Below are 45,055 nucleotides of genomic sequence, written 5' to 3' on the forward strand. Positions count from 1 at the left end.
TCGAAAAAGTCGCCCGCGGCCGCGTCGCCCTCGAAGCCATCAAACAAAACTGAGACACACCACTAGCTTGGCAGTGATTGCGGACAGTTAGCGTCCGCATTAACGAAAGAATATGCGCATGTCATCTGTAGGCACCACAGAGCGAGTGTTGAGAATGCTGGGACTCCTGCAGCGCCGCCTCTCGGTGATCCGGAGCTATGAGAGGCAGCTGCGCACCTTGTAGGCCTCCTGAACAAGGTTGCGGGCCCTGATTCAGGTGTATCATCAGATCAGTGAGGGAGTATCCCTAGAGCTGTGAACGTCAACACGCAAAGCCCCTGAGCTTTGCCGGACACAGCAGTCTGAGATCTAGAATCTCGGGCGGAGAGACTTGCGACGCAGACTGCGCATGTCGCGCTCTCGAAAGGTTGCCTCATGGAAATAACACCCCTGCTCTGGGCCCTCACTCTCGTCTCCATCATGGCTCTGCTTGCCGTTGATTTCTTCGGACACGTGCGGAAAGCACACGAACCGACCCTGCGGGAATCAGCCGCATGGTCAGGCTTCTATGTGGGTATCGCCCTGCTCTTCGGTCTTCTCTTCGTCATTCTGGGAGATTCCGGACAAGCGGTGGAGTACTACGCCGGTTATCTCACAGAGAAGGCGCTGTCAGTAGACAACCTCTTCGTCTTCCTGGTGATTATTTCCAGCTTCAATGTTCCTCGGAAGTACCAGCAGAAAGTCCTGTTGTTCGGCATTGTGTTCGCCCTGATAGCACGCACTGTGTTGATCTTTCTCGGCGCCGGGCTCATTACCGTCTTCAGCGACATCTTCTACGTGTTCGGGATCATCCTGCTGTTGACCGCCGCCAACATGCTGCGCAATGAGGTTAAACACGAGAAACGCTCAGACAACGATGACAACATCGTGATGCGCACTGCTCGCCGTTGGTTGAAGACCTCCGATGACTACGACGGCGACAAACTCACTACGGTGATCAACGGGCGACGAATGCTCACGCCGATGCTGCTGGTCATGGTGGTCATTGGTGGCACCGACGTTCTCTTTGCATTGGACTCAATCCCTGCGATCTATGGGCTGACCAGCGAACCGTATATTGTCTTCACGGCGACAGCCTTCTCGCTTCTGGGCCTGAGGCAGCTGTACTTCCTGCTGGACGGACTCCTCGACCGACTGGCTTATCTCTCATACGGACTCATCGCCATCCTGGGGTTCATCGGTGTCAAACTGATTCTCCACGCGCTGCATGACAACAATCTGCCGTTCATCAATTCGGGGGAGAGCGTGCACGTCATCGAAATCCCCACCGGTATTTCGTTGGTGGTCATAGCTGGCATCCTGGTGGTCACAGTCACCGCGTCGCTGATCAGTGCGCGGAAGATCCGCGTCAGGGAGCTTGAACACCAGACTTCGTAGGGTGATCCGGCACGGCGATGATCTGCCAGGCATGGCCGTCAGGGTCCGTCGCGACGCCGGTGAACCCCCAATCCTGCTGGGTGGGCTCTGCGAACACCTCTCCGCCGCCGGCACGCATACGATTGATAATGTCGTCGACTTCGGTGGGGCTCTCCACTGTCAGACTCAGGATACACTCACTGACGGTGTTGGGTGCGGCTTGTCTGTCTCCGAGGACCCACCCGAACCCGCCAGTGGGAATGAACATCACCGTGGATTTTTCATCGATCCGGAACTGCAGGGGCTCTGGAACCCCGTCCTCGGTAGGCTCGCCGATGGGCTGCAGGCCCAACGTTTCCTGATAAAAGGTGAAGGTGCGCTGTCGGTCGTTCGTGGGCAGTGCAATGGTGAACGCTCGCGTCACGGTTTCTCCTTGATTGTGTAGGACAGATCAGGGGCGTGTGGAGTTGCCCATCCGGCCCTGCCTGCGGGGACGACGTCGTAGATCATCTTTTGTACGCCGTTGCTGTACACCTCATGGTCAATCAGCTCCAGCTCAGTGGCGTCCCTATCAGAGGTGCTGAATAGCCGCTTACCAGCACCGAGCAGCAGCGGAAAGACCAGCAGATGATAGCGGTCCACCAGACCAGCGTCGGCGAGGGTGTGGCCGAGGGCAGCGCTGCCGTGCACGCTGATAGGGCCACCTTCGGTCTTCTTGAGTGCTGCGACGTCGTCCACCGATCGCTGGAGGTCGACCTCGCCCCAAACACCCATTGCTGGCAGATCAGGCCGTGGCCAGAAGCTCAGTCTCTAGACGGGCGTAGCTGGTCTCCATGCCGTCAGTCATGCCAGTTGCCAAGACGGCGTCGCGTTGTTCTTCAGTGGCGTAGGTGATGAGCAGGGTCAGCAGGGTTCCGCCTTCAACGGCTGTCAGGTTTTGCTCGTTCAGGGTTGGTGGACCGTCCATATCTTCCATCGTTTCGGTGAACACTTCGCGATGCGGAGGGTTTGATTCTCGGACTTCGCCAGTGATAGCGAAGCCGTTCTCTCCATTGGCGTCGGTCCAGGCGTAGCGAAAGGTCTCCCCGGCAGCGGTGGCGACCTGACAGTCTGTGAACGTCCACCCATCCGGTCCCAGCAGCCAGCGGGTAAGTAGCCCGGGATCGTGATGCGCGTTCCAGACCTGCTGTGGTGCGCCGCGGATAATCCGGCTGATCCGGACCTGGGTGGGGGAAAGTATCTGGGCTGTGAGGGCGCGATCTGCGGCGAAGGATGCGAGGTCTTCTAGAACCTCATCGATCTGGCCCATGGCGGCTGTGGCGCCCTCTTCCATGCCCATTGTGATCAGCTGCTCCAACTCCTCCAGAGTGTTGAAGTACGTGGTGTTGGTGAGGCGGGAGCCAGTGGGAGTCTCCTCAAAAGTGAAGACCATCTGCATTGAGGGCATTTCCTCATTGGGCTGGCCATTTTCCGCGGCGAAGCCGTCAATGACTTCAAAGGAGTGCCCCTGCTGCACCGTAGTAAACTCCCAGTACCCGTGCGAGCGCTCGCCACCGGGACCTGTCATGTAGTACTCAGATCTGCCACCGGGGTAGAGATCGTGGCGGGTAAAGGTTGCGGGCCACTCAGGCGGACCCCAGAATCTTTCGATCTGCCGCGGGTCGGCGTAGGCGTCCCAGAGTCGCGGCAGCGGGACCGGAAAGTCGGCGACCACTGACATAGTCAGATTTGTGAGGTCTTTGTCGACCGATGTGATGGGCACGGTATTGGCCTTTCTGCTGCAGGGTGGCGGATTAGTTCTCGGCAAGTAGGGCGTCGAGCTGCTCAATGCGCCCTTGCCAGATGCGTTCATAGGCGTCTAAGAGAGTGCGGGCCTTGCGAATCGCCTCGGGGTTGCCGCGAACCAGACGCTCCCGGCCGCTGCGATGCTTGGTCACAAGTCCGGCCCCCTGCAGGACTGTGATGTGCTTCTGCACTGCCGCGAATGTGATCTCATAGCGGGCAGCCAGATCGGAGATGGACTCTTCGTCAACTAGAGTGCGGCGCACAATGTCACGGCGAGTGGCATCCGCTAAGGCGCGGAAAATTCGGTCCACCTCATCGTCGCTGAGGTTCGTGTCTGAATCTAGATATACAACCATTAGGTTGCATGTTAGATGTGTCTGTCGTGACACGTCAAGGGATGGCGAGCTAGACGGGATTAGTCCAGGCAAGTGTTCAGGCGGCTTGCTTGATGCATAAGGTAATTGCGCTCAGCGAGATTCGAGGCCCTTATTGCCGCCTGGGCGTAAAGTCGTGCGGCTTCGGCTAGGTCACCTCGGCGTTCTTGTAGGTAAGCGGCCGCGGCTGCGTGTCGAGGCAGGGAGTCAGGAAGGGCTCTCAGTTCGGCCAGTCCGGCCTCAGGGCTCTTGGCATGTCCGAGTGCGAGGGCTCGATTCAGACGGGCCACTGGGCTGTGGGTGATACTGACCAGTTCGTCATACCACTCGACGATCTGGGTCCAGTCGGTCTCTTGGGTAGTCGGTGCATCAGCGTGCAGGGCTGCAATTGCCGCCTGTGCCTGGTACTCGCCCAGTTGTTCACGAGCCAGAGCGTGCTGCAGCACAGTGGTGCCCTCGTCTATTAACTCGGAGTCCCAGGCTGTGCGGTCTTGATCGACCAGGGGAATCAGGCTGCCGTCAGGAGTGGCGCGTGCGGGCCGACGGGCAGCAGTCAGCAGCATGAGAGCCAATAGCCCGAGCACTTCAGGATGGTTGGCGTGGCGCGCCACTTGGCGGGTCAGTCGGATAGCTTCGGCGACGAGATCCACATCGCCGGAATACCCCTCGTTGAAGATCAAGTACAGCACCTTGAGGACCGTGGCGACGCCGCCGGGATCAGTAAATCGGGCTCCCACCAGTTTGCGCTTAGCCCGACTTATGCGCTGAGCCATGGTGCGCTCGGGCACCAGATAGGCCTGGGCAATCTGACCAGTGGTGAGGCCGCCGACAGCGCGCAGGGTCAGCGCCACTGCCGAGGATGAGGACAGCGCGGGGTGGGCGCAGAGAAGATAGAGCTGCAGGGTGTCGTCAGAAGCCGGTGCAGGTGGCGCGCAAGGTTCGGCGTGAACAGTGTCTTCTCTGCGCCGTCGGGCAGTGTCAGAGCGCGCGGCATCGAGGAATTTGTTCCATGCCACTGCCGTCAGCCATCCTTTGGCGTCATTGGGCGGTTCATGGGGCCAACGTCGGATGGCCTCAAGCAGAGCTTCTTGCACTGCGTCTTCGGCGGCTGCGAAATCGGCCCCACGGTGGATGAGGGCACTGAGGACCTGAGGAACTAGGTCTCGCAGCATGGTCTCATCCACCACAGGTGACCTCAGGGGTCATTCGGTCCTCTGAGGAGAATCGCTGAGGAACGGGCGCAGTTCCAGCCACTCGTGGAGCGGCTCGCCACCAGCTCCCGGTGCGGCCGAGAGCTCACCCGCCAGTTCCAACGCCCGGGCATGGTTATCGACGTCGATGATCATCCAGCCTGCAATGAGGTCCTTGGTTTCGGGAAAAGGCCCATCAGTTACAGGCGGGAGTCCTTTGCCGTCGAAACGCACCCACTCGCCTTCAGGGGCAAGTGCCTGGCTATCGATGTATTCTCCGGACTGCTCGAGTCTTGCGGCGAAGTCGTTCATGTACTGGATGTGGGCGGAGAGTTCCTCGGGCGCCCACTGGTCCATCGGGACGTTATTGACTGCTTCTGGAGCGCCGCGGTAGTGCTTCAGCATGAGGTACTTGGCCATGATGATGTTCTCCTTCGTTTCCGCGCAGCCGATGTGCTGCGTCCATAACTAGGACGGAGCTGGTGCTGGAATTTCGACATTCCGCAGGAAAATGTTCCTTGTGGATAGTTGCGGGTGTTTTCTCTTGGTCAGTCACGCAGAGGTGAGTCGACGACGTCGTACTGGAATCCGCTCATCTCCCCAGTGAGTAGGGGCATCGCCTCGGCGATTGCTTCCCGAACTGATGCCAGCTGAAGTGACTGCTGGTGGGCAGCGGCGGAGGTCCACAGCTCCGTCACGAAAACCGTGTCGGGTTGATCTTGCGAAGTCCCCACCTCATAGAGCAGGCAACCAGCCTCGGCCAGGGCCGGGTTTGGTCGTGTGAGGATGGCGACCACAGCGTCGAGCTGGCCAGGTTGTGTCCCGAGCGTTCCTACGTTTGCGAAGGTCATGAGGTGAATCTAGCGCCTAGGGTCCCCCAGTGGAAGGGTCCAGTGCTGCGTTGATGAGCCGGTCGAGGACCTCATGCGCCGCATCGCGGTCGGCAGAACCACCTTCGACGATCCAGAGAGCGGCCTCATTCATTGCTCCCGAGAGCTGGGCTGTGGTGGCTTCGAGCAGGTGCGGGGCTACTCCCGTGGCCTCTAAGGCGTCGCGGAGGTGTACAACAGAATTTTCTGAATCCATTCTGCGCCACTGGCACCATCCCAGCACGGTAGGCGCTTCGGCGAGCAGAATTCGGGCTGCAGACTCGGTGGTGATGGCGTCGAGAAACGCGTGACATCCGGTGCGCAGCTGTCTCAGGGGGTCCTCGCCAGAGTTCTCTGCCGCTGCGACAACGGCATCGGCGACTCTGTTCTGCAGTTTCTCTGCCGCGGCACTGAAGAGCCCGAGCTTGTTGTTGTAGTGGTGGTAGACCGCTCCGCGGGTGACATGTGCCTGCCGAGCAACGTCGTCTACCGAAACCGCTGAGAAGCCATGTTCGGAGAAGAGATCTATAGCTGCGGCCAAAATGTCTTGAGCTGTCTGAGCAGCGGCGGCAGCACTTGCACGGGGCATATCATCTTCCTTTACGTACATAGTGTATGTATCCTATGAGAGTTACATACCATCGTACGTAAAGGATTCCCTCCATGGTGACCACCTCGTTCTATCCCGTCCTGATGTCTTCCGATGTGCCCGCTGCCGCGGAGTTCTATCGCAAGTACCTCGGCTTCGAGACTGTCTATGATTCGTCCTGGTATGTCAGTTTGCGCCAGGGAGCATTCGAGTTGGCTCTGCTAGCTCATGACCACGAGACGGTTCCCGCCCGTCATCGGGTGCTGCCGCAGGGTGTGCTACTAAACCTTGAAGTCGACGATGTCGACGCGATCCATGAGCAGTTGAAGGCCATACCGAACCTGCGGACAGTCCAGCCACTTCGCAGTGAAGACTTCGGTCAGCGGCACTTTATTTTGGAAGGGCCGGACCGGGTCTTGATTGACGTGATTCAGCCCATAGAGCCCACTGAAGATTACAAGGAGTCGTTCATCCATCACCCCTAGGTCGGCACTGGCAGAAGTCAGATCATGACTCACGGCACTCTCCGGGTGTATGGGCCTGTGATGTGCTGAGCGGACTTCAATTGTCGGCACTGAAGGGATCGGTTCTGTGCTGCTTATGAGTGGTGCGCTCAGTTGCTGCGTTTTCATTGTGGTGTTTCTCCTCGATGGTTGGACGCGCCCCGGGTATTCATCGGCCCGACACACCATTAGTGCGCTCGCTTTGGGAAGACGCGGGTGGATACAAACGGCGAATTTCATAGTTTCCGGCACAGGACTTATTGCCGGTGGTCTAGGAGTGCTGCAGGCCCAGGCGAGTGGGTTCTTCGCGGGAATGCTGATGATCCTGGGGAATGGGCTCGTAGCGTCCGGGGCCTTCGCGATGGACCCGATGCGTGGCTACCCCATGGGAACCTCGAACGGTGATCCGGTTGAGTTTTCGCTGTCACATAGGCTCCATGACCACGCGGGACTTGTGGTCTTTTGCTGTTTTCCACTGACCGTTTTCGCGGCTGGATTCACGATGGACAGTCTCGGCGCGCACATTGTTGCCGGAGTAGTGGCTGCTCTCCTGGTGATGGGAGTTGCGGCGTTCGGTAGCGCTTGGGAGCAGGACTCTCCGGTGACAGGGCTCATCCAGAAAGCAGTAGTCATCGGAGCGCTCGGCTGGACTTCGGGGACATTACTCCTGCTCGGCCCTTCTTGAAAAACGAGACTCTCTGCGCTGGACGGGCACAGCCCGACGGGCGGAAGCCAGAGCTTAGAATCTAAGGGATGACTCCCGCCGCTAAGACCTGGCCTAGATCGCCGACAGTTGTCGTGATCGGGGCAGGACAGGCCGGTCTCTCAGCTGGACACCATTTGCAGCGCGCGGGCTTTGCCAGTGCACTTGAGACGCCTGAGGCTTTGCGCAGCTTCGTCATCTTCGATGCCAACGCCGCTCCAGGGGGTGCCTGGCAGCACCGTTGGCAGTCCCTGCGGATGGAGACCGTCAACGGCATCTTTGATCTTCCCGGATTTCCGAAACCGCCACTTGATCCCCAGGAACCAAGCCGTCAGGCAGTTCCGCGTTACTTTGCTGATTTTGAGGCAACCAGGAATCTACCGATTCTCCGGCCGGTGCGCGTAAACCTGGTGCAGAGAGGCGGCGCCCCGGGTGAGCATGGTTTTCTCATAAGTACAGATCGAGGGCAGTGGGAGGCCCAGGCGATCATCAACGCCACAGGTACGTGGAACAACCCGCTCCAGCCCGAGTATCCCGGTCAAGAAACCTTTCAAGGACGCCAATTGCACACCCGGAACTACACCTCATTAGAGGAGTTTGCCGGTCAGCGTGTTGCCGTGGTCGGTGGTGGCATCTCAGCTCTCCAACAACTAGAGGAGGTCTCCCGTGTGGCGACCGCCTACTGGTACACACGGCGTGAGCCCTACTTCTTCGGGGAGGAGTTCCGCGCTGAGACTGAGGGGCGCCGCGTCATTGCAATGGTGACAGCAGACGCAGAGGCCGGGAAGCCTCCACGCAGCGTGGTTTCCTACACAGGTCTCGGGTGGACATCGTACGCCCGAGCAGCCGAAGAACGCGGTGTGTTGAAGCGGAGACCGATGTTCACCGCCCTCGAACCATTCGGAGTGCGGGAAGCGGACGGGTCATTCACCTCTGTCGACACCATTCTCTGGGCCACCGGATTCCGGCCCGACCTGAAACACCTGGACCCTCTGAGGCTTCGCAACGAGCACGGCGGAATTCAGATACACGGGACTCGGGTTGTCAGTGATCCACGTATCCACTTGATCGGATTCGGGCCATCGCAGTCCACAATCGGCGCCAACCGGGCCGGGCGCGAAGCGGTGAAGTCCCTGGTGACGACACTCAACGGCCAAGAATCAGATGAGCCAGGTCAGCGTCGAGCTCATCCTGCACCTGCCGATCGTAAGTAGAGGTGGAGAGAATGAGCTCCTCAGCACCGGTAGTTTCAAGGAGCTTTTCCACCCCTGCCCGAACGGCCTCCCGTGGCCCGGCAATAACCCGCTGAAGGTTTTCCTCTACACGCTGGTGGGCGCGCGGACTCCACGTGCGCGACCGGATTGCCGATGCGGGCTCCAGCGCATCAAACCTTCCTGTCTCCCGGGAGCGGGCCATGGACCAAGCCTCCGGTAGGGCCAACTCCCGAGCATCACTTTCGGTGTCCGCCACGAAAGCATCCAGTGAGATGATCACCGACGGTTCCGGTGCAGCTGGCGAAGAGTGGAAACCCCGGCGATACTCGGCCAGCATGCCCGGAAGATCGGGGGAGTGAAGGACTGGACCTCCGATCACGACGGGAAGTCCGAGTCGAGCGGCGGTGGCGATGCCCTGGCCTGTCGCGAGCAGGAAGACCTCAGGCGGCGATTCCGCGACCGGTCGAGCCGTCACCGGTGCCTCCCCGCCTAAGAAGCTGCGCAGTTCTTCAATATCCGCGGCGAATTGCTCCGCGTCGTCGTCCTGCTGCCGAAGCGCTCGCCGCACCGGTTCGGTGAAGCCCAGGCTGCGGCCCACTCCCAGGTCTATGCGGCCAGGGTAAAGAGCCTCCAGCATGAGGAACTGCTCTGCGACCACGATCGGTTGGTGATGTGGCAGCATCACCCCACCTGACCCGAGCCGGATTTGTGAGGTTCGCGCTCCCACAGCAGCCAGCAGTACGGCAGGAGCCCCAGAGGCAACACCAGGTACAGCGTGATGTTCTGCTCCCCAAAAACGATGGAACCCAAGGGCTTCAGCCCCGATGGCGCGTTCGACAGAGTGCTGCAGCGCCGCACTTTCTGGATAGTCAGTGCGGGTGCGGGATCGATCCAGCAGAGAGAGTCTCACACCACCGCCAACCCCCAGTGCCAGTGAAACCTTCCCGCGTGGACTCTCTTGGCGCGGCAAACCCTCGCTGTCGATGACCAGGAGGTTATTGAGGATTCAGAATGCTATAAGTACCTGACCTCTCAACAACGCTCTAATACTCGCCGGTATGGCCTTGCCTATACTTCAGCCATGAGTCTGACTCTGCAGTTTCACCCAGACTGGGCGCACGAGGACGGCTTGGTCATCGAATCGATGGCGCGCGATGGACGGTATCGATCTCAATTCGAGACTGGGACCAGCAACGGAGGGCTGACCGCTTATCCCGGAGGTCAACGTTGGCGGTGGGAGAGCCGCCTATTCGGCACCAGATACGATTCCAGCGACCCCGCCTCCCGGCCTCTGTACGGTGCATGGAACCGGCACGACGACGCATACGGCGGCTCGCCTCGGTTTGGCTCTGCGTACCTTCGTTTGCGTCCCCACGTGCTGGAAAGGACGACTTTTTGCTTCCCCGACAGTGTCTTCGAGCCCGCTGGCGTAGTAGGCGCCAGTGAACTTGAGCGGCTCTGCTCAGTGGCCGACTCAAGCGAACATGACTACCTGGACGATTATGTTGAAGCGCATGTCCACTCGGGTCTGAGCGTCGCTGAGGACGTTGAGGCTGTTGTACTCGACCCCTGCCATAGAACAGGGGCTGTGGCTGAGGCCGCGGGAAGGCTCGGATGTGCCGTCGAGTTTCATCCGGTTTTCATACTGTGTACGAGGAATCTGGACATAGCCTTCCGCGGCCCTGAGACTGTGACCCTTGCGCAGGAATTAGGGGAGCACATCACTCCCACTGACGTGGCTCAAGCTGCTCGAAGCGGTGACCACGATCCACAGCAGGTGAAGCGGGTATGGCACCTGCTTGCCCGCTTCGGACGCGGGACCTCTCATGCTGACAAGCTCACCCGGAGCGATCGGGGATGTGTATGAGGAGCTGACCAAGCTCGTCGGGGCGGCTGAATTGTGGCCAGTGTCCCGTGGGAAGGTCGACGAAGCTGAGATCGGCTAAGTGGGGAAACTCTGTGGTCGGTGGGAACCCCGCCTCGATCCAACTCTTGAGATCCGCCGCCGAGTATTCGGTGCAGACTGCAGTGGTCGGAATGCGGCGCCGTTCCGGGTGGCTCAGTTGTAGGGTGCCGACGAGCACTTCAGCCGGCACTGGCACTGCATCTGCACGGAAACGTTTCAGCGCGTCGTCGTCGAGCCCTGAGAGGTCCTCGGCGTTGAAGGTCGAAAAACTAGGCAGTGTCACGAAACCCTCGGAGTTCGGAAACTGCTGATCCAGTAACGGCATGCCGTCAGGCAACGGGAAGCCTCCTATGAGCACCATATGGCGGACCGCATCAGTGCGTGCATCAGCAGCCGCGTAGGTCAGTCCGCAGCCAGCAGAGTGACCCACCAACACTGGAGGTTCAGGTGCTGAGTCGATGGCGAGTACGACCGCGCTGACCCAGTCCTGCACTGAAGTGTCGCGACCCGTAGGCAGCGTGAGCGAATGGGCGCTGTGGCCAGCTGCGACTAGGGGAGGGGTGACCTGGCGCCAACTGCTGGCATCAAGCCACAATCCTGGGATCATAATGAAGTGCGCCATAGCCGAGGCCTTTCTCAGCGGAGGAGGGGGGTAGCTTGAGCTTAGTCCCCGGTGCTGCCGTCGTCACGGTTGGACGGCTGGTCGGCGATTAGGAGCTGGGCCTGCTGCCTCAGGCAGATAAGCGATCCGGCAACGATGGGATCGAGGCTCGCCGAATGCCGTACATGCGCCACGATACGACGCTGCACTCGAGGTCTGCGCAGAGGTCTGGCAACCACGCCCGGCGGAAGGTCTCGTAGTGCAAGGCGCGGAAGCACTGCGATGCCCAGGCCCGCCGAGACAATTCTTAGGGCGGCGTGGTGATCGTCGAGCCGAGCACTGAATTGCGGGGTGAAGCCCGCAGCCAGAGCAGCGGAGCGGATGATTCGTCCAGTGGGGCTCTCGTAGATGTCGTGGTCAACCCAGTTTTCCTTCTGCAGCTGGCGCATGCTCACGCTCCGCTCAGAAATCAGCGGGTGATCGCTGGGAATGACTACCGCGAAGTCTTCTACACACAATTCGTGACGAATACAGTCCTCCAGGGGAGCCGCAGGCTCCTCCATGGACTCGTTGCGGACATCTATACCGGCTGGTCTGCGGCCTTGGCCTCCGTGGGGCTCGTTGAGACTGATCTCGACTGTTAACTCTGGTTCCGACTCCCGGGCCCGGCGCACGACCTCGGGAATCCACTCCTGGGCCACCGAGGAGAAACAAGCGATTGCTAGGTGCTTGCTTCGTTGGCTTCGCAGATCATCGACCACTTGGTCTAATCGGCTGAGGCCTGAGAGCGCAGCAGTCGCCTGTTCAGCAAGATGCACTCCTGCTGCGGTGGGGCGTCTGCCGCGCCCGTCTTTTTCAAACAACTGCAGCCCGGTCTCTCTGCTGAGTGCCGTGATGTGTTGACTCACAGTGGCGGGGGAGTAGTGCAGGTTTCGCGCCGCGGCCTGCAACGACCCGGCTGCGACAACTGCCTGAAAGACCCGCAGGCGTTGGGGATTCAACATGCAGTGATCATACTCAAGTGTTCGTATATGACGAACAGTAAGTTGAGATTGTTTACTTGTTTCATAGTGTAAGGACCTCGAGAATGGACAACGTATACACCGCCCAGTTCTCAGTCAGGAGCAGTAATGTCACAGTCGAACACCGAGGATTTCTGGAATCGGGCTTCCAAGCACGTGGTGGGATATGGGGCACCGTTCAGTTCGGCCATCATCGAACGTTCTTCAGGCTCCTACATTTACGACCACACCGGCCGGGCTATTCTGGACTTTACGTCGGGTCAGATGAGTGCGGTTCTCGGACATGGGCACCCAGCCATAGTCGATACCGTCAACTCATCGATCAGGACCCTGGACCATCTCTTCTCCGGCATGCTGAGCCGCCCGGTGGTGGACTTTGCCGAGAAGCTCGCCTCTACTCTGCCGGATCCCCTCACCAAGACCCTGTTGCTGACTACCGGAGCTGAATCCAATGAGGCGGCTCTGAAGATGGCCAAGATGTACACCGGTGGTTATGAGGTCATCAGCTTTGACAGATCATGGCACGGCATGACCTACGGAGCAGCCTCGGCAACCATGTCCGCTGGTCGCCGCGGATATGGGCCTTGGATGCCGGGAAGTTTCGCGTTGCCCACGCCCCACCCGGGCATCTCGCCGTTTCGGAACGACGACGGCAGTCACGACTGGCGCACCGAGCTTGACTTTGGGTTCTCACTGATTGATAAGCAGTCCACTGGAGCGCTCGCGGCCGTGATGGTGGAGCCCATCCTGTCTTCAGGAGGCATCATAGAGCTCCCTGAGGGTTACCTCGCCCGGCTCAAAGAGCACTGCGACGCCCGCGGCGGTCTGCTGATACTCGATGAAGCGCAGACCGGAGTCGGACGCACCGGCACCATGTATGCCTTCGAACGTGACGGCGTGGTTCCGGACATCATTACTCTCTCAAAGACGCTCGGAGCTGGATTGCCGGTTGCCGCAGTCGTGACTTCCGCCGAAGTGGAGGAACGTGTGGCCGAAGGAGGTTTCCTCTTCTACACCACCCACCTCAATGATCCGCTGGCTGCCAGTGTGGGCAGCACTGTGCTGGATGTTGTAGAACGTGAAGGACTGATAGAGCAGGCGTCGAAATTGGGCAATCAGCTCAGCCAAGGCCTTCGCGATCTGCAGGACACTATGGAGGTCGTCATTGATGTGCGCGGGCGTGGCCTGCTGCAGGGACTGGAACTGAGAGCACCCGAGAACGGAACAGTCGACGATCTTGTCTCCTCCGTTACTCACGAGAGCCTGCAGCGCGGCCTTCACATCAATATTGTCCAAATTCCAGGGATGGGCGGGGTCTTCCGGATTGCACCGCCGCTGACCACCAGTGACACCGAACTGGCTGAGGGAATCGACATTCTCCGGGAATCAATCGCTGCCGTTGCCCGGTGACTCAGCTCCACGGAATGAACCCAAGGGCGAGTGCGAGCACCAGAGCGAGCACGGAGAAGATCCACATGGGCAGGAATGAGTAGCGGATGTGCTTGCCGATGTCACAACCAGCGAGTCCCAGAGCTAGCCACAGTGCGGCAGAGAACGGGCTGATGAATGTCCCGATGATGTTGCCCACCAGCACTGCGTAGACCACGGAGATCGTCTCGACTCCGGCTTGTCCGGCGACACCCTCCACTACGGGAAGCAGCGCAAAGTAATGGGCGTCAGTGCTTAACAGCAGTTCAAGGGGGAGCCCGAAGAAACCGACGATCAGGTGCACATAGGGAACCAGGGCGGCAGGCAGGATGGAGACGGCGTCTGTCGCCAGAGAATCCAACATTCCGGACTCCTCCAAGATGCCTAGGAAGCAGCCGGCAGCCAGCACGATCGCGCCGGTAGCGATCGCGCTGCCACCATGGGCCTTAATGGTCTCCATTTGGTCGCTGACCTTGGGATGGTTGACCACCAAGGCTGCGCTGAGACCGAGCATGAACGCCAGGGGAGCGGGCAGGATGTCGGAAACCAGGAGGGCGAGCATGCCCAAAACCAAGATGGTGTTGACAGCCATCTGCCAGCGCGGGGTCCGCTTATCGCCGTCCTGGATGCCCCACAGTTCGTCGGCATCGCCGCTGAACGCGTCAGCGCCTGCGGTCTGGGATCCTGAGCCGGAGGTTGATGAGGCACGGTCCGAGGCAGCCGACCCTGTTGATCCCTGGGCTGATGCGGAGACCAGTTCGCGCTGTTCGGCCGGCTCCTTCTCACCTTCCAAGGTTTCAGTAGTTGTCTCTTCCACGTCGACGTCCACTGGCGCGCCGCCGCGGGCAGCGATCCGGCGCTTTTCGCGCATCCCAAGCAGCACTGCAGCCACCACGAGCATCAGCAGGCAGAGGATCTGCACCGGGATCAGGCCCCGCCAAAGTGCAATGGGATCCATCCCAACAACGGCTGAGGCACGAGCAACTGGTCCGCCCCAGGGAAGCATGTTCAGCACGCCCATGCTCATGCCAGCGAGCAACAGCAGCAGATAGGGGCTCATGCCCAAGTGGCGGTAGAGGGGAAGCAGTGCGGGGATGACGATCAGGAATGTGGAGGCGCCAGCGCCGTCCAGGTGACAGACAGCGGCCAGCAAGACGGTACCTACGCAGATGGCGATGACATTTCCGCGGGTCAACCGCACCACGAGCCGCACTAAGGGGTCGAAGAGCCCTGCCTGGTTCATGATCGCGAAGAAGAGGATCGCGAAGATCAGCATGACTGCGACGTCGAGTACCGCGCCGATGCCCTCACCGAAGAAATCGCCGATCTCAGTGAAGGTGAAGCCGGCCAGCAATGCCCCCGCGAAAGGGATCACCGTCAATCCGACCATCGGGGCGATGCGCCCCATGATCAGCAGCGTCGTCATGATGACGATCACTGCGAGGCCAATTAGGCTGAGCATGGTGTTCTCCTAGATGCGGTTCTACGGGTACGTTCGGCGTCAGGAAGTGTGAGCCAGGTGACAGTATTGAACGAATGTGACCGGCCCCACAGTTTTGTGCACATTCACTCAATAATGGTCATATTGGTCCCGAAAAAAGGTGTTGCCACCAGGGGCACATCCCGCTCGTGAGGCGGAGAAGGGAGGGCGAATGTCTGTACTGGCACGCCGTCCAGGATCCGCTCACCGCGAGGTCTCGTTGGGCCACCGGCTCTTCCGGTGGAACATGGTTCTGCTCATTGGGGCGGTCACCCTGGTCAGCTTGCTCTGGGGTGTGAACCAGTACATCGAAGTCCGTCAGCAATACGAGGACCGAGTCCTCACCATGGCGGAATCTGTGGCCGTTATGGAGACCGTCAGGGACGCTCTCGAGACAGAGGATCCTTCGAAAATCCTCGCTCCCTGGGCAGAAACCCTGCGTGAGGCCACCGGCTATGAATACATCATGATCGCTGACCGTGATGGTATTCGGCAGTCCCACCCAGACCCGGCAGCGATCGGCCATCGGCCTGATCTGGATCCGGCGCCCGTATTGGCAGGAAACATCTGGACTGGTGTGGAGCACGGATACGCCGGGCTGACCATGCGCGCCCGAGTGCCCATATATAACGACTCAGAAGAAGTCATCGGTTTCGTCTCCGTGGGGATTCTGGCTTCCGAGGTCCGTCTGGCCTCCATTGGTGAGCTGCCGCTCATCTTCGGTGTCGCACTCCTGGCCGTTGGAATCGGGGCTGTTGGCGCCCGGCTGCTCGCCCGCCGACTCCGTGCCGATACGCACGGATTGGAACCCCGGGAGATCACCGCCCTGCTCGACGGTCGCGAAGCGCTGCTCTACGCCATCGGCGAGGGAGTGATTGGTCTGGACAGTGAAGGGCGCATTGTGCTGGCCAATACCCCTGCACAGCAGCTGCTTCGTCTTCCAGAGAACCACCTAGGCCGGACCCCCGCAGAACTGGGGCTCGGAGCTGAGGCTCAAACAGTACTCAGTGGTCCGGAGGCCGGAGAAGACCTGCTCTTGAGCGTAGATGGTCTCATCCTGGTCTGTAATAGAAGACCCGTGCGTGTGCGTGAAGCTGACAGCGGCGTCGTCGTCACCCTCCGCGACCGGACAGAACTCACCCGACTCAGTGACCAGCTCGACGGCGCCCGCACTGTCACCGACGGCCTGCGCGCTCAGCGGCATGAGTTCGCCAATCGCATTCATACGGTGGCCGGAATGCTGGAACTCGGCACCATCGACCAGGCCCAGGCGTACCTTTCAGAGCTGTCGCTGGCTACCTCCGGTGCCGACGCTGAGATCGCCGCCCGCATTCAGGACATGACAGTGGCTGCCTTAGTCCTGGCCAAGTCAGTCCAAGCCGCTGAGCGAGGAGTCCAATTAACCCTCTCTGAGCTTTCGCACCTGCCAGAGAACCAGTCCCACGATCTGCGCGATGACCTGCTCCTGGTGATAGGGAACCTTATGGACAACGCGATGGAGGCAGCAGGCCCCAACGGTCGGGTGGAGCTGATGGTCCGCCAGCACGGAGACCAGATGGATGGTCTGGTTGAAGTCCGGGTGATCGACTCAGGCCCAGGGCTGGACCTGGACATCGCCGAAGACGTCTTCAGTATTGGGCGCTCCACCAAGGACCAGGACGGTCGGCGAGGACTGGGCCTAGCGCTGGTGCACCAGGCCTGCTTACGACGCGGAGGTTCCGTCAGCGTCGACACCGAGGACGAGACCACGTTCTGCGCCTACCTGCCGGTGCGGCAGGAGGTCAACAGCGCATGAACCTCCCCGCATCGAACCCTGGATCCGGGGCACGGAACGCTAAGCCGATCACCGCACTGATCGTCGATGACGACGTGAGAGTAGCTCGCAACCACCGCGAATTGGTCGACTCCCTGCCCGGGTTCACCGTGATCCGAACAGCGCATACTGCAGCCGAAGCGCTCGAGGCCGTGCGGCAGCAACAGCCTGACCTAATCCTGCTGGATCTCTTCCTGCCGGACCGCACAGGACTGGCCGTCCTGGAAGAACTGAGAAGTTCGGCGTGGATGCGGGAGGTCGGAATCGTCGACGTTCTGCTCATCACAGCCCTGCGCGATGTGGAGCAGGTGCGCAGAGCGATAGCGATGGGCGCGCTGCACTACCTGATCAAGCCGTTTCCGCTGCGGCAACTGCGCAATCAGCTCGAACGCTATGCCTCCGCCCGCAAACGCATGTCCGCGATGTCGACTGTCACGCAGAAGGACGTTGACACGCTCTTCGGAATGATGCGACCTGTGGCGTCGCGCTCGATGCCCAAGGGCCTCACACCTGCGACGGTCGAACGAGTCGCCGAAGCACTGCGCTCCTCAGCGGAAGACGTCTCCGCAGTTGAGGTATCCGAAACCACGGGGATAGCCCGAGTCACCGCCCGCCGCTACTTGGAGCACCTGTGTGCCGAAGGCAGGGCTGAGCTCACACTGCGCTACGGTCAGGCAGGACGGCCGGAGCATCGCTACCGTTGGATCCCATAGCTCTACCGGGCGCTTTCTCGGCAATGTTTGTGCCATCACCCGGTACAGGCGCAGGATGGACCCGTGACCCTCAGCACCTATTTCGCCTTCCTCGGCGTCGCCGTCATTCTCGCGGTGACCCCAGGACCAGATACGCTCCTCTCGCTGCGCTACGCTCTGGTCTCCCGCCGTGCAGGTGCTTTGGCCGCGGCGGGTTCATCTGTCGCCATGTTCGTGTGGGCTGCCCTGGCCGCACTTGGGTTAGCCGCGCTCTTCGAAGCCTCAGACATTGCCTACTACGTCGTCAGCCTGCTGGGTGGCTGCTATCTGCTTGTACTAGGCGCCCGAACCTGTCTCACCGCGCGCGGAAGGTTCCGCAACGCGGCCGTGATCACCGCGGCTGGACTGCAGCGGGCAACCCCTGCCAAAAAACGCACGACGACGACGCCCCTGACTCCCTTCTTTGCCGGTATCGCCACCTGTATGACCAACCCCAAGGTGGGTTTGTTCTTCCTTGCGCTCTTTCCACAGTTCACGCCCACCGCCATGGGCCCGGTCTTCGCCATCGCAGTCCTCGGCGGAACGGTGGTGGTGACGGTCTACGCCTATCTCATTGGCATCGTCATGATGGTCGATGCGGCTAACCGTTGGCTGTCCAACCCGCGGGTCACTGGGTGGATCGAACTCGTCAGCGGTCTGACTCTACTCGGCCTGGGCATCTATATGGTGATCGCAGGAACCGTGGGGCTGGCCTTGTAGCAATGCTGATTTGCGCACCTACATCTCAGCAGGGGAGCGGACCAGACAGAACTCATTGCCCTCAGGATCTGCGAAAGTTACCCATCCCGTGCCGGGGCCCCGCTCGCCGCGTCTATCGGCGATCACGGTGGCATCGAGACGACGGATGCGTTCGATCTCCTCGTCCCGCGCTCCCTCCCGCGATCCCAGGTCCAGATGAACCCGGTTCTTCACTTCTTTCGGCCCGTACTTGCCTTCGACGAAAAGAAGTCGATGCCCAGATGTGGGATCGACGATCATGCATTGTTCGTCTCCCGGCTCATTGGGATCACCTGGCATATCGGAGTAACCGAGGACACGCTTCCACCATTCCGACAGTGCGTAAGCGTTCTCGGCGTCAAAAGTTGTGTGCGACACATATGCAGTCATGAGAGAAATCCAAGCATGATGACTCCCAGCTGCCGGCACGCCACACCGGTTGGTGACAAGTGGTGCGGAGTGCTAATCCCTGCCAAAGCTTGAGTAAATCTGGTGGGTAGACTGTCCGAGTGACTCCAGAAGAACTCTCCTCCGTTGTGAAAACCACCCTCGCTGAAGCCGTCGCGTCCGGCGACATCAACCTCGAAACCCTTCCAGAGAATGTGCGAGTGGAGCGGCCGAAGAGCCGCGATCACGGAGATTGGGCCACCAATATCGCCCTGCAGCTAGCAAAACCGGCAAAAATGAACCCCCGGCAGCTGGCGGAGGCCCTTGCTACACGGCTCACCGAGCACCCAGGGATCACCCGCGTGGAGGTAGCGGGACCAGGGTTTATCAACGTCACCCTTGACGCCGCGGCCGCCGGACAACTCGCGCAGAGCATCGTTGAGGGCGGAGAAACCTTCGGGCACAATCAGGCACTGACCGGGCATGTCATCAACCTGGAATACGTCTCCGCCAACCCCACCGGTCCGCTCCATATGGGCCACACCCGCTGGGCAGCGTTAGGTGACGCGCTGCTGAGGCTGCTGCGCGCCTCAGGGGCCGACGTCACCGCTGAGTACTACATCAACGACGCCGGCAACCAAATGAATGTTTTCGCCGCAACCGTGCTGGCCGCACTCCACGGAGAAGACACGCCAGAAGGCGGGTACCCAGGTGAATACATCAACGACCTCGCAAAGATTGTCGCCGCCCAACGCCCAGATGTCCGGGACCTGCCGCGCCCTGAGGCACTGAAGGTTGTTCGTGAGATTGCCTACCCGGCTCAGCTCGCCCAGATTCGGGGCACCCTGCAGGCCTTCGGCGTCCACTTCGACGAGTGGTTCTCCGAGAAATTTCTCCACGATGAGAAACTTATCGACTCCGCGATCGCCACCCTGCGCGAACAGGGCAACATCGATGACCGCGACGGCGCGGTGTGGCTGCGCACAACAGACTTCGGTGACGACAAAGACCGGGTGCTCATCAAAGACGATGGTGAACCGACGTACTTCGCCGCCGACGCAGCTTACTACCTCAGTAAGCGCGAACGGGGCTTCAGCGAGAAGATCTACATTCTTGGTGCCGACCACCATGGCTATGTGGGCCGACTCAAGGCCATGGCCGCCTGCGCCGGTGACGACCCAGAACAGAACATTGAAATCCTCATTGGCCAACTGATGAGCGTTAAGGGCGCCCGCCTGTCGAAACGCAAAGGCAATGTCATCGCCCTCGATGACCTCATCGAATGGCTCGGCACCGACGCATTGCGCTACACCCTGGCCCGCTATCCCGCCGATTCACCGATCGACGTAGACCCCGAGGTGCTGCAGTCGAAGACCAACGACAACCCCGTCTTCTACGTGCAGTACGCCCACGCCAGGGCCTGCAACGCTGCCCGCAACGCAGAAGCGCAGGGAGTTGACCACTCCAGCTTCGACGCCGCCCAACTCACCCATGAGCGAGAAGAAGAGCTGTTAGCGCATCTGGCTAAGTTCCCCAACACCGTGGCTCGAGCGGCTGAGCTGCGGGAACCCCACCGGGTAGCCCGCTATCTGGAGGACCTGGCCGGGGCGTATCACGCCTGGTACGCCAAATGCAGGATCGCGCCCTCCACCCGTGAAGACGGCACCGTGGAACCAGTCACGGACCTAAACCGAACAAGACTCTGGCTTAACAGCGCCACCGCGCAGGTGTTGCGCAACGGACTCACCCTGCTGGGCGTCAGTGCCCCGGACCAGATGTAAGGGACGCACTATGACACTCACCCCCCACCCACTGGCACCAGACTGGCTAAGTCCCCGCGAAAATACAGATGATTTGGAATCGGCGCTTTTCCCAATCACCACATCGCGCAGTCCCGCCGGTGAGCTGGTCATCGAAGGGGTGCCTGTCAGTGACCTGGCAGCCACCTACGGCACCCCGCTCTACGTGTTCTCCGAAACAGACTTCCGAACGCGAGCCCGCCGGTTCCGCGAAGCGTTTAACCAGGCGTTCACCCCAGACACGGCAGTTGATGTCTTCTACGCAGGTAAAGCGTTTCTCTCCACACGCGTGGCGCAGTGGGCCACTGAAGAAGGTCTGAACATCGACACCGCCAGCGGAGGTGAGCTGGCCATAGCGCTAGCAGCGGGGGTGGACCCCGCACGCATCGGACTGCACGGGAACAACAAATCTGATGTTGAAATCGCCCGTGCCGTGGAGCTCGGACTGGGGCGGATCATCGCTGACTCTGTTGAAGAGATCGGACGAATCTCTGCCATCGCTTCCGGTATGAGCCGCACCGCCTCCGTGATGCTGCGCCTGACACCTGGGGTTCACGCCTCCACCCATGAATACATCGCCACCGCCCACGAAGACCAGAAATTTGGGCTGTCGCTCACTCCAGTTCCAGGCACCCATACTGAATCGCCCAACCCGTTCCTAGGATCGCCCGCCTGGACAGCAGTAGAGCAGGCCCTCGAAGCCCCTGGTGTCGATCTGATAGGTCTGCACTGCCACATCGGATCGCAGATCTTCGAACCCACGGGTTTCGAACTTGCCGCATCCAAGCTGATCGGGTTCCTCGCCAGAGTCCAGGCGAGCCACGGCGTCGTTCTGCCAGAACTGGATCTCGGTGGGGGACACGGAATTGCCTACACTGAGGCCGACCATCCCCGCGCACCGGAAGAGATCGCCCAGGCTCTTGCGGCCGCAGTCCGGGATGCGTGCTCGGAGCACGGCATCGCGATACCGCGACTCAGCATCGAACCAGGGCGCAGCATCGCCGGGCCAGCCGGAATCACTCTCTACAGCGCGGGAACCACCAAAGATGTGGTGGTTGAGGACGGGATCAGCCGCCGCTACATCGCAGTGGACGGCGGTATGGGGGACAACCCTCGGCCGGTGCTCTACGACGCCGATTACTCCGCCGTTGTGGCCTCACGGAGGATCACTGGAGAACATGTGCTGTCTCGCATTGTGGGAAAGCACTGCGAATCCGGAGACATCGTGGTCAGAAACGTATACTTGCCACCGGCTGTGATCCGGGGAGACATCCTTGCTGTACCGGCCACAGGGGCGTACTGCCACTCGCTGTCGAGCAACTACAACTACCTGACCCGGCCCGCCGTGGTCGCCGTACAAGACGGAGAAACTCAGGTACTGATTCGTCGGGAAACTGAGGACATGATGCTCGCTCGCGACACCGGTTATACACCCTAAGCCGGCGGACGCGAATGTCGCCGGAACTGAACTTCCACACTGAAGAGGTGATGATGGCACTGCCGCCGCAGTCCAAATCTGGCGAAACGATCCGTATCGGCCTGCTCGGGGCCGGCAACGTTGGTGCCCAAGTAGCCAAGACACTGGTGGAGGAACGGGAGTTGATCTCCGCCCGGGTCGGCACACCTGTGAAACTTGTCGGCGTCGCTGTCCGCGACCCTGAGGCCCCACGCGACTGGCGCATTCCTGGTGAGCTGCTCACCACTGACGCTGAGGCCCTGGTGGACCAATCTGACCTTGTCATCGAGCTCATTGGCGGAAACGAGCCTGCTGGAGCACTCATCGAGCAGGCACTGCGCCGCGGTTCAGCTGTGGTGACCGGCAATAAGGCCCTGCTGGCTAGCCGAGGAACCGAACTCAATGCCATCGCGGCGGATACTGGTGCGCTGCTCCGATACGAAGCCTCTGTCGGTGGGGCAATTCCGATTCTGCGTCCAATCGAAGAATCGCTCTCCGGTGACAGGATCACCAAGGTGATGGGGATCGTCAACGGCACCACCAATTACATCCTCGACCAGATGGACACCACCGGTGCCGCGTTCGACGACGCCCTCGACGAGGCTCAGAAGCTCGGATACGCAGAATCCGACCCTACAGCTGATGTCGCTGGACTCGACGCCGCAGCGAAAGCCGCCATTCTCGGCACTCTCGCGTTCCACGCTCCGTTCAGCTTCGACGACGTCTACTGCGAAGGCATCACCGAGGTCACCCAGGACGACATCGAGGCAGCAGCCGCCTCCGGCTACGTGATCAAGCTGCTGGCCATTGCGGAGAAGCACACGCAAGGACAGGAACCCGGCGTCGTGCTGCGCGTTCACCCCACGCTATTGCCGCGAACCCACCCATTGGCCAGCGTGCGCGGTGCCTTCAACGCGGTCTTCGTGGTGGCCGAAAACGCCGGCGAGCTGATGTTCTACGGACAGGGTGCCGGAGGGCGGCCCACATCCAGCGCCATCATGGGAGATGTAGTCGCCGTGGCGCGGCGGCTGCGGGCACCTGTGCCTGAGTCTCCCACCATCTCCAGCGAGGTCCACCTTCCACCGCTGCCGATCGAAAAAGCGACCACCCAGTACTACATCGACATGGAAGTCGCCGACAAGGAAGGCGTGATCGCAGAGATTGCCCGTGTGCTGGCAGACCATCACGTCTCCATCGAATCAATGCGTCAGCCCGGCAGCGTGACCATCGAAGGCGAAGTCGAAGATAGTGAGAATGGCGCGAAAGTGCAGGTCGTGACCCATATCGCCAGCGAAAAAGACCTGCACGAGACCGTGCAGGAACTGCGCGGACTTGATGTGGTCAAGACCGTGATCTCCGTGCTGCGTGTCGAAGTCAAGAAGTAAAGGGGAACCCCATATGGCGCACCAGTGGCGAGGAGTGATCCGCGAGTACTTTGACCGACTGCCGGTCACTGAGGAAGACCGCATTATCAGCCTCGGTGAGGGCGGCACACCCCTGGTGTACGCTCCGGCGCTGTCAGCCCTCGTGAAGGGCGAGGTACACCTCAAAGTGGAGGGAATGAACCCCACAGGTTCGTTTAAAGACCGCGGAATGACCATGGCCATCACCGCAGCGGTGGCCGATGGTGCCAAAGCCGTAGTGTGCGCCTCGACCGGAAACACGTCCGCCTCCGCCGCCGCCTACGCCACCCAAGCTGGGCTGACCTGCGCAGTGCTGGTGCCAGCGGGAAAAATCGCCATGGGCAAGCTCTCCCAAGCCGTTGCTCACGGGGCGGAGCTGATTCAGATTGACGGGAACTTCGACGGGTGCCTCGACGTGGCTCGCAAACTCGCTGAGAACTACCCGGTCTTCCTGGTCAACTCCGTCAACCCTGCGCGCATTGAAGGGCAGAAAACTGCGGCCTTCGAGGTAGTCGACGCACTTGGCTCGGCTCCCGACTACCACCTGCTGCCAGTCGGCAACGCCGGCAACATCACGGCCTACTGGAAAGGCTATAACGAGTACTACGAGGACCAAGTGGCCACGTCCCTTCCGACGATGTGGGGATTCCAAGCTGCCGGAGCTGCCCCAATCGTCGCAGGGCACCCCATCACTGACCCAGAAACTGTTGCGACGGCGATCCGCATTGGGAACCCGGCCTCGTGGGAGTACGCCGAAGCTGCCCGGGATGAGTCATCCGGGGTGATCGAATCGGTCACCGACGATCAAATCCTCTCCGCACACCGGTGGCTCTCCGCTAAAGAGGGAGTTTTTGTGGAACCGGCATCAGCCGCCGGAGTTGCCGGTCTGCTGAAGAAGCACGCAGCAGGGGAGGTGCCCACTGGCAAGCGATGGGTCATCACCGTGACCGGTCACGGCCTGAAGGATCCCGACTGGGCGATCAACAATCCCGAGTTGCAGACAGGCGACGGCAACGACGCCGCCCCCACCCAGGTTCCACAGGATGTTGAGACCGTGGCCCGGACCCTGGGGCTCTGAACAACACATGGGACTTCAATTAGGACGGTTAGGGCAGGGTCTCGGACCTGATGCAGCAGCCGGCGCGCCAGCACACCAGCTGCGTGAGCCGCTCACGGCTGAAAAGCAGTTCAGGCTAAGCGTCCCGGCCACCAGCGCCAACCTGGGGCCAGGCTATGACACTCTTGGGCTGGCTCTGGACTGGCGTGATGAGATCCAGGTGACCGCCCGGCCGCGCCGCAACCTGGAAGCGCCGGAGGTCGGCGTCGTCGTCACCGGTGAAGGTGCTGGGGAGCTGCCCGCTGATGCATCGCATCTTGTGATCACCGCAGTGGAACGTATTCTCGCCTCCAAGGGCTACCATCTCCCTGATTTGGATGTTCAGGCGCAGAACACCATTCCGCATTCTCGCGGGCTCGGTTCCTCCGCCGCGGCTATCGCCACAGCAGTCAAGACTGCTGATCAGCTGATTCCCGGTGGACTGACCGATGATGAGCAGTTGCAGATCGGGTCACGCATTGAGGGCCACCCTGACAACTACGCACCTGCCCTCCGTGGAGGAGTGGCCGTGTCCTGGCTGGCCTCAGACAGCCCGGAGCCCATGTATCGAACAGCGCCACTTGGAGTGCATCCGGAACTGACCTGTGTGGTGGCCATTCCATCTTTCGTGCAATCGACCCAAGCTGCCCGCGACGTCTTACCGGGCAGTGTTCCCCATGATCAGGCCGCGAAGAACAGCTCCCGGGCAGCTCTTCTGGTGCATGCGATCACCTCCGACCCACGTCTTCTGCTCGATGCGACAGAGGACTTCCTGCACCAGGAGTACCGCCGCCAGGCGTTCCCGCTGTCCATGGCGCTGGTAGACGCGCTGCGCGGCCAAGGCTTCGCCACAGTCATCTCCGGTGCAGGCCCAACGGTCTTGGTGATGACGAGTGAGCAGCGGGCGGAAGCAGCTGCCGCAGCGATCCACCGGTTCTCCGCTGAGCACTCCGGACAGGACACGTTCACCCCATCGAATCTGCCTATAGCCCACACAGGTGCTATAGTTGAGGCACTGCGGTGATCGAAGTTATCACCGAGTGACTTTCGCGCAGTTCGCGCTCTCCCAGCCGGGTTATTGACACAGCACGCACCTCTTGATGTGTTCAACCTGAGTGTGTACATCAGTGTACTGAAGGGGAAATTCTTCAACGCGTTGACGCGAAAGATTGCCATGGAAACCGTTGGCCGCATCTGAACGCGGTCTGCCTGACGAGGGAGAAGGAACCTTCGTGACAGAAACCACCACTGAGGGAGCACCTCAGGACGTGAAGAACGATGCCGACAGCAATTCAAACAGCGGGCTCGCCGGACTCAAACTAGCTCAGCTTAAGGCGCTGGCTTCTCAACTGGGTATTGCCGGGTCCTCCCGGATGCGTAAATCCGATTTGGTCGAGGCGATCTCCGCTCACCAGCGCGGCGGCGCAGTAGCCGACCGCGGCAAGAAGGCTGAAAAGCCCGCGGAGAAAGACAAGAGCGCCGCAGAAAACCACGCGGCTCCCGCTCCTGCGGCAGACGCGGACCGTAATGAGGCTCCCAAGGACGAGGCCAAGAATGGCCGCTCCAATGAGGAAGCTCAGCAGGACGGCGACGCTCAGAATCAGCCCAAAGGCAACAACCGGCATCGCCGCACACGCAACAAGAGTGACGATGGCCGCGGAGGGCGCGACAAGGCGCAATCCGGATCCGACTCGTCTGACGCCAATGAAGGCCGTGAGCGTGGCGAGAACCAGCGTCCGCAGCGCGGTGAGCGCAAGCAGTCCAATCGGTCGAACCAGCCTGATCGTTCCAACCAGTCTGACCGGTCGAGCCAGTCGGACTCACAGGATCACCGTCAGGACCAGGAGAACTTCGGTCGCGATCACGACAACGACAATGACAACGACGATGATCGTAATGACCGTCGGAACCGGCGTCGTAACCGCAATGACCGCAACCGGCGTGGCCGGGACCGCAACCGCGGACCCGAGCACGACGATTCCGACTTCACCGAGGATGACCAGCTCATCCCGATCGCAGGAATCCTCGATGTTCTCGACAACTACGCCTTTGTCCGCACCTCCGGCTACCTGCCTGGTCAGAACGACGTCTATGTCTCCCTTCAACAGGTCAAGAAGAACAACCTGCGAAAAGGGGATGTGGTCACTGGCTTCATCAAAGCACCGCAAGACAACCAGAAGCAGAATAAGCGGCAAAAGTTCGCAGCTCTGGTCAAGGTGGACAAAATCAACGGCCGTCCAGCAGAGGCCAACACCGACCGCGTCGACTTCAACAAGCTCACCCCGCTCTACCCGCAGGAACGCCTGCGGCTGGAAGGCGACCCGAAGGACGTCGGCACCCGTGTCATCGACCTGGTGGCGCCCATCGGTAAGGGTCAGCGCGGTCTGATCGTCTCCCCGCCCAAGGCCGGCAAGACCATCATCCTGCAGTCCCTGGCGAAGGCCATCAAGACCAACAACCCTGAGGTGCACCTGATGATGGTGCTGGTCGATGAGCGCCCCGAGGAAGTCACCGATATGCAGCGGACTGTCGACGGAGAGGTTATCGCCTCCACATTCGACCGTCCGGCCGATGACCACACCACGGTTGCCGAACTCGCCATCGAGCGCGCCAAGCGCCTGGTGGAGGTCGGCAAGGACGTCGTGGTCCTGTTGGACTCCATGACTCGACTGGGCCGCGCATACAACACCGCAGCACCAGCCTCCGGTCGTATTCTCTCCGGTGGTGTTGATGCCAACGCGCTCTACCCACCCAAGCGGTTCTTCGGTGCAGCCCGCAATATTGAGCACGGCGGCTCACTGACGATCCTGGCTACCGCCCTGGTGGAAACCGGATCCAAAATGGATGAGGTCATCTTCGAAGAGTTCAAGGGCACCGGCAACATGGAGCTCCGCCTCTCCCGCCGCCTGGCAGATAAGCGGATTTTCCCAGCCATCAGCGTCTCAGAGTCCTCCACACGACGGGAAGAGAACCTGCTCTCCCCGCAGGAGGTTCAGATCATGTGGAAACTGCGCCGCGTTCTCTCCGGACTGGAGCAGGAGCAGGGCTTGGATCTTCTGCTGAAGAAGATCAAGGACACCAGTTCCAACGCGGAGTTCCTGCTGCTGACCCAGAAAACCACTCTGGGCGGCAACGGCGACTAGGTTCGCGTATCCGGGGAAGACCCCGTCAGCAGTCCTCACCAGGCACTGGCGGGGTCTTTTCAGATCACGTCCCGTTACGTCGTCGTTCTAGGAAGGCCTATGAGCACCGAGATCAACCCCCGCATGTTTGACTCCGTCGGCAGCCTGCTGGAGGAGCACCAAGAGCTTCAAGCGCAGCTGGCCGAGCCGGAAACGCACGCAGACCAGTCACTGGCGCGCAAACTGGGCCGCCGATACGCGCAGCTCAACGGCGTCGTCGAAGCTCACCGTCGCTGGGAGCAGCTGCAGGATGACCTTGAAGCGGCACGTGAACTCGGTGAGGACGACGCCGAATTCGCCGCTGAGGTCCCCCGGCTACAGGAGCAGCTGGAAAAGGCTTCCGAGCGCTTGCTCCGCATGCTCATCCCACGTGATGAGAATGATGTCCGCAATGCGATCGTCGAAGTCAAGGGCGGAGCCGGCGGCGATGAAGCGGCTCTCTTCGCCGGAGATCTGCTGCGCATGTACACCCGCTACGCCGAGTCTAAAGGGTGGAAAACAGAACTCATCTCCTCCACCCCATCAGACTTGGGCGGCTACAAGGACGTCCAGGTCGCCATCAAGTCCAACACCAATGATCCCGCCGAAGGCGTCTACGCGCACCTGAAGTTCGAAGGTGGAGTCCACCGGGTCCAACGCGTTCCCGAGACCGAATCCCAGGGTCGGATACACACCTCAGCAGCCGGCGTCCTCGTGCTCCCAGAAGTCGATGAGCCGGAGGAGATAGAAATCTCCCAGAACGACCTCAAGATCGACGTCTACCGCTCCTCAGGCCCCGGAGGACAGAGCGTCAACACCACCGACTCTGCGGTCCGAATCACCCACCTGCCTACTGGAATCGTGGTGGCTATGCAGAATGAGAAGTCTCAGCTGCAGAACAAGGAAGCAGCCATGCGAGTTCTGCGTTCCAGACTCCTCGCTCATCAGCAGGAACAGCTCGACGCTGAGAGTTCACAGGCCCGCAAGTCGCAGGTGCGGACGATGGACCGATCGGAACGGATCCGGACATACAACTTTCCGGAGAATCGCATTGCGGATCACCGCACCGGATATAAGGCCTACAACCTTGATGCCGTCATCAACGGTGACCTCGAAGCTGTCATCGCATCCTGCATCCAGCTGGATGAACAGGAACGGCTCGACGCACTCGCCGACCAATAGGCATGATGCCCGGGGGAAGCAGTGCTGTGGGACTAGGTGACCTGATTCGTGACGCCGTCGGGCGTCTAGCTGAGGCTGGGATTCCCAGCCCGCAGGCAGATGCTGAACTGCTCGCCGCCCACGTCTGGAGTCTGAGCAGGGCAGAGCTCCAAGCCAAGATGATCTCCGACACCGGGGAATCAGCAGGCGGTATCGAAGCCCAGGATCGGTTCTGGGCGCTGATCGGGGAGCGTCAACACAGGATCCCCCTCCAGCACCTGACCGGTATGGCGCCATTCCGGTGGCTGGAGCTGAAAGTCGGACCCGGGGTGTTCATTCCCCGTCCTGAAACGGAGACTGTGGTAGACCTGGTTCTGCACAAGCTGCGTGAACTCAGCAGCAAAGGCATCAGCCATCCGCGTGTTGTAGATCTCGGCACAGGATCCGGAGCAATAGCAGCCTCGATTGCCCTGGAATATCCTGCCGCTGAAGTTCATGCTGTTGAGGTCTCCACCGAGGCCGCCGCGTGGGCACAGCTCAATTTCGACAACCTCCCACAAGACGCGAGCTCTGTGATCCTGCACCACTGCGATCTGCGAGATTTTGCTGCTGACTGGCGTAGTGATCCCAACCGCGCCGCAGAATCGTTTGACCTGGTCGTCTCCAACCCGCCGTACATCCCTCCGAATATGGTTCCCGTCGAGCAGGAGGTCCGCGAGCATGACCCCGACATTGCGCTCTATGGTGGTGGTCCCGACGGATTGGACCTTCCCACAGCAGTGCTGCACACCGCTAAGGAGGTGCTCGCTTCCGGGGGATGGCTTGTTCTTGAACACGCAGAGGTGCAAGCCGATGCCCTGGCTGCGCTCTGCAGTGGAGACCCAATGTTGGAGGGCGTTGAAACGCACTGGGACTTGACCGGCAGGAAACGAGCCACCTCTGCGACGATTCAGGGGCCCCGGCGCGGTGCGGTCCAGCACGCATTGAAGCGAACAGCGTGAAAGAATACAGCGCGTGAGTCAGACCTACGATGTGACGGAGATACCAGCACGCGAAGCCGGCATTGCCGCTGCGCGCAGCGCCCTCAGCCGCGGCGAGCCCGTGGTGCTTCCGACGGACACCGTCTACGGAATCGGCGTAGACGCCTTCAACCCCCAGGCTGTCGCCGTCCTGCTGGCGGCCAAAGGACGGAACCGAACGATGCCACCGCCGGTGCTCATTGGCCGCGCGGAGGTCATGGAAGCACTGGCCACTGACATTCCTGAATCAGCGCGAGAACTGGCTGCGACATTCTGGCCGGGTGCACTGACCCTTATTCTTCAGGCTCAGCCTTCCCTTGCTTGGGACCTAGGAGAGACTCGTGGCACAGTTGCGCTGCGAATGCCGGCCGATGAGGTCGCACTCGACCTGTTGGGGGCTGTTGGACCTATGGCTGTCTCCAGCGCCAACCGAACAGGCGCACCGGCAGCGACGACCGCCGCAGCAGCCCAGGCAATGCTCTCGGAGTCTGTTGCCGTCTACCTCAACGATGGTGAACGTGCCCACCAGCAGGCTTCTACCATCGTTGACTGCACCACGGGCTCACCCACGGTGGTGCGCCAGGGAGCGATTCCCCTCCACGAGCTCCAGGCCGTGGTGGCCGAGGTGGTCGCGCCGGAGTGATTTACTTTCTGATAGTTCTCACGGTTTCGGCGGGTGTCACCTACATGTTGACTCCGCCGGTGCGGAGGCTGTCGCTGCGGCTGGGTATCTATACCAGCATTCGTTCACGGGATATCCATACCGAGGTGAAGCCACGTTGGGGTGGCGTCGCCATATACGTCGGAATGCTCGCCGGGATCGGCATTTCCGCGCTGATCCCATTGTTTTCGGGAATCTTCGCTGATCTGTCCCAGGTGACTGGTGTCATTCTCGCCATGACACTGATCATGGTCACCGGAATGGCTGATGATGCCTGGGATATCCACTGGGTGATCAAGCTTGCCGCACAAATCGGCTCCGGGGTGCTTCTGGTGGTTCACGGCATCCAGCTTGAAGTCATGCCTGTGGGGTGGCTCGGTGTGGGCGGACCCCTTCTGCAAGGTTTTCTTACGGTCTTCCTCGTGGTGCTGACCATCAATGCATTCAACTTCATTGACGGCCTCGACGGGCTCGCTGCTGGAGTTGCTGCCATCGGCGGTGCGGCGTTCTTCATGTACAGCTACTTGCTGACGCTGTCGATCCGCGAGTTCGAACCTTCGCACTTGGCGACCCTGCTCATGGCAGTTCTGGTGGGGGCATGCCTGGGCTTCCTGCCGCACAACTTTCACCCCTCAAAACTCATCATGGGTGACACAGGCGCCATGCTGCTGGGATTCGTCATGGCCACTGGTGCCGTCATCGCCACCAGTTCCCTAGAGCTTCACCAGGAACAGTTCCGTTTCCGCAATATCCCGGCCTATATGCCGGTGCTCCTTCCACTGGCCGTCATGGTGCTGCCGGTACTGGACCTCGTGCTGGCGGTGGTGCGGCGGACCCTGCGCGGGCAGAGTCCTTTCTCACCTGATCGTGGGCACCTGCACCACAAATTGCTGGACTCAGGCTATTCCCACGCGCAGGCTGTACTGCTGCTCTACCTCTGGGCCGGTCTCATCGCATTTGGCTCCATCTCCTTCAACTTCCTTCCCTGGCAGTTGGTCACGACTGCCATGGCTCTGACATTGGGTATCGCGACCCTGCTGACTCTCGGACCCGGAATGCGGAAAAGGGTCAGGAAGAGCAACCGGCGCGCAGCGGCGCGGCAGTCGAAAGAGGACCTTCCATGACCGGCACCGGCTGGCGGCAAGTGCTCGTGAGAACCACAGCAGCGGGTGTGGCGACGCTTGTCGCCGTCACGGTCACCGCCTTGCTGTTCCAAGGAAGTCCCGCGGCAGTCTCTGCGGCAGCCGGGGGAGGCATCGTCGTCGTACTGTCCTTTCTGTCGCTTGCCCTGATCGACTGGGCTGAGCGGCACCGACCGCATCTGTCCATCCCGCTGTTCATGATGGGCTTCGGTGTGAAAATCGCTGCTCTGGCCCTCGTGATGCCCTTCGTCCAGCCAGGAGACTGGCTGAGTCCAGCGTGGGCTCTCGCGGCTGGAATCGCAGTCTTGCTGGTGTGGCAAGTAGCCGAAGTCCTCAGTTTTGCGAAGATGCGGCTGGCCGTTGAACCTGATGCGTAGTTTTTCTACCGCTTGTAGTAGTGTTGTCACAGCTGGATAACGTGCCGTGCACGGCGGTGAGCTTTGGTAGGCTTAGCCCGGGCCGCGGCTGGTTGTCTATGCGCCGACTTCCCTCGCCCGAACACGAGATCAGTATGTCTCGATCTTTCGACGACCGATGAGAGGACCAGCGTTGTCATCGCTTGCCCTGAGTGCCGCCGAAGAGGGTGGCTTCCAGCCGCCCACTATCAGTGAGACCCACCTTCCGGACATTCTCCCGTGGATGGCGCCCTGGGGCACCGGCTTCGGTAAAAACATGCTGATGGTGATTCTGGCCGTTGTGCTGATCACCTGGCTGTTTAGCTTCGCCATTCGCAAGCAAGCCCTAGTCCCATCCCGCGGACAGTACCTGGCTGAATCCGCCTACGGTTTCGTGCGCAACACCATGGGCCGGGACATCCTGGGGGATAAGCACTTCAAGCCGTGGATTCCACTTCTCTTCACGGTCTTTTTCTTTGTGCTCTTCAACAACCTGTTCGGAGCAATCCCCGGGTTGCAGATGCCCACATTCTCCCACGCCGGCCCCGCCTATGCCCTGGCAGGCATCATCTGGGTCACCTGGATTGCCTTGGGGTTCAAACTCCACGGTGCGAAGTTCATGAAGCTCATGACCGTCCCATCGGGAGTGCCCAAGCCCCTGCTGCTCATTCTTACTCCTCTGGAGTTCCTCTCCAACTTCATCATCCGGCCCCTGACGCACAGTCTGCGTCTGATGGCCGTGATGTTGGCTGGCCACATTATCGTGATGCTTGCCGGTTCCGGAGCCGAGTTCCTCATCGCCCAGCAGGAAGGCATTGCCAACGCAGGTTTGGGCGTCGCCGTCCTGATTGGCTCGATCCCGCTGTACTTCTTGGAACTGATCATGATGGTCCTGCAGGCGTTCGTCTTCGCTCTGCTGACCGCCATCTACATCCAAGGTTCCATAGAAGCCGACGCCCACTGATCCTGTAAGACCCGCAACTAACGAGTTCCCGCACAACTTTCCGGTGAAAGACACCGGAAGCGAGACAGAAAGAGAGAAATACATGGAAGGCACCCTGAACATGATCGGCCTCGGCCTCGCTGGCTTCGGCGCGGCCATCGCGATCGGCATGGTCTTCGCTGCCTACCTCAATGGTGTGGCACGTCAGCCGGAGGCTCAGCGTGTGCTGCAGCCCATCGCGCTGCTCGGCTTCGCCCTTGCTGAGGCCGTGTTCATTCTGGCCATCGTCTTCGCCTTTGTGCTCTGACATAGGTTCAGCAGACACGCAGCCGTCGCATATGACGGCAGCTTAAGAAGACCGTCAGACTAGTGAAGATGGGTGAACACATGATCAGCACAACACTGATCCGGGCAGCGGAGTATGAAGATGCTAATCCGTTGATCCCGAACCCTTGGGAAGCTGCAGTAGCCGGCATCGGCTTCATCGTGCTTTTCATCATTGTCGTCAAGGTAATCGCCCCAAGGTTTGAGCAGTCATACCAAAACCGTGTGGAAGCGATTGAAGGCGGCATTAACCAGGCGGAGGAGGCCAAGGCTGAGGCTGAGGCTCTGAAGGCTGAGTATGAGAAGCAGCTGGCTGATTCACGCGCTGAGGCGTCCAAGATTCGTGAAGAAGCTCGGGCGGAAGGTGCGCAGCTGATCTCAGAGGCCCAGGAGAAGGCCGCCGCTGAGAGTGCCCGCATCCGCGAACAGGCTCAGGCTCAGATCGAAGCTGACCGTGCAGCTGCCGCAGCCTCCTTGAAGTCTGAGGTCGGAACTCTGGCGACGCAGCTGGCGTCGAAGATTGTCGGCGAGGCCCTCGAGGACGATGCTCGCTCCAGCCGCGTTGTGGATCGATTCCTTGCAGATCTCGATGCTGAGCAGCAGACGCAGGGGGCAACGCAGTAATGGCAGTGCAGTTCAGCGGATCCAGTCGGTCTAGGGCGTCTTTAAAGACGTTGGAGAGCGAATTGGAGGAGACCATCACAGCGGCTGACCTCGCCGTTGCCGATGAGCTGTTCACCGCGCTCGATGTGCTGGACGGCTCTGCGGCTCTACGCCGATCCTTGACTGATCCTTCGCGTGAGCCCACTGCTCGCGTGGAGGTCATCAGGTCTTTGTTCAATGCGGGAGCTCAGCCTGCGACCGTAAAAGTTCTCGAGGCTGCAGTAGCTCAGCGGTGGAGCAAAGAACGTGATCTGGGTGACGCGTTGGAGACCCTTGCCGTCACCGCTGTGGCGGCGAAGGCTGAGAGCCAAGGGCTCCAGGGGCTGGAGGATCTTGAAAGCGCATTGTTGAGCTTTCGCCGAACCATCGCCCAATCCCACGATCTCCAGCACGCACTCAGTGAGGACCAGGCACCGGCAGCAGCCAAGCAGAAGCTCGCCGGACAGTTGACTTCACAGGCCTCACCCGAGGCGCGCCTGCTGATCGACCGAGCCGTCACCTCGCCTCGGGGATTGCGCACTTCCGCGTTGATCGAGCGGTTCGCCGCGGTGATAGCAGCCCGGCAGGACCGTTGGATCGCCCAGGTGACTGTGGCGAAAGATCTGGGCAGTTCGTATCTGCACAAACTGTCCTCGAGCTTGGACAAATACTTCGGCAGGGAGCTGAAGCTGGATGTTGTGGTTGATCCTTCTGTGATCGGCGGCATCCGAGTCCAGGTTGGGGACGAAGTGGTAGACAGCACTGTCGCCGCTCGACTTAATGAGCTGAACCGCACAATCGCCAGCTAGCACCGCTAGCCCGACTGACAACTTTTGACCCATACGGCCGTGCTGGACACGGCCACTGATAGAGGAGAGCAGGGACTGCAGATGGCCGATTTGACCATCAATGCCGATGACGTCCGCAACGCCTTGAACGAGTTCGCCGCGTCCTATGACCCGGGGAGTGCCGAGCGCACTGAGGTCGGGCGCGTGATCTCCGCGGCTGACGGTATTGCACGAGTTGAGGGTTTGCCCTCGACGATGTCGAACGAACTTCTTCGCTTCGAAGACGGCACACTGGGCCTCGCCCAGAACCTCGACACTCGAGAAATCGGCGTCGTGGTGCTTGGTGCCTTCGCCGGAATCGAAGAAGGACAGGAAGTCACACGGACAGGGGAGGTGCTCTCCGTCCCGGTGGGCGATGAGTTCCTCGGCCGTGTGGTGGACCCTCTGGGTGCACCTATTGATGACCTCGGTGCCATCGAGGCCGAATCTCGCCGTGCATTGGAACTCCAGGCACCTTCAGTGGTGCAGCGTAAATCGGTCCACGAGCCGCTGCAGACCGGTATCAAAGCTATCGACGCGATGATCCCGATCGGTCGCGGTCAGCGCCAGCTGATCATTGGGGACCGCCAGACCGGTAAGACCGCTATCGGTATCGACGCCATTCTTAACCAGAAGGCGAACTGGGAATCCGGTGATGTGAACAAGCAGGTGCGCTGCGTCTACGTGGCTGTGGGCCAGAAGGCATCCACCATCGCAGCCGTTCGCCAGACACTGGCCGACCGTGGCGCTCTGGAGTACACCACCATCGTTGCTTCTCCAGCTTCTGACCCTGCGGGCTTCAAATACCTGGCCCCGTTCGCGGGTTCTGCTATCGGTCAGCACTGGATGTACGGCGGCAAGCACGTCCTGATCATCTTTGATGATCTCTCGAAGCAGGCTGAAGCGTACCGCGCTGTGTCGTTGCTGCTGCGCCGCCCGCCGGGGCGTGAAGCCTTCCCCGGTGACGTTTTCTACTTACACTCGCGTCTTCTGGAGCGTTGTGCGAAGCTCTCCGATGAATTGGGCGCAGGTTCAATGACGGGTCTGCCCATCATCGAGACCAAAGCCAATGACGTTTCGGCATATATCCCGACCAACGTCATCTCGATCACCGACGGCCAGATCTTCTTGCAGTCTGACCTGTTCAACGCGAACCAGCGGCCTGCTGTCGACGTCGGTATCTCGGTCTCACGAGTCGGTGGTGCCGCGCAGGTCAAGGCCATGAAGAAGGTCTCGGGAACGCTCAAGCTGGACCTTGCTCAGTACCGCGACATGCAGGCGTTCGCAATGTTCGCCTCTGACCTCGATCCCGCCACGCGCAAGCAGCTGACTCGCGGTGAACGTCAGACTGAGCTGCTCAAGCAGCCGCAGTACACCCCGTTTCCCGTCGAGGAGCAGGTGGTGTCTATCTGGGCCGGTGCCCAAGGTCACCTGGACGACATTGAGCTGGCTGATATCAAGCGTTTCGAAGCAGAGTGGATTGAGCACCTGCGTCGGAAGACTGATGTGCTGACCAACCTCGCTTCGAGTGGGAAGCTCGAGGATGACACGCTGAACACCCTCAACGGGGAAATCGAGACATTCAAGCGCAACTTCCACTCCGAAGGTGCAGAGTCACTGGTTGGTAACGAAACCGCTGAGGCGCTCTCCGACGAGGACATCAAGCAGGAAGAGATCTCCACCTCCAAGTGAGCGTGGACTGACTCTTCGACGTTGAACTAAGGGAAGGACAAGCATGGGAGCCCAGATCCGGGTCTATCGCCAGAAGATCGCATCGACCTCGTCGATGAAGAAGATTTTCAAGGCGATGGAGCTGATCGCGACCTCGCGAGTCGGCAAGGCACGCAGCCGTGCGCAAGCGGCCTCGCCCTACGCGGAGGCCATCACCCGTGCGGTGTCGGCTGTGGCTTCGCAGGATGATGTCGAACACGTGCTTACGGAGAAGGTAGCCAATCCGCAGCGTGCCGCCGTGGTCATCATGGCTAGCGACCGCGGACTCGCAGGAGCGTACTCAACCAACGTATTGAAACGGTCGGAGTCACTGCTGGCCCGCCTGAAGCAGGACAATATTGAGGCGCGTCCCTACCTCTACGGTCGCAAGGCACAAGCGTTCTACGACTTCCGGAACCGTGACTACGAGCAGGTGTGGACCGGCCAGACCGATGCGCCTTCAGTGGTTCGGGCACGTGAGATCGGCCAAACCCTGGTTGACCAGTTCGTCGAACCCTATGAGTCCGGCGGTGTAGACGAGATCTACTTGGTCTTCACCGAGTTCAAATCGATGGTGACCCAGGAGCCTGTGGTCAAGCGACTACTGCCCCTGTCCGTCGTCGAGTCTGAAGAAGGCGCCGGCGCAGAGCCGATGCCGCTCTACGACTTCGAGCCCTCCGCTGAAGAAGTGCTGGACGCGCTGCTGCCCAAGTACATCGAGTCCCGTATCTTCTCCGCCATGCTGGAAGCCTCGGCTTCCGAGCTGGCAGCACGTCAGAAGGCCATGAAGTCCGCAGCCGACAATGCCGACGAGCTGATCCGCAAGTACACGCTGCTGCGGAACAATGCACGCCAGGCAGAAATCACCCAGGAGCTCACCGAGCTCATCGCCGGTGCCGACGCGCTGGCGTCGTCGTAAGAAAGTGAGAGAGATGACTGCCACTACTGCAGAACAGCCCACAGAGGCCGTGCAGCCCGGCGCGACCGGTCGGGTCGCCCGTGTCATCGGCCCGGTGGTGGACATTGAGTTCCCCGCCGACGCTATTCCAGGTATGTACAACGCGCTCACCGCTGAGCTGACCCTCGGCGGAGAGACCAAGACAGTGACCTTTGAGGTCGCTGCCCACCTGGGTGACAACCTCATTCGCGCAATCTCCCTCCAGGCCACTGACGGCCTGGTCCGCGGAGTCTCTGTGCATGACACGGGAGCGCCGATCTCCGTGCCCGTAGGGGAAACGGTGAAGGGTCACCTCTTCAACGTGCTGGGCGAGACACTGGATATGCCCACATCAGAGCTCGAAATCACCGAGCGTTGGCCCATTCACCGTGAAGCTCCAAACTTCGCGGCCCTCGAGGGATCCACTGAGATGCTGGAGACCGGCATCAAGGTGATCGACCTCCTCACCCCTTATATCAATGGTGGGAAGATCGGTCTCTTCGGTGGTGCAGGTGTGGGCAAAACCGTCCTCATCCAGGAAATGATCACCCGTGTGGCCCGCAACTTCGGTGGCACCTCGGTGTTCGCCGGAGTCGGTGAGCGCACTCGTGAGGGAAATGACCTCTGGGTGGAAATGGAAGAAGCAGGTGTCCTCAAAGACACCGCCCTCGTGTTCGGCCAGATGGATGAGCCACCAGGAACGCGTCTGCGTGTGGCGCTGAGTGCATTGACCATGGCGGAGTACTTCCGTGATGTGAAGAACCAGGACGTCCTGCTGTTCATCGACAACATCTTCCGCTTCTCGCAGGCAGGCTCTGAGGTTTCCACACTTTTGGGTCGTATGCCATCGGCTGTGGGCTACCAGCCAAACCTGGCCGATGAGATGGGTGTACTCCAAGAGCGCATCACCTCCACCCGTGGTCACTCCATCACCTCGATGCAGGCTGTCTATGTCCCCGCTGACGACTACACCGACCCGGCCCCGGCCAATGTGTTCGCACACCTTGACGCCACCACAGAGCTTTCCCGTGCTATTGCGTCTCGTGGTCTGTACCCGGCGGTGGACCCGTTGACCTCCACCTCCCGCATCCTGGACCCGCAGTACATAGGCCAGGAGCACTACGACTGCGCCACTCGGGTGAAGCAGATCCTGCAGAAAAACAAGGAACTGCAGGACATCATCGCGATCCTCGGTGTGGACGAGCTCTCGGAAGAGGACAAGATTGTTGTGTCCCGGGCACGCCGCATCGAGCAGTTCCTTTCGCAGAACACCTACACTGCCGTCCAGTTCACCGGTGTTGAAGGTTCTACTGTGCCCATCAAGGACACCATCGAAGGCTTCAACGCCATCGCCAATGGTGACCTTGACCATGTCCCAGAACAGGCCTTCTACAACATCGGCGGTCTGGATGATGTCGAGCGTAAGTACGCCGAGATGCAGAAGCAGGGCTGATCCTGATGGCTACACTTGACGTACAAGTCGTTGCGACCGACCACGCGGTGTGGTCAGGTGAAGCGAAGTCCCTCACCGGCCGCACAATTGAAGGCGACATCGGGATCCTTCCCGGACACACGCCGGTGCTTGCTCTCCTGGCCGAGGGAGAACTTGTCATCGAACCAGTCGAAGGGGGCACAGTAAAGGCGCACGTCAAGGGAGGGTTCTTCTCCGTGGACTCTGACAAGATCACTGTTGTCGCCGATGAAGCGGATGTGTCTGAGTAGTCCCTAGCAACGCTCTATATCTGTCTCATCTGATGGCCCCGACACATGTTGGGGCCATCAGTGTTTGAGTTCGTGGCCACGGGTTCTCCGGTAGGATCAATAACCGTGCGATTAGTGATTGCCAGTTGCTCAGTCAACTACTCTGGACGTCTGAACGCCCATCTCGCGTTGGCCAAACGGCTCATCATGGTCAAAGCCGATGGTGCCGTGCTCATTCACTCCGACGGTGGTTCCTATAAGCCGCTCAACTGGATGTCACCCCCTGCGGTGCTCAAAGTCTCAGATCCCGATGAGCATCAGGCAAAAGCTGGTATTCAAGAAGTCTGGACGGTCTCGGCAGAGAAGTCTGATGACCAGCTCAGCATCCTGATCACTGAAATCCACCATGAGATTGCTCATGAGCTGGGCACGGACCCCGGATTAGTCAAAGACGGAGTAGAGGCTGATCTGCAGCGCCTGCTCGCGGAGCAGATTGAACGCCTCGGTGATGGACATACGCTCATTCGCCGGGAACATGCCACACCCATCGGCCCCGTCGACATACTCGCCAGAGGCCCCGGCGGGGTCGTTGCTGTCGAGCTGAAACGCCGAGGTGATATCGACGGCGTCGAGCAGCTCACGCGCTATCTGGAGCTCCTCAACCGCGATCCACTCCTGTCGCCGGTCGCAGGTGTCTTCGCTGCCCAGCAGATTAAACCCCAGGCTCGGACACTCGCCGAGGACCGGGGAATTCGCTGCGTGGTTCTGGACTATGACGAGATGAAAGGTGAGGAGTCCGGAGCTCCCCGACTTTTCTGAATCGAAACCCGCACCTCCTCCAGATACTCAGGCGGAGATCCGCCAGCAGTGAGTGTGCCAGTGGCGGCGCTCGGAAGCCGCACTGTCATCGCCGAAAATCCAGTCGGCACGCCATGCGACAATATGGGCGGTCCCGATGCTGATTGGCGTGGTGCAGGCGGGACAGACGTATTCTTTGGTGGCAGCTAGGCCGGAGATATGCCGGACGTAGTACTCACCGTCCCGACGCTTCACGCGTGCCGAGGTGAGGCCGCCCGGTGCCATCGAGTTGGCGGTCAAAGGACGGTGCTGCTGCTGCCATTTGGAGCCGCCGCGACGTCGTCCTTTTCCTTTTCCCACCGTCCTATTCTTGCAGAGTGTCGGCTGACCCAGTCGAGTGCTCGTGAGTTCTTCTTGGGAGAGTGGCGGCGTTGAGACCTTTGAGCTCAATGGGTGCACCCTGCGTGGTGTAAGTGATGGCAGTGCTGACCCTGAGGGTGTAGCCACCCATCAGGGGAATGGTTCTGGGCCGGCCTGAACCGCCACCCGTTGGGCCGCCCTCCACCGAAACGTTGTCCAGATCCGCCAGGGGTTGAAGAAAATCTTCGGCTGCCGAGTAGGTCATCGAGTCTACGAGTATCCGAAGGTGTGCAGGAGAGGTGGTGGCCTTCGGATTCAACCAGATCGGGTAGTGCGCAGATAGTGACCCGCGGGCGTTCGAGTACCGGACACTTCCATACTCGCCCGGTTCTCTGATCAGCATTCGGCGGCACGCGTCCGCTGCGACCAGGTTTCCACCGGTGTTTCCTCTCAGGTCGAGAACCACAGTCGCCTCATCGCTGAGACTCCGCAGTCCTGCGCACAGCAAAGCAGGTGTTGATTTCTCGAAACGTGCTACGCGCAGAGTCGGTCCGTGCCTGGATACGGACGGCATGGCAGGCGGAGGGGGCTCCTGCCACTCCACAGTGCGGCCCCGACCGTCGCGTGCGCTGAACGTGCGTGGCGCTGAGCCCATCGTCATAAACCGGCGCGCGGCAACTTCGGCGTGCTGTTGTGGTGACGCGCCCGTGGTCGCTAACCACAGGTGCGGGCTCTCGACATCCATGAGCCAGCCAACACGGACTCCCGCTTGGAAGGCTCGGGAATCGTCAGGGACGCTGAGAAGCGCGGCTCCCGCCAGCGTCATCTCAGCACGATAGGGCGGGTGGCTCACGCTCCCTGGGGCACGCACGGCAGTATGGGCGTCGCCAAGTTCCGCCACCCAGCGTTGAGCCATGTGCCAGAACGCGCCACCGCGAAGCGAACCCAGGTCGGAGTAGCGAGAACAGATGCGGTCCCATGAGAGACCACGGAGAGTAAAGTACGGGTAGGTGTTCGCAATCTCGGATGAGATCCTCGCGGCCACTTCTGCATATGTCCTGCATTCTGAACATTGGGCGGAAGATGTGGGGGAATGCGCAAGGCTATGAAGCAGCTGGAGCGTCTCGGCGAAATCAGCCGGGCGGCGGACCCTGCTGATCAACCGAAGGTTCTCAGTCTCGGCATGCAGCGAAGAGGCCGATATCCCAGGTTGGACGTTGACCTGCCACACGTTCCGCCTGCGCTGACTCGGCGGAGCAAACTCCATAGGCTGACCAAGAACAGCTTCGAACTCTCTGCTTTCGAGTTCTAGCAGGTCACGCAGACTCTCAGTGCCGGGTAAGCCCAGGATTTCACAGCGCACGCTCTGGTCGAAGGTTGGGAGCACCATATTCTGAGACTATGGGAAGGTGAGATCAGACCGCCGCCTGAAAATTACCTGAATTGTAACCATATCGTTATGTTCTGTATTCTAGAGAGTTGGACATTCATGGTCGGGGTTCCAGATGCCCCGTTCCGCTACTTCTAAGGACGACACCTCAGTGCGATTCGTTTACGCCATTATTGCTTTCGTCGCCGGTTTGGCGCTGCTCGGCTTGGGCATCCACCAGTTGACCGCGGAGACGGAGGAGACTCACGTCATCGAGACGGAAGGGTCAGAGGACGCTCCCTTCACCGTCATCACCAACGACGTGATCGACGCGGAGGCGGGCCGTGAGGAGTTCACCATTGAAGCGGAGGGGGAATACCTCATCGCCGTCGGCCGGACCTATGACATCGAAGCATGGCTCGATGATGCCGCCCACAACCGCATTACCGGTATTGAAGACTCTGAGGATCCAGGACAGTCGTCGAGGATCACTGCCGAGTACATCGACGGTGAGACCGATGTTCCGGACCCCACCGACTCCGATCTGTGGGTCAGCGTTGAGACCGCTGAGGGTGAAATGCCATACCGCTGGGACACCCCTGATGAGGAAGGCGATTGGGCGCTCCTCATCTACCGTGAGGACGATCAAGCAGCCCCCGCCGCTATCACGGCAACCGAAACCGTGACCTACTCCCACACGGGAGGCGTCGCGCTGCTCATCAGCGGATCCTTGGTTATCCTCCTAGCACTTGGGCTCTTCTACTGGGCTGTAGGCGCGCCGCGCCGCAAAAAGGAAGCCGCCGCCGCGGCAGCAGCCTCATCTGCCCCCGCAACAGACGTCAAAGGCGCCGAAGTGGCTGAACCAAGCGAATCGGCCACGCCGGCAGACGACGATGCGACACAGGAGTTTGTCCCGGCATGGACAACACCCCTGGTCGAGACCGGACAGCAGGAAACGGTGGAAGACACACCCATTCATGCAGAGGACGACGACGCCGAGACCCCGCAGGACGACGACACGTCTGAGGTCCCGGCCCACGCGGTCACAGAATCATCAGCGCAGGACCACGACGATCACGACCAGGACGACGATCACGACGACGAGGACATCGACCCCATGGACGCGCCGGATACCTCTACTCCAGCAACCCAGGAGAACAGCGAAAAGCTCTCCGGTTGGGCGCAGGGATTGCGCGACCGCCTCGGCGGAGGAAAATCCCCATTTGCAGTAGTGCTCGCTGTACTGGTGGCCCTGGCCTCCGGCATGGGTCTGGCGGGGCCGGCTCACGCTGATGAAGACGAAGACGGCACCGATGCCGACTCGGAGCAGACTGATGAAGACACTCCTGAGCAGGACGAGGCGCTGGAGGAGGATGAAGACAGCGACGTTGAACTGGACGATCCGGCCGATGTGGACGCTGAGGACCTCCAGGATGAGGAGGGCACCCAGGAAGAACCAGGCGTCGAAGGTGAAGTGCCCTCAGAAGGCTATTCAGTATTGCTGGGTTCGCAGCTCGAGAACATCATGGAGGATATCGCACAGGCGGTGGAGGCCGGTGATGAGGAACGTGACACTGAGCTCCTTGAGGACCGTGTAGCCGGGGATGCCCTCGGCTATCGCGAATTGGCCTACCGCAACTATGATCTGGCCGAGACCTCCATGCCTGCACCGATCGGTACAGAGGTGCTCTCTGCTGCAGTCACCGGTGACGCTGAGTTTCCCCGTCAAGCGGTGGTCATAGTCGAACATCCCGACACCGAGGTTCCCCAAGTTCTGATCATCGAGCAGGCCTCAGCCCGGGAGAACTACAAGCTCGTCCACACAGCAATGATGGCTCCCGGGACAGAATTCCCCGCCTTCTCCGCCGAGCAGGGTGGAGTCTCCACCATTTCACCTGGCGACGCCGAGGACTCAGGTACTCCCGCATCCGCACTTCAGGGAGTCTCACGATGGTTCGTTGATGAGGATCATGACTTTGGGGACCAGATGGCCGAGAGCGTCTACATCGATGCTCTGCATGAGTACCATGACGAGCTCACCGAGGCTGCAGACGACACCGAAATCGAGTTCGACAACCCAGAAGTGGACTTGGAGAACGCTTCAGCCTTAGAACTGCCAGACGGAACCGTCGTGGTAGCGGGCTCGTTCGACATGACCATGGAAATGTCCCCTATTGGTGATGGCGACACTATTTTCCTAGAGCATGATCTGGTGGTGGAGATCGTCGGGACAGACTGGACCACTTTCCCCACCCGCATCACTTCGCGCGAATTCGTGGTCCTCCATATCCCGCCGGAAGACTCGGAAGAAGAGGCTGTGCTCGTGGGCGTGGACAACCTCATCTCCGACGCATCGATCAACACACCAGAGTGGTTTGACGACTACTAGAACGCCGTGAACCTTGAACGGTAAGATGGCGAGCAATGAATGACAATCACTCAGCCAACGACCGTTCCGTCAATGCTCACGGCGCAGTAGACCTCTCCACTTTGGCCGAAAAATCGGCCCAGCAGGCCCCGGCAGGGCAGCAGCCTGCCGGTACTCAGGGTTCCTGGGTCGTGTCGGTGGCGCCGCAGCAGCTTCAGCAGATCGTCCAGCTGTCAGCCCAAGTGCCCGTCCTGGTGCTGATCCATGGCGATGATGTGACTTCGCAGCAATTCGCCGCAACCTTGGAAAAGGCGGTGGACTCTCATCAAGGGCGGATGGTAATGGCGACCATCAACGCGGCCTCCGCTCCGGAAATCGCTGAACAGGCCGGGAACCTTCCTGTGGTGACAGCCTTTCTCTCCGGTCAGCCCGTAGGGGAGTTCGACGCCTCGGCACCAGTCGAGCAGCTTCCCGAGGTTATCGGTCAGATCCTGCAGTTGGCGACGCAGAACGGCGTCACAGGAACCGTCCCTCCGCAGTCTCAACGCGGAGGTCAGGAACCAGAGGCAGAGCCTGAGCTGCCGCCACTACACCGCAAAGCTCATGAGGCCCTCGAGAACGGCGATTACGACGGAGCTGCTGAGGCTTTCGCCGAAGCACTCAAGGAAAAACCCGACGATTCCGATGCCAAGCTGGGCCTCGCCCAGGTCCAGCTCATGAAGCGAACCAAAGATGTCGATGTCGCCGCAGTGCGTCAGCGCGCAGCGGACAACATGGATGACGTTCGAGCCCAGACCGACGTCGCTGACGTAGACGTACTGGGAGGTCATGTCGAAGACGCCTTTCAACGCCTCATTCGGTACATTCAGACGCACCCAGGTGAGGGGCGTGAAACAGCGCGGAAGCACCTGGTTGAGCTCTTCAGCATCGTAGGGGACACAGATCCGCGAGTTGTAGCAGCTCGGAAAAAGCTCGCAACAGCTCTCTTCTAGTGGTGTGTCTCCAAAATAGGTTATTGCTTTGGTGTTAACCTTGGGTATGGCTAATAATCCTGC

46 protein-coding genes are annotated in these 45,055 nt (G+C 60.4%); 31 read left to right on the forward strand and 15 right to left on the reverse strand.

All coding sequences use genetic code 11. The annotated features are described in order from the left end of the window. The first annotated feature begins 414 nt into the window (after window positions 1-414). Window positions 415-1,416: a TerC family protein gene (locus FEF26_RS10880; RefSeq protein ID WP_138253567.1), complete on the forward strand. Its 1,002-nt coding sequence runs from the start codon at window positions 415-417 to the stop codon at window positions 1,414-1,416. Here FEF26_RS10880 and FEF26_RS10885 read toward each other — a convergent pair. From FEF26_RS10885 to FEF26_RS10920, 8 genes are all read right to left on the reverse strand, one after another. After that, window positions 1,388-1,819 carry a VOC family protein gene (locus FEF26_RS10885; RefSeq protein ID WP_138253568.1) on the reverse strand — a complete coding sequence of 144 codons (432 nt, stop codon included), beginning with the start codon at window positions 1,817-1,819 and terminating at the stop codon, window positions 1,388-1,390. The two genes, FEF26_RS10880 and FEF26_RS10885, sit on opposite strands and share 29 nt — an antisense overlap. Continuing rightward, entirely contained in the window at window positions 1,816-2,169 is a 354-nt protein-coding gene (locus tag FEF26_RS10890; protein ID WP_208012902.1) for a dihydrofolate reductase family protein, read from the reverse strand. Before FEF26_RS10890 ends, FEF26_RS10885 begins: the two co-directional genes overlap by 4 nt. A 10-nt stretch (window positions 2,170-2,179) precedes the next feature. Continuing rightward, window positions 2,180-3,157: an SRPBCC family protein gene (locus FEF26_RS10895; RefSeq protein WP_138253569.1), complete on the reverse strand. Its 978-nt coding sequence runs from the start codon at window positions 3,155-3,157 to the stop codon at window positions 2,180-2,182. Window positions 3,158-3,188: 31 nt separating this feature from the next. Next, the gene (locus tag FEF26_RS10900; RefSeq protein ID WP_138253570.1) at window positions 3,189-3,536 is read right to left on the reverse strand and encodes an ArsR/SmtB family transcription factor; all 348 of its coding nucleotides are present in this window, start codon (window positions 3,534-3,536) and stop codon (window positions 3,189-3,191) included. Window positions 3,537-3,595: 59 nt separating this feature from the next. Next, the gene (locus FEF26_RS10905; RefSeq protein ID WP_138253571.1) at window positions 3,596-4,738 is read right to left on the reverse strand and encodes an RNA polymerase sigma factor; all 1,143 of its coding nucleotides are present in this window, start codon (window positions 4,736-4,738) and stop codon (window positions 3,596-3,598) included. A gap of 18 nt (window positions 4,739-4,756) precedes the next feature. After that, window positions 4,757-5,164 (reverse strand): YciI family protein, encoded by a 408-nt coding sequence (locus FEF26_RS10910; protein ID WP_138253572.1) that lies wholly within the window; start codon window positions 5,162-5,164, stop codon window positions 4,757-4,759. A 128-nt stretch (window positions 5,165-5,292) separates the two neighbouring features. Continuing rightward, window positions 5,293-5,595 (reverse strand): putative quinol monooxygenase, encoded by a 303-nt coding sequence (locus tag FEF26_RS10915; RefSeq protein WP_138253573.1) that lies wholly within the window; start codon window positions 5,593-5,595, stop codon window positions 5,293-5,295. 16 nt (window positions 5,596-5,611) lie between these two features. Next, window positions 5,612-6,202, reverse strand: coding sequence for a TetR/AcrR family transcriptional regulator (locus FEF26_RS10920; RefSeq protein ID WP_138253574.1), 591 nt, complete (start codon window positions 6,200-6,202; stop codon window positions 5,612-5,614). A 74-nt stretch (window positions 6,203-6,276) separates the two neighbouring features. Here FEF26_RS10920 and FEF26_RS10925 point away from each other — a divergent pair, with 74 nt between their 5' ends. From FEF26_RS10925 to FEF26_RS10935, 3 genes are all read left to right on the forward strand, one after another. Next, window positions 6,277-6,687 (forward strand): VOC family protein, encoded by a 411-nt coding sequence (locus FEF26_RS10925; protein WP_138253575.1) that lies wholly within the window; start codon window positions 6,277-6,279, stop codon window positions 6,685-6,687. 115 nt (window positions 6,688-6,802) lie between these two features. Further along, window positions 6,803-7,390 carry a DUF998 domain-containing protein gene (locus FEF26_RS10930; protein WP_138253605.1) on the forward strand — a complete coding sequence of 196 codons (588 nt, stop codon included), beginning with the start codon at window positions 6,803-6,805 and terminating at the stop codon, window positions 7,388-7,390. A 68-nt stretch (window positions 7,391-7,458) separates the two neighbouring features. After that, entirely contained in the window at window positions 7,459-8,622 is a 1,164-nt protein-coding gene (locus tag FEF26_RS10935; protein ID WP_138253576.1) for an NAD(P)-binding domain-containing protein, read from the forward strand. Here FEF26_RS10935 and FEF26_RS10940 read toward each other — a convergent pair. Next, the gene (locus FEF26_RS10940; RefSeq protein ID WP_138253577.1) at window positions 8,555-9,532 is read right to left on the reverse strand and encodes an MsnO8 family LLM class oxidoreductase; all 978 of its coding nucleotides are present in this window, start codon (window positions 9,530-9,532) and stop codon (window positions 8,555-8,557) included. The two genes, FEF26_RS10935 and FEF26_RS10940, sit on opposite strands and share 68 nt — an antisense overlap. Before the next feature lie 171 nt (window positions 9,533-9,703). Between FEF26_RS10940 and FEF26_RS10945 the strand changes: the two genes are divergently transcribed. Next, window positions 9,704-10,489: a DUF3626 domain-containing protein gene (locus tag FEF26_RS10945; RefSeq protein WP_138253578.1), complete on the forward strand. Its 786-nt coding sequence runs from the start codon at window positions 9,704-9,706 to the stop codon at window positions 10,487-10,489. Here the strand turns inward: FEF26_RS10945 and FEF26_RS10950 are convergent. Continuing rightward, on the reverse strand, window positions 10,461-11,150 hold the full coding sequence (locus FEF26_RS10950) for an alpha/beta fold hydrolase (protein WP_138253579.1): 690 nt from the start codon (window positions 11,148-11,150) through the stop codon (window positions 10,461-10,463). The genes FEF26_RS10945 and FEF26_RS10950 overlap by 29 nt on opposite strands. A gap of 41 nt (window positions 11,151-11,191) precedes the next feature. Continuing rightward, on the reverse strand, window positions 11,192-12,133 hold the full coding sequence (locus tag FEF26_RS10955) for a LysR family transcriptional regulator (RefSeq protein ID WP_138253580.1): 942 nt from the start codon (window positions 12,131-12,133) through the stop codon (window positions 11,192-11,194). Between the two features lie 126 nt (window positions 12,134-12,259). Here FEF26_RS10955 and FEF26_RS10960 point away from each other — a divergent pair, with 126 nt between their 5' ends. Next, window positions 12,260-13,561 (forward strand): aspartate aminotransferase family protein, encoded by a 1,302-nt coding sequence (locus FEF26_RS10960; protein WP_138253581.1) that lies wholly within the window; start codon window positions 12,260-12,262, stop codon window positions 13,559-13,561. A 1-nt stretch (window position 13,562) separates the two neighbouring features. Here FEF26_RS10960 and FEF26_RS10965 read toward each other — a convergent pair whose 3' ends face one another. Further along, window positions 13,563-15,041, reverse strand: coding sequence for a CitMHS family transporter (locus FEF26_RS10965; protein WP_138253582.1), 1,479 nt, complete (start codon window positions 15,039-15,041; stop codon window positions 13,563-13,565). Between the two features lie 190 nt (window positions 15,042-15,231). Between FEF26_RS10965 and FEF26_RS10970 the strand changes: the two genes are divergently transcribed. From FEF26_RS10970 to FEF26_RS10980, 3 genes are all read left to right on the forward strand, one after another. Beyond that, window positions 15,232-16,854: an ATP-binding protein gene (locus FEF26_RS10970; protein ID WP_138253583.1), complete on the forward strand. Its 1,623-nt coding sequence runs from the start codon at window positions 15,232-15,234 to the stop codon at window positions 16,852-16,854. Beyond that, a complete protein-coding gene (locus tag FEF26_RS10975; protein ID WP_138253584.1) occupies window positions 16,851-17,585 on the forward strand; it encodes a response regulator in 735 nt (244 codons plus the stop codon). Before FEF26_RS10970 ends, FEF26_RS10975 begins: the two co-directional genes overlap by 4 nt. A 63-nt stretch (window positions 17,586-17,648) precedes the next feature. Further along, window positions 17,649-18,323 carry a LysE family translocator gene (locus tag FEF26_RS10980; protein WP_166433001.1) on the forward strand — a complete coding sequence of 225 codons (675 nt, stop codon included), beginning with the start codon at window positions 17,649-17,651 and terminating at the stop codon, window positions 18,321-18,323. An 18-nt stretch (window positions 18,324-18,341) separates the two neighbouring features. Here FEF26_RS10980 and FEF26_RS10985 read toward each other — a convergent pair whose 3' ends face one another. After that, a complete protein-coding gene (locus FEF26_RS10985) occupies window positions 18,342-18,731 on the reverse strand; it encodes a VOC family protein (RefSeq protein WP_138253586.1) in 390 nt (129 codons plus the stop codon). Window positions 18,732-18,850: 119 nt separating this feature from the next. Between FEF26_RS10985 and argS the strand changes: the two genes are divergently transcribed. The 20 genes from argS (at window position 18,851) to nucS (ending at window position 39,924) form a co-directional block, all read left to right on the forward strand. Further along, entirely contained in the window at window positions 18,851-20,509 is a 1,659-nt protein-coding gene (gene argS / locus FEF26_RS10990) for an arginine--tRNA ligase (protein ID WP_138253587.1), read from the forward strand. A gap of 10 nt (window positions 20,510-20,519) precedes the next feature. After that, window positions 20,520-21,965, forward strand: a complete 1,446-nt coding sequence (gene lysA, locus FEF26_RS10995; protein ID WP_138253588.1) for a diaminopimelate decarboxylase — start codon at window positions 20,520-20,522, stop codon at window positions 21,963-21,965. 50 nt (window positions 21,966-22,015) lie between these two features. Beyond that, window positions 22,016-23,368, forward strand: coding sequence for a homoserine dehydrogenase (locus tag FEF26_RS11000; protein WP_243730535.1), 1,353 nt, complete (start codon window positions 22,016-22,018; stop codon window positions 23,366-23,368). Window positions 23,369-23,381: 13 nt separating this feature from the next. After that, entirely contained in the window at window positions 23,382-24,464 is a 1,083-nt protein-coding gene (gene thrC, locus FEF26_RS11005; protein ID WP_138253589.1) for a threonine synthase, read from the forward strand. A 7-nt stretch (window positions 24,465-24,471) separates the two neighbouring features. Next, complete coding sequence (gene thrB / locus FEF26_RS11010) at window positions 24,472-25,506, forward strand: homoserine kinase (protein ID WP_166433002.1); 1,035 nt, start codon at window positions 24,472-24,474, stop codon at window positions 25,504-25,506. Between the two features lie 208 nt (window positions 25,507-25,714). Beyond that, window positions 25,715-27,625: a transcription termination factor Rho gene (gene rho, locus FEF26_RS11015; RefSeq protein ID WP_138253591.1), complete on the forward strand. Its 1,911-nt coding sequence runs from the start codon at window positions 25,715-25,717 to the stop codon at window positions 27,623-27,625. A 123-nt stretch (window positions 27,626-27,748) separates the two neighbouring features. Then, entirely contained in the window at window positions 27,749-28,825 is a 1,077-nt protein-coding gene (gene prfA / locus FEF26_RS11020; RefSeq protein ID WP_138253607.1) for a peptide chain release factor 1, read from the forward strand. A gap of 26 nt (window positions 28,826-28,851) precedes the next feature. Next, window positions 28,852-29,805 (forward strand): peptide chain release factor N(5)-glutamine methyltransferase, encoded by a 954-nt coding sequence (gene prmC / locus FEF26_RS11025; RefSeq protein WP_243730536.1) that lies wholly within the window; start codon window positions 28,852-28,854, stop codon window positions 29,803-29,805. A gap of 4 nt (window positions 29,806-29,809) precedes the next feature. After that, window positions 29,810-30,466, forward strand: coding sequence for an L-threonylcarbamoyladenylate synthase (locus tag FEF26_RS11030; protein ID WP_424991738.1), 657 nt, complete (start codon window positions 29,810-29,812; stop codon window positions 30,464-30,466). Between the two features lie 44 nt (window positions 30,467-30,510). Beyond that, window positions 30,511-31,608, forward strand: coding sequence for an MraY family glycosyltransferase (locus FEF26_RS11035; RefSeq protein ID WP_243730537.1), 1,098 nt, complete (start codon window positions 30,511-30,513; stop codon window positions 31,606-31,608). After that, window positions 31,605-32,003, forward strand: coding sequence for a hypothetical protein (locus FEF26_RS11040; protein WP_138253594.1), 399 nt, complete (start codon window positions 31,605-31,607; stop codon window positions 32,001-32,003). Before FEF26_RS11035 ends, FEF26_RS11040 begins: the two co-directional genes overlap by 4 nt. 172 nt (window positions 32,004-32,175) lie before the next feature. After that, on the forward strand, window positions 32,176-32,985 hold the full coding sequence (gene atpB / locus FEF26_RS11045; protein ID WP_166433003.1) for a F0F1 ATP synthase subunit A: 810 nt from the start codon (window positions 32,176-32,178) through the stop codon (window positions 32,983-32,985). 82 nt (window positions 32,986-33,067) lie between these two features. Continuing rightward, window positions 33,068-33,271 carry a F0F1 ATP synthase subunit C gene (locus tag FEF26_RS11050; protein ID WP_119903463.1) on the forward strand — a complete coding sequence of 68 codons (204 nt, stop codon included), beginning with the start codon at window positions 33,068-33,070 and terminating at the stop codon, window positions 33,269-33,271. An 80-nt stretch (window positions 33,272-33,351) separates the two neighbouring features. Beyond that, the gene (locus FEF26_RS11055) at window positions 33,352-33,912 is read left to right on the forward strand and encodes a F0F1 ATP synthase subunit B (RefSeq protein WP_138253609.1); all 561 of its coding nucleotides are present in this window, start codon (window positions 33,352-33,354) and stop codon (window positions 33,910-33,912) included. Then, window positions 33,912-34,739, forward strand: a complete 828-nt coding sequence (locus FEF26_RS11060; RefSeq protein ID WP_138253596.1) for a F0F1 ATP synthase subunit delta — start codon at window positions 33,912-33,914, stop codon at window positions 34,737-34,739. The genes FEF26_RS11055 and FEF26_RS11060 overlap by 1 nt, the downstream gene beginning before the upstream one ends. Before the next feature lie 81 nt (window positions 34,740-34,820). After that, window positions 34,821-36,449 carry a F0F1 ATP synthase subunit alpha gene (atpA, locus tag FEF26_RS11065; protein ID WP_138253597.1) on the forward strand — a complete coding sequence of 543 codons (1,629 nt, stop codon included), beginning with the start codon at window positions 34,821-34,823 and terminating at the stop codon, window positions 36,447-36,449. A gap of 43 nt (window positions 36,450-36,492) precedes the next feature. Next, window positions 36,493-37,386, forward strand: coding sequence for a F0F1 ATP synthase subunit gamma (locus FEF26_RS11070; protein ID WP_138253598.1), 894 nt, complete (start codon window positions 36,493-36,495; stop codon window positions 37,384-37,386). A gap of 13 nt (window positions 37,387-37,399) precedes the next feature. After that, window positions 37,400-38,857: a F0F1 ATP synthase subunit beta gene (gene atpD, locus FEF26_RS11075; protein ID WP_138253599.1), complete on the forward strand. Its 1,458-nt coding sequence runs from the start codon at window positions 37,400-37,402 to the stop codon at window positions 38,855-38,857. A gap of 5 nt (window positions 38,858-38,862) precedes the next feature. Next, window positions 38,863-39,126, forward strand: coding sequence for a F0F1 ATP synthase subunit epsilon (locus FEF26_RS11080; protein ID WP_138253600.1), 264 nt, complete (start codon window positions 38,863-38,865; stop codon window positions 39,124-39,126). A gap of 105 nt (window positions 39,127-39,231) precedes the next feature. Continuing rightward, window positions 39,232-39,924, forward strand: a complete 693-nt coding sequence (nucS, locus tag FEF26_RS11085) for an endonuclease NucS (protein ID WP_138253601.1) — start codon at window positions 39,232-39,234, stop codon at window positions 39,922-39,924. Between the two features lie 27 nt (window positions 39,925-39,951). Here the strand turns inward: nucS and FEF26_RS11090 are convergent, their stop codons facing one another. Next, the gene (locus FEF26_RS11090; protein WP_243730539.1) at window positions 39,952-40,263 is read right to left on the reverse strand and encodes a hypothetical protein; all 312 of its coding nucleotides are present in this window, start codon (window positions 40,261-40,263) and stop codon (window positions 39,952-39,954) included. 4 nt (window positions 40,264-40,267) lie between these two features. Then, the gene (locus FEF26_RS11095; protein WP_138253602.1) at window positions 40,268-41,653 is read right to left on the reverse strand and encodes a S41 family peptidase; all 1,386 of its coding nucleotides are present in this window, start codon (window positions 41,651-41,653) and stop codon (window positions 40,268-40,270) included. Between the two features lie 115 nt (window positions 41,654-41,768). On the opposite strand from FEF26_RS11095, the gene FEF26_RS11100 reads away from it, so the two are divergent. Both FEF26_RS11100 and FEF26_RS11105 read left to right on the forward strand, forming a co-directional pair. Further along, a complete protein-coding gene (locus FEF26_RS11100) occupies window positions 41,769-44,021 on the forward strand; it encodes a hypothetical protein (RefSeq protein WP_138253603.1) in 2,253 nt (750 codons plus the stop codon). 35 nt (window positions 44,022-44,056) lie between these two features. Next, entirely contained in the window at window positions 44,057-44,992 is a 936-nt protein-coding gene (locus tag FEF26_RS11105) for a tetratricopeptide repeat protein (RefSeq protein ID WP_138253604.1), read from the forward strand. The last annotated feature ends 63 nt before the right edge of the window (window positions 44,993-45,055 follow it).

Source organism: Nesterenkonia salmonea (assembly GCF_005771525.1).
GTDB lineage: Bacteria > Actinomycetota > Actinomycetes > Actinomycetales > Micrococcaceae > Nesterenkonia > Nesterenkonia salmonea.

What these genes read in the sequence shown, in the direction of transcription:
- FEF26_RS10880 (WP_138253567.1), top strand. Translation starts at nt 415, where the DNA reads ATGGAAATAACACCCCTGCTCTGGGCCCTCACTCTCGTCTCCATCATG.
- FEF26_RS10890 (WP_208012902.1), bottom strand. Translation starts at nt 2,169, where the DNA reads ATGGGTGTTTGGGGCGAGGTCGACCTCCAGCGATCGGTGGACGACGTC.
- FEF26_RS10900 (WP_138253570.1), bottom strand. Translation starts at nt 3,536, where the DNA reads ATGGTTGTATATCTAGATTCAGACACGAACCTCAGCGACGATGAGGTG.
- FEF26_RS10910 (WP_138253572.1), bottom strand. Translation starts at nt 5,164, where the DNA reads ATGGCCAAGTACCTCATGCTGAAGCACTACCGCGGCGCTCCAGAAGCA.
- FEF26_RS10915 (WP_138253573.1), bottom strand. Translation starts at nt 5,595, where the DNA reads ATGACCTTCGCAAACGTAGGAACGCTCGGGACACAACCTGGCCAGCTC.
- FEF26_RS10920 (WP_138253574.1), bottom strand. Translation starts at nt 6,202, where the DNA reads ATGCCCCGTGCAAGTGCTGCCGCCGCTGCTCAGACAGCTCAAGACATT.
- FEF26_RS10925 (WP_138253575.1), top strand. Translation starts at nt 6,277, where the DNA reads ATGGTGACCACCTCGTTCTATCCCGTCCTGATGTCTTCCGATGTGCCC.
- FEF26_RS10930 (WP_138253605.1), top strand. Translation starts at nt 6,803, where the DNA reads ATGAGTGGTGCGCTCAGTTGCTGCGTTTTCATTGTGGTGTTTCTCCTC.
- FEF26_RS10935 (WP_138253576.1), top strand. Translation starts at nt 7,459, where the DNA reads ATGACTCCCGCCGCTAAGACCTGGCCTAGATCGCCGACAGTTGTCGTG.
- FEF26_RS10945 (WP_138253578.1), top strand. Translation starts at nt 9,704, where the DNA reads ATGAGTCTGACTCTGCAGTTTCACCCAGACTGGGCGCACGAGGACGGC.
- FEF26_RS10950 (WP_138253579.1), bottom strand. Translation starts at nt 11,150, where the DNA reads ATGGCGCACTTCATTATGATCCCAGGATTGTGGCTTGATGCCAGCAGT.
- FEF26_RS10955 (WP_138253580.1), bottom strand. Translation starts at nt 12,133, where the DNA reads ATGTTGAATCCCCAACGCCTGCGGGTCTTTCAGGCAGTTGTCGCAGCC.
- FEF26_RS10960 (WP_138253581.1), top strand. Translation starts at nt 12,260, where the DNA reads ATGTCACAGTCGAACACCGAGGATTTCTGGAATCGGGCTTCCAAGCAC.
- FEF26_RS10965 (WP_138253582.1), bottom strand. Translation starts at nt 15,041, where the DNA reads ATGCTCAGCCTAATTGGCCTCGCAGTGATCGTCATCATGACGACGCTG.
- FEF26_RS10970 (WP_138253583.1), top strand. Translation starts at nt 15,232, where the DNA reads ATGTCTGTACTGGCACGCCGTCCAGGATCCGCTCACCGCGAGGTCTCG.
- FEF26_RS10975 (WP_138253584.1), top strand. Translation starts at nt 16,851, where the DNA reads ATGAACCTCCCCGCATCGAACCCTGGATCCGGGGCACGGAACGCTAAG.
- FEF26_RS10985 (WP_138253586.1), bottom strand. Translation starts at nt 18,731, where the DNA reads ATGACTGCATATGTGTCGCACACAACTTTTGACGCCGAGAACGCTTAC.
- lysA (WP_138253588.1), top strand. Translation starts at nt 20,520, where the DNA reads ATGACACTCACCCCCCACCCACTGGCACCAGACTGGCTAAGTCCCCGC.
- FEF26_RS11000 (WP_243730535.1), top strand. Translation starts at nt 22,016, where the DNA reads ATGATGGCACTGCCGCCGCAGTCCAAATCTGGCGAAACGATCCGTATC.
- thrC (WP_138253589.1), top strand. Translation starts at nt 23,382, where the DNA reads ATGGCGCACCAGTGGCGAGGAGTGATCCGCGAGTACTTTGACCGACTG.
- thrB (WP_166433002.1), top strand. Translation starts at nt 24,472, where the DNA reads ATGGGACTTCAATTAGGACGGTTAGGGCAGGGTCTCGGACCTGATGCA.
- prfA (WP_138253607.1), top strand. Translation starts at nt 27,749, where the DNA reads ATGTTTGACTCCGTCGGCAGCCTGCTGGAGGAGCACCAAGAGCTTCAA.
- FEF26_RS11035 (WP_243730537.1), top strand. Translation starts at nt 30,511, where the DNA reads ATGTTGACTCCGCCGGTGCGGAGGCTGTCGCTGCGGCTGGGTATCTAT.
- FEF26_RS11040 (WP_138253594.1), top strand. Translation starts at nt 31,605, where the DNA reads ATGACCGGCACCGGCTGGCGGCAAGTGCTCGTGAGAACCACAGCAGCG.
- FEF26_RS11050 (WP_119903463.1), top strand. Translation starts at nt 33,068, where the DNA reads ATGGAAGGCACCCTGAACATGATCGGCCTCGGCCTCGCTGGCTTCGGC.
- FEF26_RS11055 (WP_138253609.1), top strand. Translation starts at nt 33,352, where the DNA reads ATGATCAGCACAACACTGATCCGGGCAGCGGAGTATGAAGATGCTAAT.
- FEF26_RS11060 (WP_138253596.1), top strand. Translation starts at nt 33,912, where the DNA reads ATGGCAGTGCAGTTCAGCGGATCCAGTCGGTCTAGGGCGTCTTTAAAG.
- atpA (WP_138253597.1), top strand. Translation starts at nt 34,821, where the DNA reads ATGGCCGATTTGACCATCAATGCCGATGACGTCCGCAACGCCTTGAAC.
- FEF26_RS11070 (WP_138253598.1), top strand. Translation starts at nt 36,493, where the DNA reads ATGGGAGCCCAGATCCGGGTCTATCGCCAGAAGATCGCATCGACCTCG.
- atpD (WP_138253599.1), top strand. Translation starts at nt 37,400, where the DNA reads ATGACTGCCACTACTGCAGAACAGCCCACAGAGGCCGTGCAGCCCGGC.
- FEF26_RS11080 (WP_138253600.1), top strand. Translation starts at nt 38,863, where the DNA reads ATGGCTACACTTGACGTACAAGTCGTTGCGACCGACCACGCGGTGTGG.
- FEF26_RS11095 (WP_138253602.1), bottom strand. Translation starts at nt 41,653, where the DNA reads ATGGTGCTCCCAACCTTCGACCAGAGCGTGCGCTGTGAAATCCTGGGC.
- FEF26_RS11100 (WP_138253603.1), top strand. Translation starts at nt 41,769, where the DNA reads ATGCCCCGTTCCGCTACTTCTAAGGACGACACCTCAGTGCGATTCGTT.
- FEF26_RS11105 (WP_138253604.1), top strand. Translation starts at nt 44,057, where the DNA reads ATGAATGACAATCACTCAGCCAACGACCGTTCCGTCAATGCTCACGGC.